Below are 57,671 nucleotides of genomic sequence, written 5' to 3' on the forward strand. Positions count from 1 at the left end.
ACCCCGCGGCCAACCCCTATCTGGCCTTCTCCGCGCTGATGATGGCCGGTCTCGACGGCATCAAGAACAAGATCCATCCGGGCGAAGCCTCGGACAAGGACCTGTACGACCTGCCGCCCGAAGAGCTGGCCGCCATCCCGACCGTTTGCGGCTCGCTGCGTGAGGCGCTGGAAGAGCTGGAGAAAGACATGGACTTCCTGCTGGCCGGTGACGTGTTCACCAAGGGTCAGATCGAGGGCTACATGGAGCTCAAGTGGGAAGAAGTCTACAAGTACGAACACACCCCGCACCCGGTCGAGTACGCGATGTACTATTCGGTCTGATCGGGACCTGAGAATTGGGAAAAGGGCGGCTTCGGGCGCCCTTTTTCATCGGGCGCGCAAATGCGGCCTTCACTCGATCGGGACTGCCGCCGCGCGCTGAACTGCGCTAACGTGGAAATTGCGCCCCGCCCTTGGGGATTGAGCAGGACCCGCCATGAGCAAGTACCACCCCCTCGACGTGCGCCACCCGGCGAACCAGCAGTATCAGAACCGCAATTTCCTGCTCGACCCGCCGTCGCAGACGACACAGGTCCATAGCCGCAGCCGCGCCCGCGCCGATGCCGCAAGGGCCACGGCGGCGGCCAGTTCGGGGCCCCATCCCGCGCCCAGCCGCCAGACCGCGACACCCGCCGCGCCCTGGGGCACCCCGGGCACAAGCTCGGGCGTGCCCGCCACGCGCAACGAACGCCGCGGATCGGGACTGGGCGGCTTCATGCGCTCGCTGTTCATTCTGGTGGTGATCCTCGTGATTCTCGGGACACAGACGCATCTGCTCGACGAGCTGGTGCTGCAGCTGCGGATCTGGGCTTATCAACTGGGAATCCCGCTCTCTTTCTGAACGGGGCGCCGGTCGCGGACCCACCCGCTCAATTTACCTGAAATCGTCCATACTTCTCCCGCGCCGCGCGAGCATGCGCTTGGTATCCTGCCCCTGCCGCGCAATCGCGCCGCCGGAAAGGGAGTGCCATGCTCACGCAAACCGGCCCCGGGGATCCGGGGAGCACGGATACGGGCGTTACCGCCAAGCGCCCCCGGGATACCGGGCGTGCGTCGGCGGGCATCGCAGGCGCCTCGCTGATCTTCGGCGCGGACAAGGCCCATCCCGACCTTGTGCTGGCCATGCAATACCTGATCGACGATCTGCGCGCCGAAGGCCGTACGATCGGTGCGATCAAGCTGACCGGCTCGACCCTGCGGCTGCGCGCCGATCCGTTCGAAGTGATCCTCACCCGCGCCGCGTCCCCCCTTCCCGCCGCCGCGATGCAGGGCCTGCTGCGCCCGCCGACAGGCGATCAGCCCGATTTCGCCCGCGTGCATCTGGCCCGCACGCTGCGGCTGCATAGCTGCGCGATGGGTTTCCTGCTGCGCCGCCGGGGCGCGCCGATCGCCGATCTCGCCGAGGCCGCGCGTCAGCTTGCCGCCGAAAGCCGGTTCCTGCTTCACCCGGTGATCGAGGCAACGGCGCCCGCGCTTTTGGTCTGGCAGCCCGGCGGGCTCGTGCTCAGCGCGCGCGAGTTCCGCGCGGTGCCGCTCGCGACGTTGCTTGCGCCGGGCGACCCGCAGGTACCGCTCATCGTGACACCGCCCGAGCGGCTGGCGCTGACCCGACCCGGCGGTTCAGCGCCGATGCATGAAGAAACGACCGAGATGCAACCCGCCACGCCAGCCCTGCGCTCTGAGCGGTATGCAGATCGCAGCCTCGGCCGGTTCTTCGGTAGCACGCCCAAGCGCCCAAAGGTGCTCCCCCGGATCGAGCGCGAGGGCGAGCGCCTCGCCGCCGCCCTGCGCGACCCCGACGGCCCCACCACGCCCAAGAAACGCTGGTTCATGCCCACTGGTAGCGCGCGCGACGGGTCGTGACCGGGGTCAATGACGCGCGGGAAAAGCCGCCTCTTCCTCGGCGCTGAGGGAGGCGCGCGGCACGACATAGGTGTGGATCGAGAATACCACCGCCCGCGTTCGTGCCAGCCGCACAAGGCATTGCCGTTCGCAGCGGATGTAATCACCCCCGGCCTGTTCGGGCCCGTCGCGATGCGGCCGCTTTTCATCCTCGCGCCGCGGCTGATGCAGGGTGGGATCGATATAATCGAGATAATTCATCCGCCAGAGCGGCTGCTCGGGCCGGATCGCTTCGAACAGGCGCTGCACCCGCGCTTCGAGCCCGCCTTCGTATGACGGCACCGGTTTGTGGATGCCCGGCAATCCGCGCCCCAGCTTCTCGGCCAGCGTCCAGCTTGCCGGAAAACACAGAACGGCAGCGGTCAGCCGCGGGATACCGTCAGCGCCGGGCTGCATCAGGCACAAATCCTCTTGCACCAGCCGTCCCAGCCGCTCAAGCCCCGTCCCGCCCTCGACGTGCCGCCCATCGGGGCACAGCCAGCCCGCGCCCTGCCGGACGAACCCCAGATCGGGCAGCTGCGATTCGACAAGCTCGACCAGTTCCGCAACCGCCGCCCCGGCTTCGGGCAAGACCTGCAGCACCGCGTCGCGCCTGGTATCCAGCAACAGCTCGCGCTCGGCCATCTGACCGACATACGCCTCGTCCACGATCAGCCACTGCGCGGGATCAAGCGGCAGGATACCCGGCAACCGCTTGAGCCGCGGATCCATCCACGGCGCTACCGGCAGGGCTTTTTGCAACACCGCCATCCTGATCCCCCTGAACCGGTCCCATCTTTAATCCGGACAATATCCTCGGGGGTGAATTTGCCGCAAGGCAAAGAGGGGGCAGACAGCCCCCTGATCCCGTCAACGCCCGCAGGAACGCCAACGCCTTCTGCCGCGAGCAGAGACGCCCCTGAAACCAACCGGGCATACGGGACGAAACCGCCCCGCCCTTGCCCGGCCCCGGGGGCCAGCCCCCGGACCCCCGGGATATTTCCAGAACAAAGATGCGCGGATCACGTGTCGCGAATAACTTCCCGGCGCCGTTGCGCGGAGGAGAGCGTCACTCGGCCGCGTGGTGGCGCGGCGGGTGGTGGGGCGTTTCGGCCTCCGGCTGCGGCTCCCCGCTGTCTTCGGGCCGGGCGGGGTCGGTGGTATAGACCGGATCCCAGATGATCTCGGCATGGCGCACCTTGTGGCTGCGGGCGCGCAGGCGGCGATCGTCGCGCGCGCGGCCCTTGCGCAGCGCCTTGACGCGCGGAGCGATGCCTTTGAAGAACGCCTCGACCCAGACCCGCGCGGCCAGAAGCGCGGGCGTCAGCACCATGGTCAGCACGGTCGACACGCCCAGCCCGAAGACCACCGCCGTTGCCAGTGGTTTCCACCACATCGAGGTCGGGCTGTTGATCGTGTAGCCGCCATTCACGAAGTCGATGCTGAGGCCCAGCATCATCGGCGCAAGACCGGCCATCGTGGTGATGGTGGTCAGCAGCACCGGGCGGATACGCTGTTCGGCGGTGCGCACGATGGCTTCGATGCGCGGCATGTAGCGGGTGAATTCCTGATAGGTGTCGATCAGCACGATGTTGTTGTTCACCACGATCCCGGCCAGCGCGACCACCCCTGTCCCGGTCATGATCATCGAGAAGGGCTGGCCCATCACCAGCATCCCGATCAGCACGCCCGCGGTGGACAGGACCACCGCCAGCAGCACCAGCACCGAGTTATAGAAGCTGTTGAACTGCGCGAGCAGGATGATGAACATCAGCCCCATCGCCGCGCCGAACGCCACGCCGAGAAAAGCGCCGGTTTCTTCCTGATCCTGCTGTTCCCCGGTCCAGGCCCAGCCGATCCCCGGCGGTAGCGGGTTCTCGGCCTCGAGCCATTCGGTCAGCGCGGCGATGCGTTCCGAGGGCGTCACCGGAACGATGTGCTGCCCGGCTTCGGCGATCGCGTCGCGGGCGGTCTGGGCGGCGCGGGCGGCGTCGGACCCGGCCGGGTGCAGGCGGGGATCGACCTCGGCCGCCGGGCGCAGGCCCGCACGGGTGCCGTCGGCATTGACCACGCTGACCATGGCGGGCGCGGCATCGGCCTTGACGTCGAAGAAGCGCTGTTCGTCATAGCGGTCGATCGTTCCCCGCAGGGCCACCGGCTCGCGGGTGACGAAATTCGACAGTGGCACCATCCCCACCGCCGTGGGAACGCGCAGCGTATCGAGCGTCGAGAGCAGCCGGTCGCCTTCGGGCAGGCGCACACGGATCTCGATTTCCTCGTCCGAGGTATCGACGCGCATTGTGTCCAGCATGATCCCGCGCGTGACCATCTGCACCATGCCGCCCACGGTGGCGACATTGGCGCCAAAGCGACCAGCAGCGGCGGTGTCGACGCGGATTTCCCAGTCGATGCCGGGCAGCGGGCGGCTGTCTTCAATCCCGACGATGCCGCCGATCTCGCGCATATGCGCCTGCACGGTTTCGACCCCCGCGCCCAGTTCCTCGAAATCCTGCCCGGTCAGGCGCAGGTGAATGGGCTTCGACGCGGCCGGGCCGCCCGACATGATCATGTATTCGGTGATGATGCCGGGGATCTGGCGGAACTGCGCCTCCATCCGGTCGAGGATCACCTGCCCGCGCAGCTCGGGATCGTCGCCGCGCTGGTCCCAATTGACCAATTCGAACTGGATCTGGCCAATCGCATCGCGCGGTGCCTGCCCTCCTGCGGTATTGGTATTGAGCCCGCCATTGCCGGCGAAGGCGAAGCTGGCCGAAACGCCGGGTTCGTTGGTGACGATCTCTTCGACCTGGGCAAGCAGCGCGTCTTCCTCGGCCAGCGACAGGTTGCCGCGCGCGCGGACATAGACGATGCCCTGTTCGGGCTCGGTCTCGACGAAGAACTCGACGCCATAATTGTTCTCGCCGTAATAGGCGAAGACCTGAAACACGGCGAAGACGATGGCGCCGGTCACCGCGAAGGGCATGACCGGGTTGGCGACGATCAGCTTGGTCAGCCAGCCGAAGGCCGAATGCTTGTAACCCGACTCGATCGGTTTTGGCTTGGCGCGGGGTTTGAGCGCGTTCAGCGTGATCGACATGCCCGCCGACCCCAGCGCCAGCATCAACGCGCCGGGCAGCGCGGCAAGCGCGCCCATCGTTGCGCGGGCCTCGGCATCGGGGATCAGCAGCGCGGGGTTCAGCATGGTGACAAGCCCGCCTGCCAGCAGCGCCAGCGCCACGACAAGGAACGGAAGCCGCAGCACCCACGGCAGACGGCGGCGCAGCCTCTGCGCGGTGTTGTCGAAGACCCTTGCGATGCGGCCCGTGACGCCACCGAGGATCGGCAGATAGATCAGCGCCACGACCAGCGACGAGATCAGCACGAAGATCAGCGTGACGGGCAGCATGCCCATGAACTCGCCCGCGACGCCGGGCCAGAACAGCATCGGCAGGAAGGCGCAGAGCGTCGTCGCGGTCGAACTGACCACCGGCCAGAACATGCGCTTGGCGGCGGTGGTATAGGCCGCCATCGGCCCCTTGCCCTGCTGGATCTGGTGATCAGCATATTCGGCGACGACGATGGCGCCATCGACCAGCATCCCCACGGCAAGGATCAGGCCGAACATGACGATGTTCGAGATCGTCACGCCCATCACGCCCAGAAGGATGAAGGCCAGAAGGAACGAGGACGGGATAGAAAAGCCGACCAGCAGCGCGGTGCGCGTGCCCAGCGAGGCCAGCACCACGATCATCACCAGCGCGATGGCGGTCAGGACCGAGCCTTCGAGCTGCGAGATCATCGACGCCACCTGATAGCTGCGGTCAAGCGCCGGGGTGACGTGGATGGATTGTTGCAGTTCGGGCGGCCAGCTGGCCATTTCGGTGTCGATGGCCGCGCGCACCGCATCGACCGTGTCGATAAGGTTGTAGCCACGCCGCTTGACCACCTGCAGCGCCAGCGTCGCCTCGCCGTTGAAGCGGGCGGTCCCGGCGCGGTCCTGAAACGTCATGTGGATCGTGGCGAGGTCGCCCAGCGTCACCACGCGGTCGCCGTTCACCTTGATGCGCAGGTCGTAGATATCCTGCACGCTTTCGAACGATCCCGGCAGCGACAGCGAGAAACGGCCCGATTCCGTTTCGATATCGCCCGCCGCAACAAGCTGGTTGTTCAGCGTCACCGCGTCGATCAGCTCGCCTGCGCTGACATTGTAGGCTTCAAGCCGGAGCGGATCGATCACCACCTCGACCATCTCGTCGCGGGTGCCTGCAACATCGGCGCTGAGCACCGGGTCGAGCCCCTCGATCGCGCGTTCGAGATTCGAAGCCGCGCGCATCAGCGTACGTTCGGGCACGTCGCCCGACACCGCGACGATGACAATCGGGAATTCGCTGAAGTTGAATTCGTTGATCGTGTAGGTATCGGCACCTTCGGGGAAATCGGCGGCGGCGCGGCTCATGCGGTCGCGCACATCGGCGATAGTGGCGTTCTTGTCCCAGTCGAATTCGAATTCCAGCACCACGCTGGCATAGCCCTGCATGGCCGAGCCGGTCATGTCGGTCAGCCCGTCGAGCCCCACCAGCTCTTGCTCCATCGGGCGCACCAGCAGCGTTTCGCTATCGGCGGCCGAGATGCCCTGAAACGGGACCGAGATGAACAGCGCGGGCACCTCGATATCGGGCTCGCCCTCTTTGGGCAGGCCGACATAGGCCATGATCCCCGCCGCCAGCGTCAGGACGACGAAGGCGAGGACCATGCGGGCGCGGGCTGCGGCCCAGTCGATCATGCCGCTCATCGGATTACTCTCCGCTACCAGTTACATCCGCGTCGTCGCCGCGCCGCGAAACCCGTACTTCGATCCCGTCGGTGACGTATTCCTGACCGACGACGATGACATCGGCGGTTTCGGGCAGGCCCGTGACCCAGAAGCCCTGCGGCGCGTCGCGCAGCACGGTGACGGGCTGGAAGAAGGTATGGTTGGTCTCGTCGACCAGACGCAGGCCCAGAACGCCCTCGTCATCGATGGTCAGCGCCGAGCCCGGCACCAGATGGCCGCGCGTCGCGTCGGCGCCCACCAGCAGCGTGGCGCTCATGCCGTCCCGCAGCTCAAGATCGGGATTAGGCACCGTGACCTCGACCCGGAAGGTCCGCGTGGCCGGATCGGCGGCCCGCGCGAGGAACGTCACCTGACCCTGCACGCGCTGGCCGTTCGACAGCTCGGCACCGGCCGGGGCCCCCATGGTCAGGCGGTTGATCTGCGTCTCGGCGGCGAAGCCCACCAGCAGGATCGGGTCCAGCCGATAGATCGTGGCGCACAGGCCCCCATTCTGCATCAGGCTGCCGGTTTCGGCGGAATCGGTTTCCAGCACGCCGCCAAAGGGCGCGGAGATGGTCAGGCGATCCAGCTCGGCCTGCGCGACCTCGACACCCGCCTGCGCCGCTTCGACGCTGGCGCGCGCGCCCTCGACCGCGGCGTCGGCGGTGGCGGTGCTGTTTTGCGCCCGGAAGCCGCCTTCGGCCAGCCGGGTGGCGGTTTCGCGGTTGATCTCGGCCTCGGCCAGCGTGGCCTGCGCCCCGGCGAGACGCGCCTGCGCCTCGGACAAAGCGGCGGCGCGGGTGCCGGGATCGAGTTCGCACAGCACCTCGCCCGCTTCGACCAGCGACCCGCGGGGACGGGGATCGGACAGAACCAGCCCGTTTGTCTGCGCGCGCACCTCGACCGAGCGCGACGCTTCGGTCCGGCCGCGCAGCACGATGGCGCTTTCCAGATCGCGTTCCTCGAACCGCTCGACCACGACGCGGAACGGCTGCGCCTCTTCCTCGGTCGCGGGGGCGATCGTGGCGGCGGCGGCAGTCCCCTCGCCCGTGGTTTCGGCAGCCTCGACGCCGACCCAGGACAGCAGCGTGTCACGCTCCATCACGAAGAGATACAGCACGACCAGCACGAGCATGGCGGTGATAATCGGGACGACACGCATTGCAGTACCTTCCAGGCCTCTGAGCGACGCTGATATCGGCGCGGCGCGTCCGACCGGGTGTCGAACCGTCTGCCGGACCCGAGGGTCGCGCGCTCGAAATTCCGCGACCTGCTGGGCATACCTTGCCGGTCGCTACACATAATTATACGCGGAGCGTTGCGGGTGGATTACTCCTGACCCAAACGTAATGCAATTGCCTGCCCCCGCGCGCCGCTGCGTCATGGTGACTTGGGGATATGTTTTTTCCGCTCTGCGGCATCAATGACGCAGACGCGCGCCATCGTGAACGCAAAAGCGGCAATCCGATGCGCGCGCCAAGGCTGCAGACTTGGCAAGCCCCGCGCATCCGGGTTAGGAGAGGCGGAGCCGTTTGCGCGCCGGTGACGAAGACCGCGCGGATCCGGAAGACAAGACGCCCGCCAAAGACGGAGGCCCAGGTGAGCAACGCCGACAGTTTCATCGACGAGGTGAACGAGGAACTCAAGCGCGACCGCCTGTTCGCCGCGATGCGCAAATATGGCTGGATCGCCGTGGTCGGTGTCGTGCTGATCGTGGGCGGTGCCGCGTATAACGAATACCGCAAGGCCCAGATGACCGCCGAGTCGCAGGCTTTCGGCGACGGGATCCTCAACGCGCTCGACACCGACGACGCCGCAGGCCGGGCCGAGGCGCTGGCCGCGATCGATGCCGAGGGCGCGCGCGCCGGTATCCTGTCGCTGCTGCTGGGCGCGGCCGAGCTGATGGCCGATGACCGCGAGGGGGCGCTGGCCGCCCTGTCCGAGGTCGAGAACAACCCCGAGCTGCCCGCCAGCTACCGCCAGATCGCCGCGCTCAAGCGGGTGATCGTGGGCGGCGCGCTGATCCCGCTGGACGAACGCCGCGCGACGCTGCAGGGCCTTTCGGCTCCCGGTGGCGCGTTCCGTCCGCTGGCGCTTGAGCAGCTTGTGCTGCTGGACATCGAAGCGGGCGACCGCGAGGCCGCGCTGGAACAAGCGCGCGCGCTCTTGCAGGAACCCGACCTGACCGACGGGCTGCGCCGCCGCGTCGTGCAGATGATCGTCGTTCTGGGCGGCGACCCGCTGGCGGATTTCGGCTGACCCGCTTGTCCCCCCTTTCCGCCCCCTTTCTGGCTGACCTGACGGAGATTCCGACGTGAGCGTGACCCGTATTCTTGCCATCAGTGCCCTGATCGGCGCGACCGCCCTGACCACCGCCTGCAACCGTGAGGAAATCCTCGAAGGCGAGCGCGTCGATCTGCGCGCGCCTTGGGGCGGCGCCGAGGCCGAGGTCGAGAACCGCACCGTCGCCATCTCGCTGCCCGCCCAGAGCGCCAATGCCGCCTGGACCCAGCGCCAGGGCACGCCGGGTGCGCGTCCTGGCCACCCGGCCCTGTCGGCCAATCCGCAACTCGTCTGGGCCACCCCGATCGGTCAGGGCGATAGCCGCCGCGCGCGGCTGACCACCGATCCGGTCGCGGCGAATGGCGCGGTCTATACGCTGGATGCGGGCTCGCGCGTGCAGGCGACCTCGTCGGCGGGCGCGGCGCTCTGGGCTACGGATCTGACGACCGCGCGCGAAGCACGGTCCTCGGCCTCGGGCGGGGCGCTGGCGGTCAGCGGCGGGCGGCTCTTCGTGGCCTCGGCCAGCGCGTTCCTTGCCGCGCTCGACACGAATACCGGCCAAGAGCTGTGGCGCGTCGATTTCGACAGCCCGCTGAACGGCTCACCGGCTGTTTCGGGCGATACCGTCTATGTCACCGCGCTGGATTCGACACTCTGGGCACTCGATGCCGCGACCGGACGCATCGAATGGACCCTCCCCGGGACGCCCGCACGCTCGACCGTGGCGCGCGGTTCGGCGCCGGCCGTGGCGGGCGATCTGGTCGTGTTCCCGACGCAATCGGGCGAACTGACTGCCGTGCGCCGGTCGAATGGCGGCCAGACATGGACGACAGCCGCCGTGGGCCGCCGCACCGGCGCGGCGTTGGGGACGATCCCGGCGCTGACCGGCGATCCGGTGGTCGATGGCAACCGGATCTATGCCGCGAACCAGTCGGGACGCCTGTTCGCGCTGGACGCCGCGACCGGGCGTGCGATCTGGTCGATCGAGGAAGGCGCGAACGCGCCGGTCTGGCCTGTTGGCGGCTCGGTCTTTCTGGTCAGCGATCAGAACCGGCTGATGCGGCTCAATGCCTCGGACGGCTCGGTCATCTGGGCCAACGAATTGCCGCTCTACACCACCTCGCGGATCCGTCGGCGGCTGGCGATCTACCCGCAGCACGGCCCGGTTCTGGCGGGCGGACGGCTCTGGGTCGCGTCGGGTGAAGGCGTCCTGCGCGGGTTCGATCCCGCCTCGGGCAATATCGTGGCCGAGATCCCGATCCCCGATGGCGCGGCCTCGGCGCCGATCGTCGCGGGTGGCGTGATGTATATCCTCAACCGCGAGGGGCAGCTGCTCGCCTATCGCTGACGGCTTTACAAACGGGGCGGTGCCGCCTATGTGGGCGGTTTCCGTCCTGAGAGTGCGTCATGTCCTTTACCCTTGCCCTCGTGGGCCGGCCCAACGTGGGCAAGTCCACGCTCTTCAACCGCCTCGTCGGCAAGAAACTGGCGCTGGTCGATGACCAGCCCGGTGTCACGCGCGACCTGCGCGAGGGCGAGGCGCGGCTGCAAAACCTGCGCTTCACCGTCATCGATACGGCGGGGCTGGAAAACGTCACCGACGACAGCCTGCAGGGCCGGATGCGGCGCCTGACCGAGCGCGCGGTCGAGATGGTCGATGTCTGCCTGTTCATGATCGACGCGCGGGTGGGCGTCACCCCTGCCGACGAGATCTTCGCCGATATCCTGCGCCGCCGCGGGCGCCACGTGATCCTTGCGGCGAACAAGTCCGAAGGCAGCGCCGCCGAGGGGGGCTATCTGGAAGCCTTCTCGCTGGGGCTGGGCGAACCGATCCGGCTGTCGGCCGAGCATGGCGCAGGTCTCGATGACCTCTATCACCAGCTTCTGCCGCTGGCCGCAAGCTTTGACGAGCGTGCGCAGGCCGAAGCGCCGGTCACCGACGTGACGGTCGAGGAAGACAGCGAAACCGACAATACCGAGGGCGGCGAGGCCGCGCCCGACTGGGCGCCGACGCTGAAACGCCCGTTGCAGGTGGCGGTGATCGGGCGACCCAATGCGGGCAAGTCGACGCTTATCAACCAGATCATCGGCGAAGACCGCCTGCTGACCGGCCCCGAGGCGGGGATTACCCGCGATTCCATCGCCCTGCCCTTCCAGTGGAACGGCACGCCGATGCGGCTGTTCGACACTGCCGGGATGCGCCGCCGCGCCCGCGTCACCGACAAGATCGAGAAACTCTCGGTCGCGGATGGTCTGCGCGCGGTCAAGTTCGCCGAGGTGGTGGTGGTGCTTCTGGATGCCGCGATCCCGTTCGAGACGCAGGATCTGCGCATCGCCGATCTGGCCGAGACCGAGGGCCGCGCGGTCGTCGTCGCGGTCAACAAATGGGATCTGGAAGACGACAAGCAGGACAAGCTGAAAGCGCTGCTGCAAGGCTTCGAGAAGCTGCTGCCGCAGCTGAGGGGCGCGCCGCTGGTCACCGTCTCGGCCAAGACCGGGCGCGGCATGGACCGCCTGCACGACGCGATCCTGCGCGCCCACGCGATCTGGAACCGGCGCGTAGGCACGTCGCGGCTCAACAACTGGCTGGGCGCCATGACCGAGGCGCACCCGCCCCCTGCCCCGGGCGGCCGCCGTATCAAGCTGAAATACATCACGCAGGCCAAGACGCGTCCGCCGGGCTTCGTGGTCAAATGCTCGCATCCCGACGAACTGCCCGAAGCATACCGTCGGTATCTGGTCAACGGACTGCGCGAGAGTTTCGACATGCCGGGCACGCCGATCCGGCTGTGGTTCCGCGGCCAGTCGGATCAGAACCCGTTCAAGGGCCGCAAGACCGCGCAGCGTTCGAAGCTGAAAAAGCACATCGCGCCGAAGCACTGACTTGGCGCTACAGCACAGCAATACGGCCCGCGCCGGGGGACAACCCCGGATCGCGGGCCGTTCTGCCTTCAGCCGAAGAGCATAGCGCTTCTTGTTTCCGGCTATTGGCTATTTGATCCGGATCAAGGTTTGCCCCCGCGCGGTCGGGTTAACATTGCAACCAGTTCATTCATTCAATCGAACCGGAGCCGCCGCCATGGGATTCTTCAAGAAACTCGACACTCATTCGGACTTGATCGCCTCGATGGCGGAAACCGTCCATGCCGACCTGACCGACGCGCTCGTCTATGGCCGCGTCACAGGGCAGGAAATCCGCAACGCAGTGATGAGCTGCATGGGCTGCGAAGGCTCGGGCGATTGCCAGAACTGGATGGACGCCCATAACCACGACGCCGATACGCCGCCCGCCTATTGCCGCAACCGCGCCATGCTGGAGCGCGCCAAGGAAGCTTGAGGCGGCGCCGCAGCCCCCCATAGCAAAGGGCCACCCTGCAGGGTGGCCCTTTGACTTTCCAGCTTAGCCTGTGTCACGCCGCGCGGCGTTCGTGGCGGCCTTCGTTGATCTCTTCGGCGATCTTCGCGACGAAGGCTTTCAGATCGCCCGGATTGCGGCTGGTGATCAGGCCCTGATCGGTGACGACCTCGGCATCCTGCCAGTCGGCGCCCGCATTGATCATGTCAGTGCGGATCGACTTGTACGACGTCAGCTTACGGCCTTTGGCGATCCCCGCCTCGGCCAGCAGCCACGGCGCGTGGCAGATCGCGGCAACCACTTTCTTGGCGTCCCAGAACGCTTTGACGAAGTCCAGCGCGCTGTCTTCGACGCGCAGCAGGTCGGGGTTGATCTGACCGCCGGGCAGGACCAGCGCATCGTATTGGCCCGCATCCGCCTTGGACAGCGTCACATCGACGGGCACCGCGCGGCCCCAGTCGCTTTTATCCCAGCCCTTGATCTCGCCCTCTTCGAGCGAAACGACGTGAACCTCTGCCCCTGCGTCGCGCAGATCGTTGAGCGGGACTTCCAGCTCGGATTGCTCGTAGCCATGGGTGGCGAGGATGGCGATTTTCTTGCCAGACAGCGATTGCATCTCGGCTCTCCTGTATTCGTTTCCGTTGTGGGAGAAACGGCTGTCGGCGCGCGCTGTTCCATATCCCGCGGTCACGAATTCCTGTCTGCGCGGATAACGTAGCGAAAAGCCCGCCCTCGGGGACCGGGGCGGGCTTGCGACTTTGGTACTGCTATGAGCGTCTTAGCGGATCTTCAGCGTCGCCAGCCCGATCAGCGCCAGAACAAGGCTGATGATCCAGAAGCGGATGACGATCTGCGGCTCGGCCCAGCCGCGTTTCTCGAAATGGTGGTGGATCGGCGCCATCAGGAAGACCCGCCGCCCGGTGCGCTTGAAATAGGCCACCTGAATGATGACGCTCAGCGCCTCGACCACGAAGAGGCCGCCGACAATGGCGAGCACGATCTCGTGCTTGATGCAGACCGCAATGGCCCCCAGCGCCCCGCCCAGAGCCAGCGAGCCGGTATCGCCCATGAACACGGCGGCCGGCGGGGCGTTGTACCACAAAAAGCCCAAGCCCCCGCCCGCGAGCGCGGCAGTGAAGATCAGCAATTCGCCCGTACCCGGCACGTAATGCACGTCGAGATAGGCGGTAAAGTCGACCCGGCCCACGGCATAGGCGATCACGCCCAGCGTCGACGCGGCGATCATCACCGGCATGATGGCCAGACCGTCCAGACCGTCCGTCAGGTTGACCGCGTTGGCCGCGCCGACGATCACGATCATCGCGAAGGGCACGTAGAACAGTCCCATATCGATGAGCGCGGCCTTGAAGACCGGCATCGCCAGCTGGCCCGTCAGCTCGGCCGGATGGGCCCATGCGGCGGCCACCGCCGCCAGCGCCGCGATCACCAGCCCGGCGCCCATGCGGATCTTACCCGAAACGCCCTTGGTGTTCGATTTCGTGACCTTGGCGTAATCGTCGGCGAAACCGATCAGCCCGAAGCCCCATGTGACCAGAAGCGTGATCCAGACATAGGGGTTATCGAGCCGCGCCCAGAGCAGCGTGGACACCGACAGCGCCGACAGAATCAGTAGGCCGCCCATGGTCGGCGTGCCCTTTTTGGTCAGCAGGTGCGATTCGGGCCCGTCCTCGCGGATCGGCTGACCCTTGCCCTGCCGTTTGCGCAGGAAGTTGATCAGCGGCGGTCCGAAGACGAAGCCGAAAATGAGGGCGGTGAAAAAGGCCGCCCCCGCTCGCACGGTGATGTAACGGAAAAGGTTGAAGCCGATAAAGGCCTCGGAAAACTCGGCAAGCCAGTAGAGCATTGGCTATTTCCCTGTCTGCTCGTCGGGAAGCGGGTGGTCGAGGTTGCGCAGGACGTCAACCACACGCGACACATAACTGCCTTTCGAGCCCTTCACCAGCACCACGTCGCCCGGCTGGACCAGCCCATAGGCCTGCGCGCCCAGATCGTCGGCCTGCGCGACATGAAGGCCACGCAACCGCTCGGGCAGCGCATCGGCCAGCGCCTGCATCCGTGGCCCCACTGTATGGACCAGATCTACGGCCTCAAGCGCGGGATGGGTGGCAAGGCCTGCGTGAAGCGCGACTTCGTCGGCGCCCAGCTCAAGCATGTCGCCCAGAATCGCCAGCCTGCGCCCTCCCGCCCCGGTCGGCGTAGCGGCGAGCACGTCGAAAGCGGCGGCCATCGAATCGGGATTGGCGTTGAACGCATCGTCGATCAGCGTGAAGCTGGCATCGACCATGCTGTCGAGGCGGATCACCTCTTGCTGGCCACGCCCGGCGGGGGGGCGCCAATCAGCGATGTCGAGCGCGGCGATATCCCATTCGGCACCGGCGGCCTCGGCAGCGGCGAGCGCGGCCACCGCATTCATCGCCATGTGACGGCCCGGCGCGGCGGTCTTGAACAGGAATTTCCGTGCCGGATGGCCCGGCTGCAGCGCGATCTCGCCGCGCACGCCCGAACTGTCGGCGGCGACCGAGATCTCGGTCACGCGGTAGGCGGCATCTGCGGCCTCGCCGAACCCCAGCGCGTGCCCTGCCTCGGCGGCGGCGCGGGCAAGGATCGGCGTGGTGGGCAGATCGGCGTTGTATAGTGCGGTCCCGTCCGGTTCGAGCCCCTCATAGATCGACGCCTTTTCATGCGCGATCCCGTCGAGCGAGCCAAACGCTTCCAGATGCGCGGATCCGACGATCGTCACCAGCGCGACATGCGGTCGGGCAAGACGCGCGAGCGGTGCGATCTCGCCGGGATGGTTCATACCGATCTCGATCACCGCGAAACGGGTCGCGGCGGGCATCCGCGCCAGCGTGAGCGGCACGCCCCAATGGTTGTTGTAGCTGGCCTCGGCCGCATGGGTGGCGCCTTGGCGCGACAGGATGTGGCGCAGCATTTCCTTGGTCGAGGTCTTGCCGACCGATCCGGTCACGGCAATCACCCGCGCCTGCGTACGCGCCCGCGCTGCCTTCGCCATGGCGCCCAGCCCTTCCAGCACGTCGGACACCACCAGACAGGGGCCGGTGACCCCCTCGGGCACGCGGCTGACGAGGGCGGCGGCGGCGCCCTTCTCGAAAGCCTGAGCCAAGAAATCGTGGCCGTCGCGCGCGGCACTCAGCGCGATGAACATCTCGCCCGGACGGATCGTGCGGGTGTCGATGGAAAGGCCGGTGACCTCGAAAGGGGCGGTTGCCGTACCGCCGGTGGCCTGTTCGGCCTCGACCTGTGTCCAGAGCGCCATGTCAGAGTGTCCCGTCAAGCGCCGCGACGGCGACGCTGGCCTGTTCGATATCATCGAACGGATACACCACGCTGCCGACCGTCTGGCCGGTTTCATGGCCCTTGCCCGCGATCAGCAGCGCGTCGCCCGGCTGCAGCGCGTCAATCGCGCGCAGGATCGCCTCGGCGCGGTCGCCGACCTCATTGGCCTCGGGCGCGCCTTTCAATATTTCTGCACGGATCACGGCCGGATCCTCGCTCCGGGGGTTGTCGTCTGTCACAAAAACAACATCCGCGTTTTCCGCCGCAGCCTTGCCCATCAGCGGACGCTTGAGCTTGTCGCGGTCGCCCCCGGCGCCCAGAACGACGATCAACCGCCCCATCACATGCGGGCGCATCGCCTTGAGCGCGGTCTCGACCGCTGCCGGGGTATGGGCGTAATCGACATAGACCGGCGCACCGTTTTCGCGGGTTGCTGCAAGCTGCATCCGGCCCCTGACGCCCTGCAGGCTTTCCAGCGCACGCACCGCTTCATCGGTATCGCCGCCCGTGGCCAGCACAAGACCCAGCGCAACCAGCGCGTTCGAAGCCTGAAAGCCGCCGACGAGATCCAGATCGACCTGATGGACATGGCCCTTGAAGTCAAAGCGCAGAGTCTGGCCGTGCGGATGGAAGCGCTGCGCGACGATGCGCAGGTCGCAATCGGCCTCGGACCCGACCTTGAGCACCGGCTGGGCGACCACGCCCGACAATCTGGCGCCCCATTCGTCGTCGATATTGATCACCGCCACCGCGTCTTCGGGCATGAGGCGGGCGAAAAGACCGGCCTTGGCGGTGAAATAGTCGTCCATCGAAGCGTGGTAGTCGAGATGGTCCTGCGAGAGATTGGTGAACGCCCCCGCCGCCAGCCGCACCCCTTCGAGCCGCCGCTGGTCCAGCCCGTGCGAGCTGGCCTCCATCGCGGCATGGGTGACACCCGCCTCGGCGGCCTGCGCCAAGAGCCGTTGCAAGGTCACGGAATCGGGCGTGGTATGCGCCAGCGGACGGCCCCACGCGCCCTCGACACCCGTGGTGCCGATATTGATCGCCTCGTATCCCAGCGCCGTCCAGATCTGCCGCGTGAAGCTGGCGACCGAGGTCTTGCCATTGGTCCCCGTCACCGCGGCCATCACCGCGGGCTGCGCGCCAAAAAACAGCGCCGCCGCCATGGCCAGCGTGCCACGCGGATCCTCGGCCACGATCAACGCGGCCTCGGGGTGGCGTTCCAGCGTCTCGGCGGCGATGCGCGCGCCTTCGCGGTCGGTCAGGATGGCGGTCGCGCCCATGCGCAGGGCGGGGTCGATGAACTCGCCGCCATGAACGCGGGTGCCGGGAAGCGCCGCGAACAGCGTGCCCGGTTTCACCTCGCGGCTGTCGAGCGTGATCGCGTCGACGCGGGCATGGGGATCGCCCCGGCGCGGGGTCAGTCCCAGCTCGCCCAGAGTGCGGTTCGTCATCATTGCCCCCTTGCGCAATCTTCACCGCGCGGTTTGCCGAGGCGCAATCGCCGTCGCGGTCTCTGGGGATGCCTAGCGCAGGCGAAGCATCGCATCAATCTCTGCTGCGCTCTGTGGGCGCAGCCCCAGCATCGGCGCGATCCGCTCGACCATTTCGCGGACGACCGGAACCACGGTCCAGCCCGCCGTGCGACGGTTCTGGCCCGCCGCGAAAACCGATGGCTCGTCCATCGTCACCACGAACACGTAGCGCGGATCGTTCATCGGGAAAGCGCCGGCAAAGGTGGCGACGACGCGGTCTTCGTAATAGCCGCCCTGCGGGTCGGGCTTGTCGGCGGTGCCGGTCTTGCCGCCGATGGCATAGCCCTCGGCCTCGCCGAACATCGAGGCGGTGCCATCCGTCACCACCCGGCGCATCATCGCCCGCATCTGCCGCGAGGTCTGCTCGGAGATCACACGCTCGCCCACGGCTGGGTTGGTGCGGCGCAAAAGCGTGGGCTGCACGCGGGTGCCGCCGTTCACGATCGTCGCGTAGCCCGCCGCCAGTTGCAGCGGCGTCATGCTCAGACCGTGGCCGTAGCTGACGGTCATCGAAGTGATCTCGGACCAGCGGGGGTCGTATTGCGGGCTCACATTGCGCGATTCGGGCAGTTCGATCGGCATCGGGTCAAGGAAGCCAAAGCTCTGCAGGAAGGCGCGCTGCCGCTCGGCACCAATCATCTGCGCCAAGCGCGCGGTCCCCACATTCGAGGATTCGACCAGCACATCGGTGACGGTCATCTGCGCGGGCATCCGGTGCATGTCGCTGATCCGGTGCCGCCCGAAGCGCAGCGGGCCACGCGTGTCGATCATCGTGTCGGGCGTGACAAGACCCGCTTCCAGCGCCTGCGCCACGGCGAAGACCTTCATCACCGAACCCAGCTCGTAAAGGCCCTGCACCGTACGATTGAACAGCGGCGAATCGGCGGGATCGCCCGACAAAGCGGGCGCGGGCCGGTCATTGGGGTCAAAGGTCGGCGCCGAGGCCATCGAGACGATCTCGCCGGTATAGGCGTCCATCAGAATGGCCGAGCCGCCATTGGCGTTGTAGACCTGAATGCCGCCCGCCAGCACCTCTTCGACCACCGCCTGAATAGACAGATCCAGCGACAGCGACAGCGACACATCGGCAAGATCCGGATCGCTCAAACGGTTATCGGCGGCCAGTTCGATCCCGGCGATGCCTTCGATCTCGGCGGCGGTCACGCCCTGCTCGCCGTAATTCGTCCCGCCCAGCACATGCGCCGCCAGCGTACCGTTGGGGTAAAGCCGCATGTCGCGCGGGCCCAGCAGCAGACCGGGATCGCCGATATCATGCGCAGCCTGCGCCTGTTCGGGCGACACGCGCGCGCGAATCCATGCGAAGCGGCGGTCGGGGTCGGTCAGGCGCGCGGCCAGCCGGTCGACATCGAGCTCGGGGAAAATGCGCCCCAACTCATGCGCGGCGCGCACCCCGTCAACCAGATAGCGGGTCTCGGCATACAGCGAATGGGTGACGAGGTTGGTCGCCAGCAGGCGCCCGTTTCGATCGAGCACATCGGCACGCTCGCCCGAAATCGTCTCGCCGGTATAGGCTTCGGGTTCAGCCACCGGCGAGGCGGCCAGCATGCCCATCTTGGCGCCGACCGCCGCATAGCCCGCAAAAAAGGCCACGGCGAGGAACAGGATGCGCCATTCCGCCCGGCGGCGCCCGGCATCGCGCGCCTGTTCACGGCGCAGGCGCAGGTTTTCGCGTTCGATGCCCGACGGGTTCACGCCCTGCGAACGGGCATCGAGAACACGGGCAAGCGGTCTGAGCGGCGTGCGGGTCACAGCGTATCCTCCGGCGTCGGGGCAAGGATCTGCGGATAGGGAACGTCTTCGATCTGGCCGAACTGACGGCCCTCCATCGGACCAAGGCCCAAGCGTTCGAAATTCAGCACCGCCAGCGAGCGCAGGCGCTGCGGGCGGTTGAGATAGGCCCATTCGGCCTGCTGGACATCGAGCGCCTCGTTCAGCGACCGGATTTCCGCGCGCAGGCTGCGCACGTCGCGCAGCGCGGTCTGGGTCTTCTGGTTCTGGTCATAGGCCCAGATCGCCAGTCCGATGACGCCAAAGGCGGCAAGCATATAGAAGACGGCACGCATCAGCGATCTCCTTGCAAGACAAGACGGGGCAGCCCCAGCGCGCTGCGCTCGACCGGACCGGCAGGCGCGTCGGTGCGCCGCCCGATGCGCAAGAGCGCCGAGCGCGAACGGGGATTGGCAGCGCATTCGGCCTCGTCCGCGGCGATGGCCTTGCGCGTGACGGTCTCGAAGCGCGGCGCTTCCTGCTCGGTCATCGGGGCGTGGCGGCTGCCCTGCCCCGCCCGGCCCGAGCGCTGCTGAAAGAAGCGTTTGACGATCCGGTCTTCGAGCGAATGGAAACTGACGACAGCCAGCATCCCGCCGGGGTTGAGCGCGCGCTCTGCCGCTTCCAGCCCGTCGACAAGCTGGTGGAACTCGGCATTCACGGCGATGCGCAGGGCCTGAAAACTGCGGGTCGCCGGATGGCTCTGGCCGGGTTTGGGACGGGGAAGCTGGCTGCTGACGATCTCGGCCAGTTGCAGCGTGGTTTCAATCGGTTGCACCGTACGCGCCTTGACGATGGCGCGGGCGATCCGGCGCGAGGCACGCTCTTCGCCATAGTGAAACAGGATATCGGCCAGCGCCGCTTCGTCCTCGGTATTCACCAGATCTGCGGCCGAAGGGCCATCCTGGCTCATCCGCATGTCGAGCGGGCCGTCGCGGGTAAAGGAAAAGCCGCGCTCGGGCAGGTCGAGCTGCATCGATGACACGCCGAGATCCAGAGCCACCCCGTCGAGCGGCTCGCCCGCCAGCGTGTCGAGTTCCGAGAACGTGCCCTGCACGACGCGGATACGCTCGCCGTAAGGCGCGGCCCAGTCCTGCGCCATGCTCAGCGCCAGCGGGTCGCGGTCGATGCCGATTACCCGGTCGGCGCCCGCCGCGACCAGCCCGCGCGTATAGCCGCCCGCGCCCATCGTGCCGTCAAGCCAGACACCCCGCACCGGAGCGACACCGGCAAGCAGGGGGCCGAGAAGAACGGGGATGTGCGGGGCGTCCTGTGGGTCGCTCGACATGGGCCCGTCCGTCATTCAGGGGTTTCGGTCTTGGCGGGAAGCTCGGGCAGCCAGGATTCGTAATCGAAATCGTCGTCCTCGTCGGCGAAGATGTCTTCGAACCCGCCCTCTTCCTCTTCGTAGGTTTCCGGCTTGTAGATCATGAACTGATCCGAAGCGGCAACGAACAGGGCCTGTTTCGTCAGGTCCAGCTTGGTGCGCAGCTTGACGGGCAACAGGATGCGTCCGTCCTCCATCACTTCGATATCATCGGCCAGCGCGTGATAGATTTTTTCCAGCGCGCGGCGCCGCTTCGAGCCGTTGGGCAACAGCTTGATGCGTTCCTCGATTCTCTCGATCTCTTTGATGGTGTAGCATTTGAGGTAATTCTGCGTCGGAGGACCGAACACGATCACCATATTGGCACGCTTGCCCGTTTCCCAATCCGGGTCGCCCGCTTCGATCACACGCCGAAAGCGGGGCGGTATGGATACCCGCCCTTTCGCGTCGATCGTTTGTGTTTCGCTTCCGCGAAAGCCACGCGCCACGGTTTTGCGCCTCATGCCACGGCCCGCGAGGGGCCAGAAAAAAGTAACGCCGGCCCGGGTGCTGCCATACCCGGGCCGGCGCCCTCGTCCCATTTTCTGGGGTCGTCCAGATGCGTAACCGTCTTACTGGGGGGGGGGGTCGAAGACGCTGCTCGCTACGCTCTAGATTCTTGGTCGTTGGTGGTTGCCTGTAGTCTGCCTTAAGGAAGCGTTTGTTGTTCTGTGCTTCCGTGAACCCACTATACGCATGAGACTTCCCGGCAGTCCATGGCACTTCTTGGCACTTCTGGCATTTTTTCGGGGCGACGTGCCCAACCGCACCACCAGAAGCGGGTTCTGGACGCCATCGTTAACCATATATTGCCCTGAGAGCGCGCAGCCACACCACATCCTGCGGGCCATTTTGTGTGGCGAAAAGTGAGAGAATCGGATCGCGACGGGCGACAATGTTGCCCCATGGACACAGGCAACCGATAACACGCCCGTGATGACGATTTTACACCAGAAATCTCGACCACCCAAATCCCCTGTCTGCGATTCGGCCAATATCCGCCGAGGGCCATTGACGCGGGAATCTACGCAGTTTTCGTGAGAATCCGATCGCGACTCGGATCACGCGCCTGTGAGTCGCATCAAGAGCACGGAGTCGAGTCGGTTTGGATGAGGGGACGTCATTTTTTTCGGCGCCAGCAGCCACCTTCAAGGGTGCCATATTTTCCCAAGCCATCCGGTCTCCGGCGGCCCTGGTGCCGGGATTTCCCATCGCCCGACCCTGCCGGAGCGACGAATTCCCGCAAATTCCCACCAACGCCCCGGCAATGTGCCAAACGCAGCGCGGGCGGGCCGGGATTTCCCATCCCGTCCCAATCGGCGACCGCTGGCGGCGCAGCCGGTGCCATAAGGTGCCAGCGCCCACCTCTCCGCGCATGGAAAACGCGCGGCCCATCGGATGGACCGCGCGCGATAACACTTTCAGGACCGCTTCTGTCAGGCGAGCTGCGCAATCAATTGCCGCGCCATCGCGCGATAGCTTTCCGCCGCCGGGCTGTCGGTGGCCGCAACCGGCAGACCGCCATCGCCCGAAAGCCGCACTTCGATCGAGAGCGGCAACTGCGCCAGCACCGGCAGGCCCATCTTCTCGGCCTCCCGCGTGACGCCGCCCTCACCGAAGATATGCTCTTCATGGCCGCAATTGGGGCAGATAAAGGTCGACATATTCTCGACCAGACCCAGCACCGGCGTTTTCAGCACCTCGAACGCGTTCAGAGCACGGCGGGCATCAAGCAGCGCCACGTCCTGCGGGGTCGAGACGACGATCGCGCCCGTCACAGGGAATTTCTGGCACAGGGTCATCTGCACGTCGCCGGTGCCCGGCGGCATGTCGATCACCAGCACATCCAGATCGCCCCACGCCACTTGCGTCATGAGTTGCTGAAGCGCGCCCATCAGCATCGGGCCGCGCCAGATCAGCGCCTGATCCTCGGGCAGCATCATCCCGATCGAGATGACGCGGATCCCGTGCGCGACCGGCGGGATGATGGTCTTGCCATCGGGCGAGGCGGGCTTTTTCGTCACGCCCATCATGCGCGGCTGGCTGGGGCCATAGATATCGGCATCCACCAGCCCGACCTTCCATCCCTCGCGCGCGAGGGCGATGGCGAGATTGGCGGAAACCGTGGATTTGCCGACCCCGCCCTTGCCCGACCCCACGGCGATGATGCGCTTGACGCCCGGCACCTCCGACGGGCCGGCGGTGGGATGGCGACCGATCTTCAGCGAAGGCGGCTCGCCCTGAGGGTCGCCCTGCGGCGCCTGACGGGCGGGGGCTTTGGCGGCGGGGCCGTGGGCGGTCATGGCGATGGCCACGCGCTCGACCCCCGGCAGGGCCTTGAGCGCGGCCTCGGCCTGGGCCTGCACCGGTTCGAGCGCCTTGGCTTCGTCGGGCGTCTCGGCTTCGATCACGAAGCGGACGGCGCCCGCATCGATCACCAGCGCGCGCACCAGATCGCGGCTCACGAGATCCCCGCCCTGGGGAAGCGTGACGCGGGCGAGAACTGCCAGCACCTCGTCGCGTGTCGGGCTCGTCATCGGGAACTCCTGTTCAGCTGAAAGATTCGTTGGGCGTAACCTGCGCAGGAATCGCGCCAAGGCAAGGGCAAGCGCGCTTTCGCCGCGACTCGGAGCCTCATGTACACATTCGCCCCGATTCCCGGCGCCCCGGTACAGATTGTCGCAGCTGCGGGCAGCGGTTCGCCCTCAAAACTCGACCCTGATGCGAGCAGAAACGGAGAAACACACGCCTGAGGCACCTTTACCCTACGTCGCCATGCTCTTGCCGCATAGCAGCAATGCCGATGAAAGGGATTGTGCATATGCAGCATTTGGACCATCTTTGCTTCAACGGCGGAAGAAATTCAGCGGCAGGAACGCTCGAAGCTCGGAACGCCAAAGACGAAAGAGTGACCGACATGGCATACGCTACAGCAAATACGACCCGCAGCACCGGCTTTCTGGCTCCGATCTCGGACGCTTTCGGCGCGCTGCGCACCGCATGGGCACGTTCGCGCGTGTATGTGCGGACCTACAACGAACTGAACGCGCTTTCCACCCGCGAGCTCGCCGACCTCGGCATCAGCCGGTCGATGATCACGCGCCTGGCCTACGAAGCGGCCTACGGCAAAGACGCCTGAATTTCCGGGCCCGCGAGGGCCTGTGACCAGGACGACGGCCCCTCCTCCTCCCTGGGCCGATCGTGCAAGGAACCCGCCGCTTCCTCCTCCCTGCGGCGAGGTTCCGACCAGTAGCTTAGGCCCCTCCTCCTCCCTGGGCCGACAGCACTCCGGCGCGGTTCCCCTCCTCCTCCCTGGGAACCGCGCCCCGAATTCCGGGGCCTTTCCAAAGGTCTGGCCCCACAAAGACGCGGACGCCTTCCTCCTCCCTGGCGTTCGTTCTGGCGCGACGCTCCTCTCTCCTCCCTCGGAGCGTCGCGCCCAAAGACTACGGTGGCCGGACCTCCTCCCTCGGTCGATCGTAAACCGCGCGGTTGCTCCTCCTCCTCCCTGAGCAACCGCGCCACCATTCCGGGGCCCTTCCGAAGGTCTGGCCCCACCCGGATACGGACGCCTTCCTCCTCCCTGGCGTTCGTCAGAGGCGCGGCGCTCCTCTCTCCTCCCTCGGAGTGCCGCACCCTCCTCAAACGGTGAACGGATCCTCCCCCGAACACCGGAACAGAGCGCGGTTGCCCCTCCTCCTCCCTGGGCAACCGCGCTTTTTCTTTTCTCGAATCAGGATATTGCAGCCCCGCGACGGGCCCCGGCGCCCAACGGCGCCCGATTGATGCCGAATGCTGCGCGTGCAAAAGGGGCAAATGAAATAATCATTTACCCCTGAGCGCTATTAAGTTTTCAGCACGAAGAAAAAGAGCCGGAAGCTGACCAAAGGGTCAGAACGGTACGTCGTCCATTCCGTCCGCAGGTAGCACGAAACGCGCGACTATGTGCTTCTCGCCGGCGCGGTCGAACGCGACGGCCAGCTTGTCGCCATCCACCGCCATGACCGTGCCCGTGCCGAATTTCTGGTGAAAGACCCGCTCACCCGGCGCGAAATGCACCTCGGCGGTCGAGCCCCGCACGGCCTTGGGCGCGGCGGGGGCGGATTTGGCGCGCGACTGCAGGCGCTTCCAGCCGGGCGCATTGTACACATCCGCCCGGGTCGCGCGGCCTTCCAGCGAGTCGGGATCGGGCGTCGCGGTGCCCGAATGCCGACCGGCCGCGCCGAATGCCCCGCCATGCAGGCCCGGCGGCACCAGCACTTCGACATGATCGCGCGGCAATTCGTCGATGAATCGGCTGGGCAACTGGCTTTGCCACTGGCCGAACACCCGCCGGTTGGCCGCGAACGAGATCAGGCACAGCCGCTCGGCACGGGTGATGCCGACATAGGCCAGCCTGCGCTCTTCCTCGAGCCCCTTGAGGCCGTTCTCATCCATCGAGCGCTGCGAGGGGAACAGCCCGTCTTCCCAGCCGGGCAGGAAAACCACGGGGAATTCCAGCCCCTTGGCCGCATGAAGGGTCATGATCGTGACCTTCTCCTGCGTTTCCTCGCTCTCATTGTCCATGATCAGCGCGACATGCTCCAGGAACCCTTGCAGGCTCTCGAATTCCTCGAGCGCCTTGATCAGTTCCTTGAGGTTCTCAAGCCGCCCTTCCGCCTCGGGCGTCTTTTCGTTCTGCCACATCGCGGTATAGCCCGATTCGTCGAGCATCATCTCGGCCAGCCGCACATGGCTGACGCCGCCTGACGGCGCATCGTCGTCGATCACCAGCGCGTCGTCCTGACCGGGCACGACAGGGCTGCGCACCATATCGTGCCAGCGCGCCATATTCTCGATGAACGCGCGCAGATTGCCCGCTGCCTTGCCCCCCAGCAGCCCGTCGCGCAGAACCAAGGCCGCGCCCATCAGAAGCGGCACCTCGGCCTCGCGCGAGACGCGCTGGATCGTCTGGCGCGCCTTGTCGCCGATGCCGCGCTTGGGGGTGTTCACCACGCGCTCGAAGGCCAGATCGTCGGTCGGGCTGACGGCAAGCCGGAAATAGGCCATCGCGTCGCGGATCTCGAGCCGCTCGTAGAAGCGCGGCCCGCCGACGACGCGGTAAGGCAGTCCGATGGTCAGGAAGCGGTCTTCGAAGGCGCGCATCTGGTGGCTGGCGCGCACAAGGATCGCCATCCCGTTGGGGCTGACCGGGTCCATGCCCCGCGTGCCCCGCTCCAGCGCCTCGATCTCTTCACCGACCCAGCGCGCCTCGTCCTCGCCGTCCCAATGGCCGATGAGCCTGAGCTTCTCGCCCTCGGTCTCTTCGGTCCACAGCGTCTTGCCGAGACGGTTCTCGTTGCCCTGAATCACGCCTGAGGCCGCAGCCAGAATATGCGGCGTCGAGCGATAATTTTGCTCAAGCCGGATAACCTTGGCGCCCGGAAAATCGCGCTCGAACCGCAGGATGTTGCCGACTTCGGCACCGCGCCAGCCATAGATCGACTGGTCGTCATCACCCACGCAGCAGATGTTCTTGTGGCTTTGCGCCAAGAGCCGCAGCAGCAGATATTGCGCGACGTTGGTGTCCTGATACTCGTCCACCATGATGTATTTGAGCCAGCGCTGATACTGCGCCAGCACATCGGGATGGGTCTGCAGGATCGTCACGACATGCAGCAGCAGGTCGCCGAAATCGCAGGCATTGAGCGTGCGCAGGCGGTCCTGATAGGCGGCGTAGAGCTCGGTGCCGCGGTTGTTGAACGCGCCCGCTTCCGAGCCGGGCACCTGTTCGGGCCGCCACGCGCGGTTCTTCCAATTGTCGATGAGCGACGCCAACTGCCGAGCGGGCCAGCGCTTTTCATCCATGTTCCACGCCTGGATGAGCTGCTTCATCAGCCGAAGCTGATCATCGGTATCGAGGATCGTGAAATTGGGCTTCAGCCCAACAAGCTCGGCGTGACGGCGCAAGAACCGCACGCCGATGGCATGGAAAGTGCCCAGCCACGGCATTCCTTCGACCGCATCGCCCAGAAGCGCGCCGATACGGTATTTCATCTCGCGCGCGGCCTTGTTGGTAAAGGTAACCGCAAGGATTTCATTGGGGCGCGCGGTGCCCGTGGCGATCAGCTGCGCGATGCGCGCGGTCAGCGCCTTGGTCTTGCCGGTGCCCGCGCCCGCCAGCATCAGAACCGGACCGTCGAGCGTCTCGACCGCCTCGCGCTGCGGCGCGTTCAGACCGTCGAGATAGGCCGCCGACCGATTGGCCGCGACGCCCCCCATGGCCATCTCTGACAGGCTGCGTTCACTCATGCGTCGTTCCCCACTTGTTCCTGTCTTGCCCGTCTTGGCCCCGGGGTTCAACCCCCGTCATCGGCGCCGCGCCAGATAGGCGCGCGAAAACGCCAGATAGCCCGGCGCGGTCACCTGCAAGTGATCGCGCATCAGCCGGTGCAGGGCGGGCAACCGGTCGAAGGGGACATTGGGCATCACGTGATGCTCGACATGATAGGGCATGTTCCACGCAAGGAAACGCACCATGGCTGTGGTAAAAGTGGTGCGGGTATTGGCAAACATATCAGACACGCGCGGACAATCGCCATGCTCGGCCAGCAGGTAGAGCCGCAAGAAAGGCTGCCCCAGCAGAACGGGGATCAGCCAGAGCCACAGAACCGCGTCGCTCCAGATCAGGCTGAGCACCGCCAGCGCATAGACGGCCAGCAGAACCCGAGCCTCGCGCCCGGCGCGGGCGCGCACCCGTTCGGGCAGATAAGCAGGATGTTCGCGGCCGGTTGCCAGCCGCCAGATCAGCCGCGCAGACCCCCACCAAAGCGGCAGGCCCGAGACATGCCAGAGCCATTCGGCGCGGGTCTCGGGCTTGCGACTGTCGAGCTCGGGATCGCCCGGCTGGTTGGTATGGCGGTGATGGGCGAAGTGGAAATACCGAAACCATGTGAACGGGTTAAGGATCAGCGCCCCGATGGTCGCGCCCACCCAATCGCAGAGCCGGTCGCTGGCAAAAGGCGTCCGGTGCGTGCATTCATGCTGAAGGGTGAAGAGGAAGACGATCAGCACCCCCTGCACGGGCAACAACAGCGGCCAGCCGGGTATCGCCGCGGCAATGGCCCCGCCGGTCCCAAGAATCGCCCCCATGTGCCCGGCCAGATGCCACAGCCCCTGCCCCGGATACCGCGCGGTCAGAGCCGCCCGGCGCCCGGATGGCAGGGACTTGAGAAAATCACTATGGGTCACGCCGCGCGCGCGCCGGGCTCGGGCGCGAAGGGGCGGATCTCGACGCTGTCGCCGTGGAACCGGCAGAACGAGCCAGGCGGGATCGCCTCCCAGTCGCCCTCGTCGGTTTCCAAGGGCTCAGAGACCACGGCCCGCCCGCCACGCGAGGCCGACCAGCGGTGAAACAGGCTCGGCGCGTGATCGTCCGAGGCGTAGCGCGCGGCATACAGCGTCTCGCCATCGCTGAACGCGCAGGTCATGCGCAGATGCGGCAGAGCGCCCTGCGCGGCACTCAGGGCCATCAGCCGCCCCGCCGCCCGCGCCAGTGCGCCCTGCGGATCCGCCTCCAGCCCCTCGGCCAGCGCCACGAGGAACAGCACCTCGCTGTCGGTCGCGCCCTTGCGATGGGTGTAAAGCGCGGCGGGGATCATCATATCCGCGTCGCGCCGGAACGCGTCATAGCCGCCGATCTGGCCGTTATGCATGAACGACCAGCGACCGACGACGAAGGGATGGCAATTGTTGCGGCTGGTCGCGGTCCCGGTCGAGGCCCGGACATGCGCCAGAAACAACCGCGAACGCACCTGCGCGGTGATCGAGCGCAGGTTGGGATCGGACCAGGCGGGATGGATGTCGCGAAACAAGCCGGGCTCGTCCCGTTCACCGTACCACGCGACGCCGAACCCGTCGGCATTGATCGCGCTTGTGCACAGCGTGGCGCACTGGCTCTGGTGAATGAGCGAATGGCCGGGGCGGCTGACCACGTCTTCAAGAAAAATCGGTGCGCCCGTATAGGCGGCCCAGCGGCACATGCGACGGCTCCGGTCTTGACTGCGCCAGCCATATCACGGCGCGCGCCACAGGCAAACAATGCTGGAAGAAATGCAGAAGGGGGGCGCTGCCCCCCCTCGCGCTGACGCGCTCACCCCCCGGGATATTTGTGGATTAAAGATGGGCGTTAAGGCGCCGTTAATCGTCCATCTTTATTCCTAAAATATCCTCGGGGGTGTCCAGAGGGGGCAGACAGCCCCCTTTGGGTCTTTCCACCGGGCGCGAGGCGGGGGTCAGAGCGTAGCGTCGTCCATGAGTTCGACAACCACAAGGTCGCGCACCGAGGCGCCGCGGGCATGATCCAGCGCCGCCTGGTACGCCGCTGAACGGTAGCAGGTTTCCGCCGCTTCCAGCGAGGGGAAGACCGCCACGACATGACGGGCGCGGTCGGCGCCTTCGAGCGTCACGTAGCGCGCGGCGCGGGCGATGAATTTGCCGCCATGCTCGGCGATGGCCGGGCCCGCGCCCTCGGCATAGCGGGCATAGGCGTCGGCATCGGTTACCTCGACATGGGCGATCCACAGGGCCTTGGGCATGATCATTGTCCTCCGATCACAGTTTCGGCGGCGGCGATGGCTTTCTCGGCGCCCGCGATATCGGCGCCGCCGCCCTGGGCCATGGCCGGACGGCCGCCGCCGCCCTTTCCGCCCAGTTCCACGACCGCCGCCTTGAGGATATCGACCGCCGACAGCGTGCCGGTCAGGTCATCCGTCACCCCCGCCGCGACCGCCGGTTTCGCGCCGGTATCGGCGATCAACAGAACGGCGCCCGATCCCAGCTTATCCTTCAGCGCGTCGACCATGGCGGGCAATTCCTTGCCCGACACGCCCGAGACCACCTGCGCGATGAATTTCACACCGGCGATCTCTTTGGCTTCGGCCCCGCCACCGCTGCCGCCGCCCATCGCGAGATCGCGTTTGAGCTGCGCGACTTCGTTGGCCAGCGCGCGGCGTTCCTCGGCCAGCGCCTTTACGCGGTCGACCACATCAGCCATCGGCGTTTTGAGAAGCTGCGCGACTTCACCCAGACGCGCGTCCTGCGCGCGCAGATGGGCCAGTGCCGGGGCGCCGGTCAGCGCCTCTATCCGGCGCACGCCGGCGGATGAGGCCGAATCGCCCAGCAGGACGAAAGCGCCGATATCGCCGGTGCGTTTCACATGCGTCCCACCGCAGAGTTCGAGCGAATAGGTATGGCCGTCGGTCCCCTTGCCGCTGTCGAGCAGCTGGCCCATCGACACGACCCGGACCTCGTCGCCGTATTTCTCGCCAAACAGCGCCTGCGCGCCAAGGCCACGGGCGTCGTCGGGGGTCATAATGCGGGTTTCCACCGCGCCGTTCTGGCGGATGAAGGCGTTCACCTCGGCCTCGACGCTGGCGATTTCCGTCGGTTCCAGCGCCTTGGTATGGCTGAAATCGAAGCGCAGCCGGTCGGGCGCATTAAGCGAGCCGCGTTGCGCGACATGGTCGCCCAGCGCGCGGCGCAGCGCTTCGTGCAGCAGGTGGGTGGCCGAGTGGTTGGCGCGGATCGCGGTTCGGCGGGTGTGGTCAACTTCCAGCTTGACCGCCATTCCGCGCGTCAGCGTGCCGTCGATCACCTTGGCCTGATGGATGAAGACGCCTTCGACCTTCTTGGTGTCACGCACCTCGGCCTCGCCGCCATCCCAGCGGATCCAGCCGCTATCGCCGACCTGACCGCCGGATTCGGCGTAGAAGGGTGTCTGGTTCACCACGATCGCGACTTCGCCCGAGGCGCTGTCGACCATGGTTTCGCCTTCGACCAACGCCATGACCTGCGCCTCGGCGCTTTCGGTGTCATAGCCGAGGAATTCGGTACCGCCGTGCTTTTCGGCCACGTCGAACCACACCGCCTGGCTGGCCGCGTCGCCCGAACCCGACCACGCCGCGCGCGCCTTGGCCTTTTGTTCGGCCATCGCCGCCTCGAAGCCCGCGATATCGACATTGCGGGTCTTTTCGCGCAGCGCGTCCTGTGTCAGGTCGAGCGGGAAGCCGTAGGTGTCATAAAGCTTGAACGCCGCTTCGCCCGGAAGATCGGCGTCTTCGGGCAGCTTTTCCAGCTCGGCATCGAGCAGTTTCAGCCCGCGATCCAGCGTCGTGCGGAAGCGGGTTTCTTCCAGCTTCAGCGTCTCGGTGATCAGCGCCTCGGCGGTGCGCAGCTCGGTATAGTGACCACCCATCGCCCGCACCAGCGCCGGAACCAGCTTGTACATGACGGGGTCCTGCGCGCCCAGCATATGGGCATGGCGCATGGCGCGGCGCATGATCCGGCGCAGCACGTAACCGCGCCCTTCATTCGAGGGCATGACGCCATCGGCCATCAGGAACGAGGTCGAGCGCAGGTGGTCCGCGATGACGCGGTGATGGGTCTTGCCCGGCCCGTCGGGGGCGCCGTCGGTCAGGTTGGCCGAGGCCTCGATCAGCCCGCGCATCAGGTCGGTGTCGTAATTGTCGTGTTTGCCCTGCAAGAGCGCGCCGATCCGCTCAAGTCCCATGCCGGTGTCGATCGACTGCATGTCGAGCGGGCGCATCGAGCCGTCCTCGAACTGCTCGTTTTGCATGAACACGACGTTCCAGATCTCGATGAAACGGTCGCCGTCCTCATCCGCCGATCCCGGCGGGCCGCCCCAGATATGGTCGCCGTGATCGTAGAAGATCTCGGTGCAGGGGCCACAGGGACCGGTCGGGCCCATGCGCCAGAAATTGTCATCGGTGCCGATGCGGATGATCCGGTCTTCGGGCACGCCGACCTTTTTCCATATTTCGAAGGCTTCCTCGTCGGTATGGTAGACCGTGGTCAGCAGGCGCTCTTTCGAGATGCCGAAATCCTTGGTCAGCAATTCCCACGCAAACGGGATCGCTTCGGTCTTGAAGTAATCGCCGAAGCTGAAATTCCCGAGCATCTCGAAGAAGGTATGGTGCCGTGCGGTGTAGCCGACATTGTCGAGATCGTTGTGCTTGCCGCCGGCGCGGACGCATTTCTGGCTAGTCGTGGCGCGGTTGTAGTCGCGGTGTTCAAGGCCGGTGAAGACGTTCTTGAACTGCACCATGCCCGAATTCACGAACATCAGCGTCGGGTCGTTGCGCGGCACGAGGGGCGAGCTGTCCACCACGGCATGGCCCTGGCGGCGGAAATAATCGAGGAAGGTCGAGCGGATATCGTTGAGGCTTGCCATTGGCGGAACGGGCCTTTTTCGGGTCAGCGGGGTTGCGGGCCATTTAGAGGAAATCGGCGGTCCGTTCCAAGGGGAATCGCATGGAAAGGCGCAGCCGGGCGCGAAAGCGGGCCGTGCAAGCGGCCGGGGGCGCCCAAAGCAAAGCGCCGGCCCAGGGGGCCGGCGTGGATCACAGGGGCATGGGCCGGGCGAACGACGATGCGTGCACGCCCGTCCTGACGGGGCTCAGAGCCGCGTCCAGGGGTTGATGCCGCGCTTTTTCAGCCCGGTATAGGTCAGCCACATATAGTACACATCGGCGATGAAGATCGCGACGATGAAGGTGATGACGAACTTGCCGTCCTCGGGGCGCGAGAGGATGTAAATGATCCCCCCGGTCATCGACGTGCCGATCCATTTCGCCCAGGCGATGGTGAAGCTCTGCCCCTCGGGGCCACCGCGCAGGTAGTACATGGCGATGAACGAGATCGACATGATGGCGTTCTGGATGAAGGCGATCATCTTCGCGCCTTCGATCTGGTCGTTGTTGAAGTAGGTCTCGAACTGCCAGAAGAAGAGGCCGCCATAGTACATGATGAAGAACGAGAAAATCAGCATGAAGACGGTGAAGCCGATCCACTGCCCGCGGGTGATGCTGTAGGCGCGCTCGAAGTACTTATAGCCGTATTTGAAGTAGGTATACAGGATCACAAGGTCCAGCGTCGCCCAGATCAGGAAGATGATCTGCGCTTTGAGCCCGCCATAAGGGATGAGTTCGCTGTCGGCGCTGCCATAGGGCGGGATGAAGATCGCGAAGACGATTTCCCAGGCAAGGTTCAGCGCAAGCGGCACGATCGGCATCCCGTAGGACTGATCTTTGAAGCCGCGATAGATGATCCCGATATAGGTGAGTGCCCAAGTATAGGTACACAGGTGATAGGCGATGATCGTGTGGGTTTCCATGGGTCGACGGGCTCGGCTCTGGTCAGTACGAAATGTGGGGCAATCAGCCTGCGGGCGAAACACATCGCGCGGGCTGCGCAGAAGTCGCATCATTTTTCCGTGGTGTCCATATTACCCGGACACAAGCGCAGGGCGTGCGGCAAGCGGTCGCCCGCACGCGGCCTTCCGGGCCCCCTCGCCCCCCGCAAAGCCGCTCCAGACCACAGGACGCGACGGCGCGGCGACAGGTTCCGGTCGCTTGAAGCGCCCCTCCCCCTTTCGCGCGCCGCGACCATGGGTTATTTGCAGCGCCATAACCCCCGATGGCAGTGAGCGAGCGCGATGGATTACGAAAAGCCGGGCCCCGTCGAAGAAAACTGGCGTGACGCGATCTCGTCGATCGAGGAGATCATCGACGACGCGCGCAATGGACGGATGTTCATCCTCGTCGATCACGAGGATCGCGAGAACGAGGGCGATCTGGTGATCCCCGCGCAGATGGCCACGCCCGAAGCGATCAATTTCATGGCCACGCATGGCCGCGGCCTGATCTGCGTGTCGATGCCGGGCGACCGGATCGACGCGCTGGGTCTGCCGCTGATGTCGACCAACAACGCCTCGCGCCACGAGACCGCCTTTACCGTATCGATCGAAGCGCGCGAAGGCGTGACCACCGGGATTTCGGCCTATGACCGCGCGCGCACTGTCGCGGTGGCGATCGACCCTTCGAAAACCGGCGCCGATATCGCCACGCCCGGCCACATCTTCCCGCTGCGCGCGCGTGACGGCGGCGTGCTGGTGCGCGCGGGCCATACCGAAGCGGCGGTGGATATCTCGCGCCTTGCGGGGCTGAATGCCTCGGGCGTGATCTGCGAGATCATGAAGGACGACGGCGACATGGCGCGCCTGCCCGATCTCATCGCCTTCGCGCAGAAGCACAATCTGAAGATCGGCACGATCAGCGACCTGATCGCCTATCGCCGCCGTCACGACAACCTCGTGCGCGAGACCGCGCAGCGCTCGGTTACCTCGGCGCATGGCGGCGAATGGATGATGCGCGTCTTCACCGACCAGACGCAGGGCGCCGAGCATATCGTGCTGTCGATGGGCGACCTGACCGACCCGGCGCCGGTTTTGACGCGGATGCACGCGATGAACCCGATCGAGGACGTTCTGGGCATCGGCGAAGGCCATGCGGGCGACCTGCAGGGCGCGATGAAGCTCATCGCATCCGAGGGGCGCGGCGTCGTGGTGCTGTTGCGCGACACGGCGATGAAGCTCGACCTCGACGAAGGGGGCTCGCCGCAGATCCTGCGCCAATACGGTCTGGGGGCACAGATCCTCGCGGCCCTCGGCCTGCACCAGCTGACGCTTGTGACCAATTCGCCCACGCCGCGCGTCGTGGGCCTTGATGCCTACGGGCTAGAAATCGCGGGCACCCGCCCCATCCCCAAGGAGTGAGCCATGGCAGGCGCCAGCCACTATACCCTTCCGCTGCCCGAATTCGACCAGCCGGTGAAAATGCTGATCGTCGTGGCCCCCTATTACCGCGACATCGCCGATGACCTCATCGCTGGCGCCAAGGCCACGATCGAAGCGGTCGGCGGCAGCTACGAGGTGATCGAGGTTCCCGGCGCGCTGGAAGTCCCCGCGGCCGTGAGCACGGCATGGCGGATGTCGAATTTCGACGGGTTCGTCGCGCTCGGCTGCGTCATTCGCGGCGAGACCACGCATTACGACACGGTCTGCAACGACAGCTCGCGCGGACTGACGCTGCTCAGCCTTCAGGGCTGCTGCCTGGGCAATGGCATCCTGACCGTGGAAAACCACGAACAGGCCGCCGTGCGTGCTGATCCGAAGGACCAGAACAAGGGCGGTGGCGCTGCTGCTGCCGCGCTGCATCTGATCGCGCTGCAACGCCGCTGGGGCGCGCCCAAGGGCAAGATCGGTTTCCGCCCGCTGGGCGAGACGATCCAGCTTGCCGAAGGGGGCGACCGGGCATGAGCAAGGTTGACGCGAAGCGCGCGCTGCGCTCGGCCGCGCGGTTCTATGCCGTGCAGGCGCTGTTCCAGATGGAGACCTCGGGCCAGACGGTCGAGAAGGTCCGCGCCGAGTTCGAGAATTTCCGCATCGGCGCCGAGGGCGAGGACGAGACGTGGGTCGAGGCCGATATCGCCCTGTTCCGGCGGCTGCTCGAAATGGCTGTCGACCAGCAGGCCAAGATCGACCAGCTGACCGACCGGGGCCTTGTGGCGAAATGGCCGATCGCGCGGATCGACCCGACCTTGCGCGCGCTGTTCCGCGCAGCGGGCGCCGAGATGGTCGAAACCGACACCCCGCCGCGGGTGGTCATCACCGAATACGTCCAGCTCGCGCAGGCGTTCTTCCCCGAGGGGAAAGAGTCGAAATTCGTGAATGCCGTGCTCGACCACATGGCCCGCGAAGCGCGCCCCGAGGCGTTCTCGTAAACGACCTTCCGCACAGCGCGACGAAGGGGCCCTTTGGGCCCCTTTTTCGTTGCCGCACGGGATCTAAGTTCCGCGCGCAACGGCTGCCCTGCGACGACCTTGCTGCCAGGATCGGAATACAATAATGAGGGGACGACGAAAGCGCCGTGCCCTCCCATCATGCCAGCTTGTCGACCAGTATCGCGCTGAGCGTCGATCCGGATCGGCGCAACACCGCAAGCTTTTGGAAAGCGTCCGAGTTCCAGAAGCGTCTGGCGTGATCGCGGTCGGGGAATTCAAGAATGAACGCGGCATCCGGAAGCTGCGCGCTTCCTTCCAGGCTTTCGGGGTTGCCTCCGCGTACCAGAAACTGCCCGCTATGCTCTTTGACGACATCGGGGATCTTCGAGAAGTATTCGTCCATCCAGTCCCGGTTGTGTATCTGCATCTGGCCGATGATGAATGCCGTCATGTTGCTTCTCCCCGGAGGCCTCGGCGTGCCGAGCTTACCGGAAGCATAGAGCGACAAGGCCCATTCTCAAAGCGCCTGCCCCTCCATAGCCATGAAGACTGGGAGGAACTGGGTCCGTCGTCAGCCCTATCAGCTGTGGGCAAAACGTCCGATCTGCTGCGCCACGGATCGCGCGAGCGGATGATCGATCGACGCCACACGGCGCTGCGCGGCCTCGAAAAAGGCGGTCTCCGTCGCGCTCACGCCGGGGGTCACCATCGTCTGACGCCGCTGGACCATCGCCGCGCGAAACGCCGTCTCGGCCAGAAAACCCTCGTCTTCCGAGGCGTTGAAAGCCCTCATCATCCGCTGCATGCGCGTCCCAAGCGCGTCGCGGTGCCGTTCCCATGCCTGCATCCGGTCCCCGACCGCCCAGTCCATGGTCCGCGCATTCGAGGCTGTCACCCGTTCGTGCAGGGGAAAGAACCGTTTGCGATACAGCGCCCTGGGCAGATGGATCACCGGCCCCGCCTCAAGAAGACCGAGGGCATATTCCGCTTCCACCGCAAATCCACTCCAGCGATCCGTCGGGAACCCTTGGGTGACCGCGATGGCGCTGCGGCGCGTGACGCCGCGCCATGGCATGGCCCTTGCCCCTTGCATCATGAAACGGATCAGGTGCGACATCCGGTCTTCGCGCCGCGGCAAGATGACCGACCTGACCCCGGTCGCCTTTTCCGCCCCGAAGGTCGTCATATCGCCGTATGCGACGGATGCCTCGGGGTGCTCTGACACCAGCGGGAACAGCGTCGCCAGATAATCGGGATCCCAGATGTCATCATGCGGCAAAGGGGCGTAGAAAGGCGTCTCCACCCGCTCCAGCAGCACGTTGAAATTGCCAGCCCACCCCAGACGCCGGGGATTGGTCGACACCCTGACGCGCGGATCGTCGCGAAACGGCTCCAGCGCGGCTTCGGTATCGTCAGGGCCGCGATCGGGCGGGTCAATGGCAATCTCGACGCGGAAATCGTCGAAGCTCTGCGCCAGCACCGACGCGAGCGTTTCCCCGATGAAAGGCCCGGCCTGATAGGCGGGGATACAGACGGTTATCACGCGCAGGCTCCCAATTCGGCCAGCACCCTAAGCGCCGCCATTTCCCCGTATTCCGGGGCCATGACGTATTTTCCGGTATTAACCGAATGATATCGCGGCAGACTGGTCACACCGATCTCTGCACGGCTATGCAATCCGCTTTCGGGGTCGGTTATGCCGGAAGTTCCCCATGCGGAAATGTACCCGCCTTTGACCTGAAAATCGCGCGCGTGCTTTGCAAGCGCTGCGCCGTATCCGGGCATGTATCGCGCAAGCGCCGCGATGCTGTCATCCGTGATGCGCCGGGCCGTCGCGGGCGAAAGGGTGACGGGGCGCGGATCGGGCGCCAGCGCGACTTCGCTTTTCACCAAACCGGCCGGATACCAGCTCACATAGACCCGCTCGCCGCAGGCGACGGTGTCCCCGTATTCGCCGATGACGAAGGTGACGTTGGGCGTGCGATCTGCAAGCTCCTTGTTTTGCAGGTGCAAGCCGCATTTGAACCGGTGAACGGCGCGGCGCGGCGGCTTCAGCCCAAGGCCCTCATCCAGCCGCAATCGTTGCTCCCAGCTGGCGTTGACGACCGCGCCGAAGGTCTCGCGCAGGTGCTCTGGCCCCCATGTCACCACGAAGCCGTCACCGTCGCGGGCGATCCCTGTGACTTCGGCTTCGGTGCGCGTCTCGACCAGCGGCTGAGCGCCGAGCGCTGCGATCAGAAACGGTCGCTTCGTGGCCGGATGGCTTGCGATTTCGTTCGTTTCCCATGCCGCCGAGATTTCCCTCGTATCGAACAGGTCATCCATTTCGCTGTCCCCAAGGCGGCGCAATCGACTGTCGGGCTTGCTCATCAGCGCATCGCCCCAGCTGTCCGCGTGCTCTTGGACCTGCCCAAGATGCAGAGCGATCCTGTCTTCGGAGATCATGCTGTCGCGCGGACAGGCATAGAGGAACGGCTGCTCAGACAGGCCGAGCCCCGTCTCGGGGATCCATCGCGTCAGGATCCTGCGAAAGCTCGCCGCCCCCGACAGCAGCCGCTTTGTCGTCGCGTGGCTGGGATCGAGCGCATAGGTGTAACCAAGGTGGATCTTGCCCTCGCACACAGCGCTTGCTCCGGAAAACAGCGCGGCATTGCGTTCGAACAATACAACCGGAACCCCGGCATCCGCAAGGCGCAGGGCGGCCGTCACGCCCGCCAGCCCGCTGCCGATCACGGCAACCGGACCGCGATCAAGCCGCGGTTTGCGCTGCGCCATCTCTTTCCACTTTCATTTGATGATGTCTGTCGGACCGCTTCTTTAACCATCTCGGTCCCGCGAGGTGAAGCTCTGTTCCCTCAGCGGCAGAAACGGAGGACCGTTCCTGCATTGCGCGCGGAACGCCTGCATCAGCAAAGGTCACGAAGGTGTGAAAGTTTCGGGCGCTTTGTCCTGATGCCGTGACCATGAGACGCTTCTTAGTGGCTCAGCAACCGCTGGCAGGGGAAGAAGGCCACATTGTTGAGCGTACCGGCGTGCCCCCCCGATCCGGGGAGTACCACCTGCCCGCATGTCGAGACGATCCTTTCTTGGCTTCTCACGCATTTTGCGACACGCTACGCGCATGGCAACCGAGATGGCTACATCATGCCCTCGCCCCGTCGCCATAGGCGGGCTCGGCGGAAGCGGAACGCGGGTTTTTGCCAGCCTTCTGCAAACGGCGGGACTTCATATCGGCGATTGTCTGAATGTCCCTCTCGATAACCTGTGGTTCACGGTTCTTTTCAAACGGGCGATGTGGGCGCATCCGGCCAATCCACGGATACCGGAACCGACGGATGTTGCCACCTCGATCCGGTTGTTCGTCCGCGCGATGACCGAGGGGATCTCGGATGATCTGGACGAGGCTGATCGCGCCCGGATCACCCGGCTGCGCGCCGATCTGCCGCCGGATGGACATTGGCGATGCGGCGCAAAAGCGGTCCATGCCGACAGCCTGATGCAGAGTCCGAAGGTTCAGGACGGGCCCACGCGACGTTGGGGATGGAAAGAGCCCAACACGCATATTTTCCTGCCCCATCTTGACCGCGCGGCCCTTGGCCTGCGCTACATCCATATCGTGCGTGACGGCTATGACATGGCTTTTAGCGGAAACACCTGGCAGATGCGGCATTGGGGGCATCTGTATGGCTGCCCGGCCGATGCAAACAGCCCATGGCCCCAACAACAGCTACGCTATTGGGTCGCCGCCAATCATGCCGCACTGACCTATGGCCGTTCCCTATGGCCGTTCGCATATGGCGGACCGGTTCCTCGCGGTGCACTACGATGATTTCTGCGCCCGGCCTGCGCTCCACTGGGCCCGGATCCAGCGCTTCCTTGGCCTGTCCGAGACGATCCCTCTGCCGCAAGAGCTGGTCAAAAGCTCGACAATCGGACGCAGCAACGCGCATGACCTGTCGATATTCCCCGACGCGGATCGCGCGGCGGTCCGCGATCTGACGGCACTCGTGGAAAAGCGGGGTCAGCCCGGCTGATGCCGGGTGACGGGACATCACACCACCGGGTAGACGTAGCGCTTCAGGCGGGGCGCTGGTTTCGGGGTGTCGGGCACGACGAATGCCCCATCGCGCAAGCCACGGTCCAGCGCCGACAGCAACGACGCCATCTGCGGCTCGTCCATCGCCGCGGCATCGCGGCCAAGCTGTTCCAAGAGACGGCCATTGGCCCCATAGACTTGCGCAAAGCTGCGCAGCGGGGCGTTCAGTTCCGGCATCGGATCGGCGATCAGGCTCTCGGATTTCGGGGCTGTCTGGAACGGGACCCCCGCTTCCGGGTCCAAAGGCGCGGCCTCCAGCAGGGTTTCGACGCGATCCATCAGCTCGGTGATATCAGTCAGCGGCAAATTTCTTCCTCCCGATTTGCTCTTTCACCCAATCCGGCTGCACTTTTTTCCACACGAGGAACGGGCCGATGGCGAGCAGGTCCAGATGGGTATTCAGGAAGCAATCAATGGCGTCCTTGGGGTCGCAGACGATAGGTTCACCCCGCACGTTGAACGAGGTGTTGAGCAACATCGGGCACCCGGTCAGCGCATCAAAGGCGCGCAGGATCGCCCCCGCGCGCGATCCGGTTCGCGCATCGTCTGCCGGGTCGATCGTTTGCAACCGCGCGCTGAAATCCACATGCGACACAGCCGCAACATCGCTGGTCACGGCGCGCTGCAATTTTATCGGCGCATGCATCCCACGGGCACGCGCCTTGCCAAGGGTGACGGGCCCCCGAAAGGCCGGTTTGAGCTTTGAGACAAAAAGCATGTACGGGCTGTTGTCAGGCGCCTCGAAATAGTCGGGCGCGCGGTCGGCAAGGACGATAGGCGCAAAGGGCCGCCAGTCCTCGCGAAACTTGATGCGGCGGTTCACCTTGTTCAGCGTGTCGGTGCCGCGCGGGTCGGCCAGAATCGAGCGGTTCCCCAACGCGCGCGGCCCAAACTCCATCCGACCGAAAAAATGTCCGACGACCTGGCTGTCGGCCAGCGCGGCGGCGACGCTCTGCGCCAAGGTATCCGGATCGGAGATTTCCTCGTATGTCAGGTCTGCCTGATCCAAGGCTGCGCGAATCTGCGCGTCGCTGTATTCCGGCCCCAACAGGCTTGCCGACATTGCGTCCCGCGAGCGCTGGCGCGGGCGGCTTGCGGGGGCTTGTTGTGCAACCTCGAGCGCGGCGCCAAGGGCCCCGCCCGCGTCACCGGCGGCGGGCTGTATCCAGAGCCCGTCAAGCCCGGGGACTTCAAGCCGTATGCGGCTGTTCGCGACGCAGTTCAGGGCAACGCCCCCGGCAAGGCACAGATTGCGCTGGCCGGTTCGGTGCAACGTGGTTCTGGCCAAGCCCAGCACGACATCTTCAAGGACCGCCTGGGCAGACGCGGCGATGTTCATGTGAAAGGGCGTGATCGGGGCGTCGGGGCGGCGCGCGGGCTGGCCAAACAGCATCTCGAACAGCGGTGACGTGGTGCTAAGCCCCTTGTCGAAATCGAAATAGGCCATGTTCAGCGCGAACGAGCAATCGTCACGCAGTTCGATCAGGTTATTGAGGATTGTCTTGCGAAACTGCGGGGTGCCGAAGGGGGCCAATCCCATCAACTTGTATTCGCCCGAATTCACTTTGAAGCCGCAATACTGGGTGAACGCGCTGTAAAACAATCCGAGGGAATGGGGAAAGCGGATCTCGCCCAGAGCGGTCAATCCGCCTGCATTGCCTGACCACATCGTGGTCGTTGACCATTCACCAACCCCGTCAAGAACCAGCACGGCAGCGTCTTCGAAGGGGGACGGATAAAACGCCGCCGCCGCATGCGAGCGGTGATGCGGCACAAAGACCAACCTGTCGCCATTACCCTTCGCCACGTCCAGAAGCTGACGGGGCAATTCGGTCGACAGGGTCTCCAGTGTCGCCAGCATCTGCGGCCAGAGCCGCGCCCCGCGCGGCGCCATGGCCCGGGCGGTATCGAGGATCCGACGGGTTTTGAGGCCCGGATCCTCGTAATACGCAATCGCCGCAGGTTCGACGCCGTCAGGCAGCTGCGACAGACAATATCGGATCGCGTGATCGGGAAAGCGCCAATCGGCCTTTTGGCGGGTGAACCGTTCCTCCTGCGCCGCGGCGACAATCCGGTCCCCCTGCACGAGCGCCGCCGCCGCGTCGTGGAAATGCGAGGAAATTCCCAAGGTGTAATCTTGCATCGTTACCGGGGCCCTTCAGTCTGCGTCGCATCGACAAGCTCGGACACGAAGGGCACCAGCCGGTCGGCAAACAACCGGTTCGCCGCGACATTGGGATGAAGATCCTTGGGCAGAAAGGTGTGTTCCTGATCATAGGGCGTCGATACGTCGATTGTCTGGGGGAAACGGTCCATAACCGCGCGGCTGAACTCCGGATCCAAGGCATCCAGCAAAACAAACCGCAACGGCACATCTGCGGCCTGCGCGGTTTCCTGCACCAGCGCAAGCACGGCAAGCGTCGCCGCGTTGATCATGTACTCGTCCGGCAGGAAAATATCGAACTCGGCATCCCTGATCACCGGCTGCCAGATCGGATGATAAACGAACCGCACCCGCCCATCCGCGTTCAGCCGCGCCACGGGGACATGCTCCACACCGAGACTGTGCCATTCGCGGACGAGGTATTGGCGCATTCGTTGGGGATGGGCGATGTTGCGAAACCTGTGATCGCTGATAATCGCAAACACGGCAGCGTCCACCCTGCCCTTTCGGATGTCGCGACGAAACTGCAGAAGGTTCTGCACCGTTCCATGACCGCCGATCCCCCGATTCAGAACGCGCACTGTCGGCAAGTCGCGCTGCAACACTGCGCAAAAGGTTTCCGCGTCGGCCAGTCCCGTTCCAAAGGTGAACGAACACCCATAAACCCCCAGTCTTGATCCGGCTTTCGGGCGGTCGGGGACGTGACGCCATCCATCGGCATCGATTGTTTGGATAACGTCCGGGCGAAACCCTACTTTGATGCTGTATTCCGGTGTCAGCGACCAACCGATGACAGGGTCGGGACGATAGAGCAACCGGGGCTTTGCGACGGTGTTTTCGGGCTTGGCCGGCATTCTAGAATTTCTTTCACAAAGGCATGAAGGCGCGGTCTGAACTGTGGTGTCATCATCTTGATTTGTCTGGAAAACGTAATGTCCAATGCGTGCACCAAGGGCAGCAGGTGTCCCGCATCGTCGTTGGCGAGACACCGGAAAGCTTTGAGCAAGGCTAACCGGCTCTGCGGTCTGGAACAACCGCCTCTGCCGTTCGCACCGACAAGCGCGATCCGGCGCGCGGCCTAACTGCGCGTTGCACACAAATCCCCGGCGCATTGGGCTCAGATCCGTCTTGTGCCCGTGTCACAACAGGAAGCCGGGCTTGGCAGGGGGCGGGACCGCACCACGACTTTGGGCGGGGATGGCGCGCCGTCCAAGACCGCCGGCCCCCGTGAGCGTTAGGTTTGCGGAACTTTTTCAACGTTGTTGTCTTCGGGAAGACCCGGTGTGGCTATTGCTGCTTTCTTCGGCCAAGGGCAGATCAGAGGCCAAACAAGACGTCCAAGCCAATGCTCCTTTTTTCCGGCGTGAAAAACGAAGGCTCGCGTAGCAGTTACTGCTTGCAGCCTTGAAAACGAGCACGATTTTTTTAGGATCGCGCCAGCCCGACTTTCGCTGGAAAATATTCAAGAATTCTAAATTTCGTTATTGGAGCATTTCGTGAAATCACTTTCAATCTCGACCGCCTTGGCCTTTGTCGCCTCAGCATTCTGCCCGTTCGCCACTCCCGCCGCCGCGCAGGCGCAGGCAGAGCCCGTGACCATCACGGACGGCCGGGGTGTCGAAATCACCTTCCCGCTGGGAATCGCGTCCTTCGCGGACCGGGTGACGAACTATTCCCCCGGCGGCACCATCCCCGACACCGTCGCGACCAACCCGGAAGGGGCGCTCGCCCTGCCCGATTATTCCCGCAGCGATTCAGGCACCTTTGTAACGCTAGGCTGCGGCGGTCAGGCGACGTGGGAATTCACCGACAATGTGCTGATCGACGTGCCGGGCCCCGACCTGTGGATCTTCGAAATCGGGCCGGACGTCGAGGGCACCGCCGTCGAGGTCAGCGCTGACGGAGCGTCTTGGCTTTCGGTGGGCGCGATCGAAGGGGCGACCGCCGGGCTCGATCTGGCGGGCAACGCGGCGCCGGGCGAAGCGTTCCGCTTCGTGCGGCTGACCGATGATGGCATCCAGTGCTCGGGCCGGACGCCCGGCGCGGATATCGACGCCATCGGCGCCATCGGCGCCCAAGAGCGTATCGACAACGGCCTGTCCGCCGAAGGGTTCGGCAATGCGTCGGAATATGACGACACGCGAGGCGGCCTTGTCCAGTTTCCGGCAGGGGACATTTCGTTTGCCGATGCGGTCGTTGCCTATGCTCCGGGCGGCGGGATCGAGCCGGGCTGGGATGATCCGACGCTTGGCCTGAACGCGCCCGACTACGAAGACACGTCCACGGCACGAGCCACAACGCTTGGCTGTGGCGGGTCGGTTATCTACCAGTTCACCGACAACACGCTGATCGACGTGCCGGGTCCGGATCTGTTCATCTTCGAAGTCGGTCCGGACGTGGAAGGAACCTCGCTCGCCATCTCCGGCGATGGGACAAACTGGGTCGAGATCGGGGCCATCCAAGGCGCAACCGCGACCATCGACATCGCCCCCTTTATCACCCCCGGCGACACATTCCAGTTCGTGCGCCTTGTGGATGACGCGCTGCAATGTTCCGGTCGTTTTCCCGGCGCGGATATCGATGCGGTAGGGGCCATCGGGTCGGCCACGCGTCTGGTACTGGATGCCAATCTGCTGTTCGATTTCGACAGCGCCGACTTGCGGCCGGCAGCCGTGAGGGCCATCGCCGAATTGGCGCAGGCGATCAAGTCGGGTGCCATCGCGCAGGTTGTCGTGGATGGCCACACCGATGCGCAGGGTTCGGATGACTATAACCTCGGCCTGAGCCGGGCGCGCGCGACCTCGGTTGCGCAGTCGCTGATCCAGGCCGGTGTTCCGCAAGGCATTCTCACCTCGCGCTCGTTCGGCGAAGCGCGTCCGGTTGCCGACAACGCGACCGATACGGGACGTCAGGCCAATCGCCGAGTCGAGGTTCTTCTGATCCGCGGGTAAGCGCCGATCACGCAAGACGGGGCCTCGGGGACCCGTCTTGCACCCTTCCCTCGCCTCGCTCTTGCGGTGGCTCACGACGGTCTTCGGATGCGCCCCCACCGCTCACCCTTCAACATCGAACCGGGGCGCAACGGCGGGCGCGGCCGCCTTATCGATGGTCTTCCGGCACCCAGGCTTCGGGCGGATTGTTCCAGAACCGGTTGGGATTGTCCTCATCGAGCCCGCGGATATGGAGCATCCGCATGCAGGGCGTCACGAAAATGACAGGCTCTTCATACGGGTGCACGGTATAGAGGGTCTCGATAACCCGCGCGGCGCCGGCCTCATCACCGCTCAGAAAAAACGACAACTCCACGCAGGGCACGGTGACCGCCGTCTCGGCTGGCGTGTTTCGTCCCCCGCCAAGCGATCTGAATTGCTGGATACCGGGCGCGCTGCGCCAGCTGACGCTATCGTAGTCTCCGTATTTCAGACGATCCTCGGACACCACAGCGTCCACGATCTTCTGGACGTAGCTTTCCGGCACCTGAACGGTGATCCGCAGTCCGGTCTCGGTCGTGAAGCGTTTGCTGTCGATTTTGGGCAGGGTCATGGATGTCTCCGGCAGGTTTCCCGCCTGGATAGCCTGTCTTGCCGGAAATGGGAGGCAAGACAGTTCGCTAGCCGCCGAACTGTCACACCGTCGAAACGCCTTTGATCGCGTCCCGGCTCAGGCCAAAGACGCTGTCGAAAGCGTCGTATCCGCCGTCGGTGATGGACAGGGCACGGCTTCCCGTCCGACGTTCAAGCCATTGCGCCGCCAAAGCCTTTTGCAGGATGGCTGTGCCCAGGGGGCCGGAAAGATGCGGCTTCCGCTCCGTCCAGTCGAGACATAGCTTAACGGGCGGCTTTCCGGACCTGGCAGGCGGAGCTTCCACTCCGATATCGGTGAGGAAAGCCTGATACCTTGCGCCGGTCGTTATCGCCTCACCGCGAAGAGACAGGACGTCAAGCGCAACAAGACGCTCGGTCATCAGGACGCCGAGCGTGCCTGCGATATGATTGTAGCAGCTGCGCGCACGCTGCGTGTCTGTGGCGGCCTTTCCGGGGCGCTTGAGGTGATCGGTCGGCGACAAGCTGGCCAGCCCTTCCAGCACCTCCGCCACGTCAGCACCCGCGATCCGATGATAGACATGGCGCCCGCTTCGCACCGACGCGGTCAGGCCCGCGCTTTCGAGTTGTTTCAAATGCGCACTTGCTGTCTGCGGGCTGACCTTCGCGGCAGATGCCAGCTCCTTGTTCGTGAACGCCCGCCCGTCCATCATCTCGCACAGGATGCGGGATCGGCTGGGATCGCCGAGCGCTGCACCGATAATGTCCAGTCTGGGTTCGACGGTCATGCCAGACAGCCTAACGACCGCGCGCCGACGCAGCCAGAAAGAACGGTTCGGCGCCTGACGCATTAATGGGGGCGAGGCCATACAGGGGTCTGAACCCGGTGGACCTCATCGGGGCGCGTGTCTTGATCGCCAGCAACTGGCCGCGCCGCGCCCCACGCGCTCGACTTTGCGATTTCACAACGCCGGGCCTTCAAAGGCCATGTGAAAGGGCGGCGGCATTGATCGAAGCCTGCCCGTGCTTATCGACACCGCGCGCGACCTGAACCTGGTCGCGAACCTGATCGGCGCGCTCAAAGCCAAGCACAGCCGCAATAGCGTCGATACCGCCCAGGATGCACTGAAGCCCAGCTTGTATCGAGCGCCATCCCTCCCCTGGCTGCATAGTCGAGACGACTGACAGACACGGTTGGCGATCCCCGACCCTATGCTCGGGCAGGCTGCTGCACGCTCTGCGCAAACCGAAGGATCCACTCAGGCGCTTCGCAGAAGCGGCTCTTCCCGTCCGCCCAAGGCCTCGGCAAGGTGGTTTCGGGCATTGCCAAGGTCGGTATCATCGACCTTGAACGCGGCCATCTGTTGAGCGAGTTTCCGGGCATCCTGCGACAAGGACTTTGTCATGTTCGTGGATTGCTCGACCATCGCGGCGTTCTTTTGTGTCACCACGTCGAGATGCGCGACAGCCGAGTTGATCTCGGTCAGCGTAGACGCCTGCTCGGCCGTGCCCAGCGCGATCTCGTGCACCCGTTCATAGATGTTCGACACGCTGTCGGTGATCCTTTGAAGCTCGTTGCCGGTCGCATTCACAAGGTCCACACCGGTTGACACATGCAGCCTGCTGTCGGAAATCAATGCCTTGATATCGTTGGCTGATTCGGACGACCGCTGCGCGAGAAGACGCACTTCGGAGGCCACGACCGCGAAACCCTTGCCCGCGTCACCGGCGCGCGCAGCCTCGACCCCGGCATTCAACGCCAGCAAGTTGGTCTGGAACGCGATATCCTCGATCACGGCGATGATCCGGGAGATCTGCCGCGAGGATTCCTCGATCTTTGCCATCGCATCGATGGCATTGCCGACCACGCTTCCCCCATGCTCGGCGGTTGCCTTCGCATTGGTCGCCGACTTTTCCACCTCGCGCGCGCTCGTCGCGGCGGCGCTGACCGTGTCGGTCAGTTCGTGCACGGCGGCCGCGGTCTGTTCAAGGGTGGCAGCCTGCGCTTCGGTCCGTTGGGACAGGTCCGACGATGCCCGGCCCAGATTGGCAGCGGTGGCGTCCAGTTCGGTCGAAAAGGCCTTCACCGACGAGATCGCGGATGAAAGCTGTTCAGAGGCCTCGTTGAACGCCGTGACGAGGATCTCGATGTCTGGCAGGGTACTATGCGGCAGGCGCACGTTCAGATTGCCGCGGCTCAACTCGGCAATGCCTTTGGAGAGGCCTTCGATGCTGTTTTGCCGTTCGGTGATATCGGTGGCGATCTTGATCACCCGATCAACTTCGCCTTGGTCGTTGATATCCGCAGAATACGTTGCCTGCAGCCAGACAACCGAGCCGTCCTTGTGCAGTCTCGGATATTGGTTGGTAAAGAACTCGCCCGAGGCCAGCGCCTTCCAGAACTCGCGATACTCTTCGGATCTCACATGCTCATCGTCGACAAAAATCGAGTGATGCCGGCCGACGATCTCTTCCAGTGAATACCCGACGGCATCCAGAAAATTCTGGTTCGCGGTCAGGATGGTTCCATCCGGTTTGAACTGGATGGTCGCCTGCGTCCGGTCGATGACCGCATGAAAAGCAGCGGCAAGCGCTGTCTGGCCATCTGACTGCGTCCTTTTCTGGCTCCACCCCAACACGTTTGCGTCCTCCGTGATTCGCATTATGCAATGTATGTTCGTCTGCGAATGTGAAGAATCCATTGAGAAGCGAGGGCATTGTCTGAAGGTTCAGACCGGGCCGGTCGAGACATCCCGGACGCCACTGACGTTCTCGTCTTCCCGGGCACTGAGCTTTGCCAGATAGTCGCGCAGCAAACCCGCGCGCCGGGGCGAAACAGGCGCCATTTGCTGCAAAGACCAAGGTGCCGGGGCGCGGGCTGCAAGCCGGCGGAAACAGGAAGGCGTTCAGCGCTGCGAGGGTCGTCCGCATGCCGGGCTCTCATGTGAAGTCGCGGCGATGCTGGCCCGACCTGTGCAAGGATGCAGCCCGGCTCATGTGGATTGCGCCGCGGGCCGTTGTCAGGCGGGGCCGCTGCCTTCGATGGCGTCGGTCGTGACGACCTTGCCGTAGCTTGCCGCCAAGGGGGCCATGATCGCGGCATGCACGTGTTCAGAAGGCACCGTAAGCCCGCCGTGACGAACCGACGCCGCGGCGCAGGCATCGCCGACAACGGTCAGGGAAAACCCCAGATCGACCGCCGCGCGGGCGGTGGCATCCACGCACATCTGGCTCATCGCGCCGCAGAGGATCAGCTGTTCGATATCGGCCGCGCGCAGGGCGTGCTCCAATCCGGTCCCGATAAACGAATTGGGGCGGTTCTTTTCGAAGATCGTCTCGCCGGGGCCGGGGCGCACACTCTCGTGGATTTCGCTGCCCACGGTACCCGGACGGAAGAAAGGCGCCTTGGCCGAGCTGGCGATGTGACGGATGTGGAAGACGGGGTCTTTGCGGGCTCGCGCGCCGGCGAGCATGCGCGCGGCATTCGCTGAGGCCGCGTTCATCCCCTCAAGGGGCATCAAGCCGTCATCGAAATAGTCGTTCTGGATGTCGATCAGGATCAGGGCTGTCTTGGTCATTGCGGGTTCTCCTTTTCATCAATTTACGCCCGCGTCCGGTCGCTCTACGATTGGCGCCCATGACAATAATTGTGCCAAATACGCCAAAAGACGTGACGATCGCTCTGGTCGCCTATGAAGGCGTGCAGATGTCTGCGGTGCTGGGCCTCGGCGACATCCTGACCGTCGCGAACCGCTACGCAGCCGGGCTTGGTTTGCCCCGGATCGCGTCGGTGGTTCTTAATCCCGGTGCCCTCGATGCGGACCGGCCGTTCGACGCCGTTGTCCTGCCACCCAATCTAACCGGCGCCCGGGGCGATCACGACACAGCCACGCATGACTGGATCGCCAATCAGCACCGGCGCGGCGCGACACTCTGCTCGGCCTGCGCGGGCGCTTTCTGGCTCGGTCATGCCGGTGCACTGGAGGGGCGTCCCGTGACCACGCATTGGGCGCTGGAAACCGAGTTTCGCACCGCGTTTCCCCGCGCGGACCTGTATCCCGAACACCTGCTGATCGACGACCACGACATCGTGACAGCGGGCGGGATGATGGCCTGGGTCGATCTGGGGCTGTTTCTTGTGCGGCGATGGCTGGGACCGGATGTGGTGACGCGCACCTGTCGCCAGATGCTGATCGACCCGCAGGGACGTGAGCAGCGCAATTACCGCAGTTTCCGACCCCGGCTGGACCATGCAGACGGCGCGATCCGGGCCCTTCAGCGCTGGATGGAGGAGAACGCCGCGTCCGACCTCTCTTTACCGGCGCTGGCAGGCGGGGCCGGAATGACCGAGCGCACCCTCCAGCGGCGCTTCGCACAAGCGACCGGCCTGTCAGTGACCCGCTATGTCCAGGAGCTGAGGATCGAGAAGGCACGGGGATTATTGGAACGAACCAAGATGCCGGTAAGCGATATCTGCTGGGCCGTCGGCTATACGGATGTTTCGGCCTTCAGCCGGTTGTTCCGGTCAACCTGCGGCGTGAGCGCCGGCGAGTACCGACGCCGGTTCGCCGTTTGAGAAGGCGCCGTCCGAGAACGGAAATCACGCCCGGTCGCGCTGCCCAAGCTGAACGCGTTCCGGTCAATGTACGGACCCGGACTATCCAAGCACGCAGCCCCCTGCCCCGTAGCCAGCCCTACGGCCAGCGCTATCAGTGACAACATCAGGCGTTGCCATCGAGGCCATGGCCGGGAATGCGCCGGCGGTCTCCGGAACGCGCAATAGCCTTCGGGAACCAAGCGAAACGCCAAACAACGCTTGAAACACGCGCACCTGACGACGCATAAATCCTACCGCACCAATCGACACAGAAACGGAGAACCGACGGCAGATGCGGATTGGATGAGCGGCATAGCTCTGCAGTAATCGGGATCTTTTCAGCACCAAATCACTTGCCTGGGAATTTTATGGAACGCCACGTTGCAGCCACCTTGCTGCCGAATGCCGAAGACCTTCGGGAAACGATAAGCCGGTTAATCTCTCGATTGGAAACCTCATTGCGCCACCTGCTGCTTGAGGTTTGGGACGATAAAGAAAACAAAGTTCGGGCCGAGGAAAAGCTGGAGCATATCTTTGCCAGTAGCGGGCTCCCTGACAGCTTTGTTTTCGCCGCGCATGACGCCATCCTGAACGCCGCTTTGTCACAGGATGAACCGGGGTTTGAACGGGCTTGCTTGCTGTTCCTTCAACTCCCGGATCAGGCGCCGAAAGCCGGTCTGCGGGTACTCGGCCTGTCGGATGACGCCCTGTCACCTGCGGCCTGCGAAGTCCTCCGCCGCGCCTATCGCGATGACGCCGGACTTACGGACGATCTGGTGGCACCCGGTTCCGGGCAGACAGACCAAGCGAACAGCATGATCAACCGGGCGAGAGAGATCATGCAGGACTTCGCCCCCGACTGGGCCAGAGAATTCGATCTCCTCGTGTCGCGGATCTATCTGGCCGCGAACCGGGACCCCAAAAAGAGCGGCTTCGGGGGGGCCACGGTCTTTGCCGCTTTCGGATCCATTCTATTGAACGCCGACAAGATCGACGGGCTGCCCTCAACTTTGATGACGCTGGTTCACGAAAGCTCGCATGCGAAGCTGTTCCTCTATCACCTCGATGACCCCGTCATCTTGAATGAGGATAACGAGTTGTACGCCTCTCCCCTGCGGTCGACGCCGCGCCCGATGGAGGGGATTTTCCATGCGGCGTGGGTCTCGGCGCGCATGGTGCAAGCCGCGCGGTGTCTTCTCGACAGCGGCTATAGCGGCCCCGGGGCCGACGAACTGCGCCGCCGGAGCCGTCAAGCCGCGATCGTCTATCGCGATTGCGCCACGGAAATTCAGCGCCATGCGCGTTTGACGCCGCTGGGACAACAGCTGTTCGATGATGCGCAAACGGTGATGTCCGATGTACCCAGCTAACACCATCGGCGCGGCCTTTCTGAAAAAGGCCGCAGCGGCCCCCGACGCCATCCTTTTTGAAACCGGGGCCGAGACCGTCACCTATTCGGACTTCAGCGCGCGTCTGGGCACGCTGCGGGCCGCCTTCGCAGACCTCGGCGTTGCCGCAGATCAGGTCGTGGGTCTGGCGAATACCAACCAAATCGACACGTTCGCCGCGATCTTCGCGCTCTGGGCCTTGGGGGCATCGCCCCTGGTGCTCGATTTCAGAAGCCCCCTTTCGGAGATTCATGAACGGGCCACGCGCGCGGGCGCCAGCTCTGTCTTTTCGGACTTCAGGACGCTGGCGCAACACGACGGGGTACAGAGCTTCCCGCGCGACGCCACTGCGCCTGAGATGCCGCGAATGCGACCCGTAGCGCCCGCGTCGCACGGCCCCGCTGATTTCATCATGAGCTCGGGCACCACCGGGGTTCCAAAGCTGTACCCGTCATCGCATGAAGACCTGCTCACCGCGATTGAGCGGATGGCCCGGCGCGGGGAACGCGGCGACTGGGGAAACGCGGTTTCGTGCCTCAATCTCAGTTTTCCGGGAACGCGCTTTATCTGGTATCGCAACGCGATCAGCGGGCGGAAGATCATCACCGTCCCGGTGTTTTTCAGCTATGCCGAGCTTGATGCCGCGCTTTTGCATGAAGATGCGGAAGAAGTTACCCTTCCGCCGGTCCTGATCCGCGGACTGACCCAGCACATCACGTCGCAGGGACTGGCCGGCACTGGTCCTCGCTATCATCGGCTGGTGAAAATGCAGTGCATCGGCGGTCCCTTGCTTGGCCCGGCGCTGACCGAAGCCAAGGCGATTTTGTCGGCCAAGCTCTGCGTTACCTATTCCTCGACCCAAACGGGCATCATTTCCCGCCTTGAGGGGGACGCGATTGACAGCCATCCGCACTCGGTCGGGAAACCGCTTCCCCATCATCAGGTCAGCATTGTCGATGACGACGGCCTTCCGCTGCCGATCAATGCGGTCGGCCATATCGTCACGCAGGTTGGTGACAACACCGCGCAACCCGGCGACCGCGGCTATCTCGATGACGAGGGCTATCTGTGTGTTGTTGGAAGAGTTCAGGAATACCTGTGCCGGAATGGCGTGTCCTTCAACGCGCCCGACTTGGAGGACCGGATCCAGAAGATCACAGGCGCCGCGCTTTGTTGCGTGATCGCAGCCCCAAGCACAGTCGATGACGAAGACGAGATCATTGCCGTCATCGAAGCCGACCCAAGCCGCCTTTCGGACTTCAAAACCCGGTTAAGAGCACAATTGTCACCGCTGACAAGGCCGGACAAGATCGCCCTCCTGCAGGCCATCCCGAAAACGTCGGGTCTCAAGGTCGCAAGGGCGCAACTGGGTCGATTGGTCGAAACCACTCAGGAGTTGTGCCATGCCCTCTGAGCTGAGCCTATGCGTCGAAAGCGCCTTCAAAACCTGCTTTCCCGATGCCGAGCTGTCGCAGGACAGTGATTTCTTCGACCTCGGTGGGGATTCCCTGAAAGCCGTTGAGCTTTGCAGCCTGATCGGGCGGCTTATCCACGCCGAAGTTCATCCGTCCCTTCTGTTTTCCCATGCGACCCCGGCAGAGATCACTGAAGCTCTTCGGCGCGAATACGGGTTCCAATAACGCTCTCGATGTTGGCGATCAGGTAGGGGATATTCTCCGGCTTGAAGTACTTTCCGTGACCACAGGGCAAACTGGCTTTCCGATAAGCGGGAAACAGCTTCGCGACCCGTTCATGGGTCACGGAGAAATCGCTCAGGAACGGATTGCGCTCCGGTGCCTCTGCGCCGAAATTGAGCAAAGCAGGCACGGGTATTGCACAATCGGGGATGGTATCAATAGCGGCCACGGATTTTATCGTGTGGCCAAGCTCCAACAGGCGTTTTGCGCAGTGGAATGCATACGGTGCCCCTTGGCAATTCCCACCGACAAGCGCGATCTCCTCAGGAAGAAGGTCCGTCAGCGCCTCCGCCATCTGCCGCGCCATTTCGGCCCCGACGTCATCGCGCTCGGGTGTCGGCTTCATGATGAGGTTGAGAGAGCGGAGCGCGACAAACGGCTGCTCCGGGCTAAGGGCGGCATGAAAATTCAGAGGTTCCTGCTCTGCGTTGAAGAACCACAGGATCGGCGGTAGCGGTCCGGCCGAATTCAGCAGTCTTGCAGCCCCATGCGGCCCGATGGCCCTGCCCGGCCAGTTCTTGGTCAAACGCGCGACCGAACGCAGCACATGACCAATTTCCGTGCCTTGGGTCGTCATAGGGTTACGAGCTCTTGCGTAATTCAGGGACTATGTGCCCAACAGGCCAACGGCCCGCCAAGTTGCGGGCCGCTTTTCTTTTCACAATCGGAATTATCGTTCCGGCAACGCTCAGAAACCGCTTCCCGGAGAAGACGGCTCACCGACTTTCGGAGCCGCAGCGGCTTTGCCGCCCTTCAATGTCAGGATTTTCTTGAGATCCAAGTTCATCACATCTCCCCTTCTGGATAAGTTTGATCACAAGATTACATTTCGCCCCTCGGTGCAAGGGGCGCGGGAAATTCGTTTCACCTCGTCTTTTCAACGAGGTATGGGGGTGCTTGGGCAGCGCGGTCGTGTATCGGCGCCGGGACGGGTGTCATTCGGTCGCCCGGCCAACAGCCGCCATCTGCGCTTTGCGGACCTCAGTGGAGCGCGCGCAGCGCTGCTGACGGAAGGCCGCCCAAACACCTGCCGCACAAGGAATCAACTGGCGCAAAGACCCAAGCCAGCGGCGATGACGTCAACAGGCTGGCCATGACCTGCTGCTCGACCTGCACCGTCAAGCGGATGGCCCAGAGCAGGTCAATCATCCTCGAACGTGACCTCAATCGGTCATACGCATAAAGCACGTTACGCGGATGCTAGCTGTCGCCGAGCCAGAGTCCATGCGTCCCAACCGGAGTTCCTGCGTTGCGTTCGCGCCCGGTGGTCTATCCGGTCACCTTCTTCACGAACTGAGATTTAAGGCTCATCTGGCCAACTCCCGGAATTTTGCAATCTATGTCGTGATCGCCATCGACGAGCCGAATGCCGCGAACTTTGGTTCCAACTTTAACCACCAACGAAGACCCTTTGACCTTCAGGTCTTTGATCACGGTTACCGTATCGCCGTCCTCAAGGACGTTCCCGACGCTGTCACGCACCGATGACGCTGTGTCGGCCTGCGCGTCGGGCACCCATTCGTGTCCGCATTCTGGACAGTTCAACAGAGAATCGACCTGATAGACATAGGTCGAGGAGCATTCGGGACATGGGGGGAGTGTATCGGTCATGGGCATGTCGATAGCCTGATGCGCGCCCGGTGAACAGCCGATATTACTCCGTCGCAAGAGTTCACGACCCCAACCGCAGACTTCTTCGGTCGGAATGACCACCGCCGTCCCGCGATCCACGACGCCCGACGCGGCCGTCAGCCCGGCGCCGATCGTCCAGATCCCGGCCGGGTCCCGGTACCCGAGCGTTTGATGTAGCTTCGGCGACCAAGGGACGCGGTCGTCGCGAACGCAAACGTAGAACATCCCCGACGAAACCGCTTCCATCATTGCCCAGTAGTGCTCCGGTGCGATCGTTTGTGCAGCAAGGGTCTCGGGTATGCTCATCCTAACTCCTCCCCCGGATCGAATGGCTTCGCATCTTCAGCGTGCGTTTTTTGAGCAAGTTATGGAAAAAATGTTGGCTCTGGTGGATTGAAGTCAATATTTTTCAAACGAATGGGGGAGCAGCGCATTGCAGCAATGCGCAGGGATTTGGTCGAGCTTCGTCGCCAGTTAGGTCAGTCACGCAACGAAATAGTGTCTCGCGCCAGAATTCCTGGACTCTTGAGCGAGAGGTTCGATCGGCACCGGTGGGCGAGCCGTTAAGTGACCTTGAGAACACGGCTTGGTCGACGGTGATAATACCGCTTTGTCCGCTTGCCAGGCGCCCCTAGTCCTGTCCGGCCAGCAGCCCCGCCCCCCTAATAAACCGTAATGCCTCTTGGGACGCGACCTCTGAACGCCAGAATGAAGGCGACCGCATCTGCATTCTCGGCGAGCCTTTTCCATATCGCTGGTTGTTGCGATCGCCGCCGCCATGGTCGGTGAGTGGATGATTAACGGCACGCCGGCCAGAGCCCGACAGCTTGCGCCGAGCTCTAATCTTTACGCTGCATGGCTGCCGAGGCTCCACTAAGGCCGCGCTTATGCGTCGTCGTCGGTCCGCCCCTCGGGCAGGTCCAGACGCCAGGCGGGCAGTCGGATGACGGCAATCGTCCGGTCCGGTTCGGACCGGACCTCGAAGTCGCCCCCATGCATCTCGACCAGCTTGCGCGTCAGCGGCAGCCCGAGGCCCAATCCGCCGCGCGTATCCCGGTTGTCGATGCTGTCGCCGACCACGAAGGGCTCATAGAGCCTTCCCAGCTCAAGATGTTCGGCCAGATTGCCGCTGTCGGCGACCCAAAGCTCGATATTCCCCTGTGCATCCGTGCCGCTGCCAATCGTGATCTCGCGTCCCCCATGGTTGATCGCGTTGAGCGCCAGCGCATCCAGTGCAAGCTTGATCTGGTCAGGATCGGCGAACAGGGGAACCGACAAGGAGCCATCCGCAATGGCAATGCTCTTGAGCGTGCCATCGGCGCCCGGAAGGACAAGATCCCTGACGACCTCGAACAAGGCGTCCGTTTCGCAAACCTGCTCGTTCAGCCGCAACTCGCCGGTCGAGGCATCGCTGAACGCGATCACGGATTCGATAAGCTGCATCAGGTGTTCTACGGATTTCCTCGCCGCGTGGGTCAGCCGCGCCCTGCTGGGGCTTTGCGGCATGGCCTCGAGCATCTGCAGACTGCCGAACAGGATGGTAAGCGGCGTCCGAAGCTCGTGGCCGATAAGGGTGATGAAGGTAGACTTCGCCTCGTCATCCTCGGTCTGTTTCGCGGGTTTCGGCGGCACGCCTTCCAGCGCCGCCACCACCGCCCGGCCCAGATCGGCCAGAATCGCCATGGTCTGCGCGCTCGGCGCGTCATGCGCGACGAAATCGAGCCCGCAAAGGCTGCCCAGACGCTGTCCCGACGACAAGACCAGCGGCACGCCTGCGTAAAAGCGCGCGCCCGGCCCGCCTTCGGCCACCATCGGATGAGCCTTGAAGCGTGGATCCTTGCTCAGGTCGGGCACCACGAGCGGTTCGTTCGACATGATCGTATGCGTGCAGAAGCTGTTGTTCTTGGGCATGCGATCCAGCTCGATCCCCACCACGGATTTGTACCATTGCGTGTCATCCTCGACGACGCTGACATGCGCGACGGGACAGTTCAGCAGTTTCCTTGCGGCCTCGCAAATGGCGTCGAGCAACGCTTTGTTTTCTGCGACAAGGCCGGGAACCGCGAACACAGAGCGTAGGCGGGCTTCTTCGTTAAAGGGAATGGGGTAGGTTCTCGAGATCACTTTGCGTCCTGTTCATGCACCGTTCCAGAGATTTGGGCGGCTAGAATGCAGACCTAGCGCTCGAAGCCCCCTCTGCTACTCGAAAGCCGCCGGGAACGATCTCATTTGCGTGTGGCGGGGGTATTCCCGATCGGCGCTCGGACGCTTGGTCAGTGCATTTTTTCCTCATTCCCAAGCATCAAGGGCCGCCCGGATGCTCCGGCAGTCCATTGACCAACGGGCCGGGGTTTCCCCCGGCCCGCCTGCCCGCAACCATGGCTGAAGGCCGGAAGGGGCAACCCCCTTCCGGCCGAAATCGTGATGTCTTGTCCGTGTCTTACACGGTGTCGACCGGACGGGCCTCGTCGGCGCGGCGACGGGCGCGGTCGTCCATGAATTGGTCGAACTCGGCCTTGTCCTTGGCCTCACGCAGACGCTTGAGGAAGTCCGAGAACGCTTCCTGCTCGTCTTCCAGGCGCTTCAGGGTATCGGCCTTGTAGGCGTCGAAGGCCGCATTGCCCGAGGGCTTGTGCATCGCCCAGGCATGACGCTGCGAGTGACGGTTGGCGCGGTTGCAGGATTTCGAAAACATGTTTTTCCCCCAGATCATGTAAGCAAGCAAAGCGAGGCCGATGGGCCAGAAAACGATGAAGCCGACGATCATCGCGGCGATCCACGCCCCCTTGCCACGCTCATCGAGCCAGCTTTCGGCGTTTCGGGGCCACGAGGTTACGGTCGCGGTGGTCATGTGAGGTCTCCTTGGTTGCGAGTGTAAATGTTATTTACATTCACATAGGTGGGCACGTCCAGCGCCCATTCAAGATCCGGGTGCGTTTTTTTCTGTGTGCGTTGACAGGAAGTCTTGCAGAGAAGCGGGATTAGGTGGGAAAGCGCGGGAAGATGCGGGAAAAGTCAGGGTTTTCAGAGGATTGCTGGCAAGGCGCGGGGCCTGAGACGCGCTGAGCGAAACTTGCAGAAACCGGCTTCTCGATGGCTTTCGCGGCCCTGAAAGCATGCGTTTACGGGGCGTTTGAACGGGCCTTAAACACTGATTTCAAAGCGATTTTGTCCCACGGCACTGTCGCTCAAATCATTCGGAACCTTCAACTGGCCGGAAAGTTCGCCGTCCGAGTTGAAGGTTAGCACTAAGTCTCTGAAATTACGTTGGTATCGTGCAGGAGGGATGCCCAAGTGGGTTGCGCGAACCTTCAACTGATTTTGGCGCTTTCCTACGTTCTTGCTACACCTCAAGCCTCAGTGGCCGGTGCTGCACCTCATTCGCCCAGCAGACCTTGCCGCCACTTCCAGACCCGCTCGACCGGTCGCCGAATCGTGAGCCGACCGTACTCCTCTGCAGACGGCACCCTCACCCGAGTTCTCACATACTCGATCGAGCTGCACCGGCTGCAGGGGAACGGAGGCTCTCCCAACGGATGCTCGGTCCCCACGACAT

General features: G+C 64.4%; 53 protein-coding genes (2 of these 53 running past the window's edge). 20 read left to right on the forward strand and 33 right to left on the reverse strand.

Features of this window, described 5'->3' with window-relative positions; genetic code table 11:
- From glnA to JI664_RS00865, 3 genes are all read left to right on the forward strand, one after another.
- Positions 1-323 carry the 3' end of a type I glutamate--ammonia ligase gene (gene glnA / locus JI664_RS00855; RefSeq protein ID WP_207011815.1) on the forward strand. 1,084 nt of this gene lie to the left of the window's left edge, so 323 of the gene's 1,407 nt are visible here — the last part of the coding sequence; its start codon lies beyond the left edge, outside the window; it ends in the stop codon at positions 321-323.
- Between the two features lie 154 nt (positions 324-477).
- A complete protein-coding gene (locus JI664_RS00860) occupies positions 478-882 on the forward strand; it encodes a hypothetical protein (RefSeq protein WP_207011816.1) in 405 nt (134 codons plus the stop codon).
- 128 nt (positions 883-1,010) lie between these two features.
- Complete coding sequence (locus tag JI664_RS00865; protein WP_207011817.1) at positions 1,011-1,904, forward strand: hypothetical protein; 894 nt, start codon at positions 1,011-1,013, stop codon at positions 1,902-1,904.
- Positions 1,905-1,910: 6 nt separating this feature from the next.
- On the opposite strand, the gene JI664_RS00870 is transcribed toward JI664_RS00865, so the two are convergent.
- The 3 genes from JI664_RS00870 to JI664_RS00880 all read right to left on the reverse strand — a co-directional run bounded on the left by JI664_RS00870 (position 1,911) and on the right by JI664_RS00880 (position 7,897).
- Positions 1,911-2,693: a heme-dependent oxidative N-demethylase family protein gene (locus JI664_RS00870; protein WP_207011818.1), complete on the reverse strand. Its 783-nt coding sequence runs from the start codon at positions 2,691-2,693 to the stop codon at positions 1,911-1,913.
- A 298-nt stretch (positions 2,694-2,991) separates the two neighbouring features.
- Positions 2,992-6,714, reverse strand: a complete 3,723-nt coding sequence (locus tag JI664_RS00875) for an efflux RND transporter permease subunit (RefSeq protein WP_207011819.1) — start codon at positions 6,712-6,714, stop codon at positions 2,992-2,994.
- Between the two features lie 4 nt (positions 6,715-6,718).
- Positions 6,719-7,897, reverse strand: a complete 1,179-nt coding sequence (locus tag JI664_RS00880; RefSeq protein WP_207011820.1) for an efflux RND transporter periplasmic adaptor subunit — start codon at positions 7,895-7,897, stop codon at positions 6,719-6,721.
- A 437-nt stretch (positions 7,898-8,334) separates the two neighbouring features.
- Here JI664_RS00880 and JI664_RS00885 point away from each other — a divergent pair, with 437 nt between their 5' ends.
- The 4 genes from JI664_RS00885 to JI664_RS00900 all read left to right on the forward strand — a co-directional run bounded on the left by JI664_RS00885 (position 8,335) and on the right by JI664_RS00900 (position 12,355).
- A complete protein-coding gene (locus JI664_RS00885; RefSeq protein WP_207011821.1) occupies positions 8,335-8,994 on the forward strand; it encodes a tetratricopeptide repeat protein in 660 nt (219 codons plus the stop codon).
- Between the two features lie 55 nt (positions 8,995-9,049).
- Positions 9,050-10,366 (forward strand): PQQ-binding-like beta-propeller repeat protein, encoded by a 1,317-nt coding sequence (locus JI664_RS00890; RefSeq protein WP_207011822.1) that lies wholly within the window; start codon positions 9,050-9,052, stop codon positions 10,364-10,366.
- Positions 10,367-10,425: 59 nt separating this feature from the next.
- A complete protein-coding gene (gene der, locus JI664_RS00895) occupies positions 10,426-11,901 on the forward strand; it encodes a ribosome biogenesis GTPase Der (protein ID WP_207011823.1) in 1,476 nt (491 codons plus the stop codon).
- Between the two features lie 196 nt (positions 11,902-12,097).
- Positions 12,098-12,355: a DUF6455 family protein gene (locus JI664_RS00900; protein ID WP_207011824.1), complete on the forward strand. Its 258-nt coding sequence runs from the start codon at positions 12,098-12,100 to the stop codon at positions 12,353-12,355.
- A gap of 73 nt (positions 12,356-12,428) precedes the next feature.
- On the opposite strand, the gene JI664_RS00905 is transcribed toward JI664_RS00900, so the two are convergent.
- The 9 genes from JI664_RS00905 to JI664_RS00945 all read right to left on the reverse strand — a co-directional run bounded on the left by JI664_RS00905 (position 12,429) and on the right by JI664_RS00945 (position 22,917).
- Positions 12,429-12,989, reverse strand: coding sequence for a type 1 glutamine amidotransferase domain-containing protein (locus JI664_RS00905; RefSeq protein ID WP_207011825.1), 561 nt, complete (start codon positions 12,987-12,989; stop codon positions 12,429-12,431).
- A gap of 162 nt (positions 12,990-13,151) precedes the next feature.
- Entirely contained in the window at positions 13,152-14,237 is a 1,086-nt protein-coding gene (gene mraY, locus JI664_RS00910; RefSeq protein WP_207011826.1) for a phospho-N-acetylmuramoyl-pentapeptide-transferase, read from the reverse strand.
- A 3-nt stretch (positions 14,238-14,240) separates the two neighbouring features.
- Positions 14,241-15,671, reverse strand: coding sequence for a UDP-N-acetylmuramoyl-tripeptide--D-alanyl-D-alanine ligase (locus JI664_RS00915; RefSeq protein WP_207011827.1), 1,431 nt, complete (start codon positions 15,669-15,671; stop codon positions 14,241-14,243).
- A 1-nt stretch (position 15,672) separates the two neighbouring features.
- Entirely contained in the window at positions 15,673-17,148 is a 1,476-nt protein-coding gene (locus tag JI664_RS00920; protein ID WP_414707700.1) for a UDP-N-acetylmuramoyl-L-alanyl-D-glutamate--2,6-diaminopimelate ligase, read from the reverse strand.
- A 69-nt stretch (positions 17,149-17,217) separates the two neighbouring features.
- The gene (locus JI664_RS00925; RefSeq protein WP_207011829.1) at positions 17,218-18,996 is read right to left on the reverse strand and encodes a peptidoglycan D,D-transpeptidase FtsI family protein; all 1,779 of its coding nucleotides are present in this window, start codon (positions 18,994-18,996) and stop codon (positions 17,218-17,220) included.
- Positions 18,993-19,310: a cell division protein FtsL gene (ftsL, locus tag JI664_RS23830; RefSeq protein WP_207011830.1), complete on the reverse strand. Its 318-nt coding sequence runs from the start codon at positions 19,308-19,310 to the stop codon at positions 18,993-18,995. The genes JI664_RS00925 and ftsL overlap by 4 nt, the downstream gene beginning before the upstream one ends.
- Positions 19,310-20,302, reverse strand: coding sequence for a 16S rRNA (cytosine(1402)-N(4))-methyltransferase RsmH (rsmH, locus tag JI664_RS00935; RefSeq protein WP_207011831.1), 993 nt, complete (start codon positions 20,300-20,302; stop codon positions 19,310-19,312). Before rsmH ends, ftsL begins: the two co-directional genes overlap by 1 nt.
- Before the next feature lie 11 nt (positions 20,303-20,313).
- Entirely contained in the window at positions 20,314-20,844 is a 531-nt protein-coding gene (gene mraZ, locus JI664_RS00940; protein ID WP_207011832.1) for a division/cell wall cluster transcriptional repressor MraZ, read from the reverse strand.
- 972 nt (positions 20,845-21,816) lie between these two features.
- Entirely contained in the window at positions 21,817-22,917 is a 1,101-nt protein-coding gene (locus JI664_RS00945; RefSeq protein ID WP_207011833.1) for an Mrp/NBP35 family ATP-binding protein, read from the reverse strand.
- 266 nt (positions 22,918-23,183) lie between these two features.
- Here JI664_RS00945 and JI664_RS00950 point away from each other — a divergent pair, with 266 nt between their 5' ends.
- Positions 23,184-23,519, forward strand: coding sequence for a DUF1127 domain-containing protein (locus JI664_RS00950; protein WP_414707701.1), 336 nt, complete (start codon positions 23,184-23,186; stop codon positions 23,517-23,519).
- Between the two features lie 752 nt (positions 23,520-24,271).
- Here JI664_RS00950 and JI664_RS00955 read toward each other — a convergent pair.
- The 6 genes from JI664_RS00955 to JI664_RS00980 form a co-directional block, all read right to left on the reverse strand.
- Complete coding sequence (locus JI664_RS00955) at positions 24,272-26,671, reverse strand: ATP-dependent helicase (RefSeq protein WP_207011834.1); 2,400 nt, start codon at positions 26,669-26,671, stop codon at positions 24,272-24,274.
- 57 nt (positions 26,672-26,728) lie between these two features.
- Positions 26,729-27,610: a fatty acid desaturase gene (locus JI664_RS00960; RefSeq protein ID WP_207011835.1), complete on the reverse strand. Its 882-nt coding sequence runs from the start codon at positions 27,608-27,610 to the stop codon at positions 26,729-26,731.
- Positions 27,607-28,401, reverse strand: coding sequence for a class II glutamine amidotransferase (locus JI664_RS00965; RefSeq protein WP_207011836.1), 795 nt, complete (start codon positions 28,399-28,401; stop codon positions 27,607-27,609). Before JI664_RS00965 ends, JI664_RS00960 begins: the two co-directional genes overlap by 4 nt.
- A 252-nt stretch (positions 28,402-28,653) precedes the next feature.
- Entirely contained in the window at positions 28,654-28,956 is a 303-nt protein-coding gene (locus tag JI664_RS00970) for a DUF1330 domain-containing protein (RefSeq protein ID WP_207011837.1), read from the reverse strand.
- 2 nt (positions 28,957-28,958) lie between these two features.
- Positions 28,959-31,610 (reverse strand): alanine--tRNA ligase, encoded by a 2,652-nt coding sequence (gene alaS, locus JI664_RS00975; protein ID WP_207011838.1) that lies wholly within the window; start codon positions 31,608-31,610, stop codon positions 28,959-28,961.
- 225 nt (positions 31,611-31,835) lie between these two features.
- On the reverse strand, positions 31,836-32,552 hold the full coding sequence (locus JI664_RS00980) for a hypothetical protein (protein WP_207011839.1): 717 nt from the start codon (positions 32,550-32,552) through the stop codon (positions 31,836-31,838).
- A 321-nt stretch (positions 32,553-32,873) separates the two neighbouring features.
- Between JI664_RS00980 and ribB the strand changes: the two genes are divergently transcribed.
- From ribB to nusB, 3 genes are read left to right on the forward strand one after another with little or no spacing between them, the layout of a single operon-like run.
- Positions 32,874-33,992: a 3,4-dihydroxy-2-butanone-4-phosphate synthase gene (gene ribB, locus JI664_RS00985; protein ID WP_207011840.1), complete on the forward strand. Its 1,119-nt coding sequence runs from the start codon at positions 32,874-32,876 to the stop codon at positions 33,990-33,992.
- A 3-nt stretch (positions 33,993-33,995) separates the two neighbouring features.
- On the forward strand, positions 33,996-34,535 hold the full coding sequence (locus JI664_RS00990; protein WP_207011841.1) for a 6,7-dimethyl-8-ribityllumazine synthase: 540 nt from the start codon (positions 33,996-33,998) through the stop codon (positions 34,533-34,535).
- Entirely contained in the window at positions 34,532-34,999 is a 468-nt protein-coding gene (nusB, locus tag JI664_RS00995; RefSeq protein ID WP_207011842.1) for a transcription antitermination factor NusB, read from the forward strand. Before JI664_RS00990 ends, nusB begins: the two co-directional genes overlap by 4 nt.
- A gap of 157 nt (positions 35,000-35,156) precedes the next feature.
- On the opposite strand, the gene JI664_RS01000 is transcribed toward nusB, so the two are convergent.
- The 3 genes from JI664_RS01000 to JI664_RS01010 form a co-directional block, all read right to left on the reverse strand.
- Positions 35,157-35,450, reverse strand: coding sequence for a DUF1330 domain-containing protein (locus JI664_RS01000; RefSeq protein WP_207011843.1), 294 nt, complete (start codon positions 35,448-35,450; stop codon positions 35,157-35,159).
- Between the two features lie 129 nt (positions 35,451-35,579).
- Complete coding sequence (locus tag JI664_RS01005) at positions 35,580-36,542, reverse strand: glycosyltransferase family 2 protein (protein WP_207011844.1); 963 nt, start codon at positions 36,540-36,542, stop codon at positions 35,580-35,582.
- Positions 36,539-37,774 carry an FAD-dependent oxidoreductase gene (locus JI664_RS01010; RefSeq protein ID WP_207011845.1) on the reverse strand — a complete coding sequence of 412 codons (1,236 nt, stop codon included), beginning with the start codon at positions 37,772-37,774 and terminating at the stop codon, positions 36,539-36,541. Before JI664_RS01010 ends, JI664_RS01005 begins: the two co-directional genes overlap by 4 nt.
- A gap of 346 nt (positions 37,775-38,120) precedes the next feature.
- Between JI664_RS01010 and JI664_RS01015 the strand changes: the two genes are divergently transcribed.
- Both JI664_RS01015 and JI664_RS01020 read left to right on the forward strand, forming a co-directional pair.
- Positions 38,121-38,828: a sulfotransferase gene (locus JI664_RS01015; protein WP_207011846.1), complete on the forward strand. Its 708-nt coding sequence runs from the start codon at positions 38,121-38,123 to the stop codon at positions 38,826-38,828.
- Positions 38,815-39,033, forward strand: a complete 219-nt coding sequence (locus JI664_RS01020) for a hypothetical protein (protein WP_207011847.1) — start codon at positions 38,815-38,817, stop codon at positions 39,031-39,033. The genes JI664_RS01015 and JI664_RS01020 overlap by 14 nt, the downstream gene beginning before the upstream one ends.
- A 17-nt stretch (positions 39,034-39,050) precedes the next feature.
- Here the strand turns inward: JI664_RS01020 and JI664_RS01025 are convergent, their stop codons facing one another.
- From JI664_RS01025 to JI664_RS01035, 3 genes are read right to left on the reverse strand one after another with little or no spacing between them, the layout of a single operon-like run.
- Positions 39,051-39,401, reverse strand: a complete 351-nt coding sequence (locus JI664_RS01025) for a hypothetical protein (protein ID WP_207011848.1) — start codon at positions 39,399-39,401, stop codon at positions 39,051-39,053.
- Positions 39,388-41,238: a carbamoyltransferase family protein gene (locus JI664_RS01030; protein ID WP_207011849.1), complete on the reverse strand. Its 1,851-nt coding sequence runs from the start codon at positions 41,236-41,238 to the stop codon at positions 39,388-39,390. The genes JI664_RS01025 and JI664_RS01030 overlap by 14 nt, the downstream gene beginning before the upstream one ends.
- Positions 41,239-41,240: 2 nt before the next feature.
- Positions 41,241-42,113 (reverse strand): SGNH/GDSL hydrolase family protein, encoded by an 873-nt coding sequence (locus JI664_RS01035; protein ID WP_207011850.1) that lies wholly within the window; start codon positions 42,111-42,113, stop codon positions 41,241-41,243.
- Between the two features lie 642 nt (positions 42,114-42,755).
- Between JI664_RS01035 and JI664_RS01040 the strand changes: the two genes are divergently transcribed.
- Positions 42,756-44,210, forward strand: a complete 1,455-nt coding sequence (locus JI664_RS01040; protein ID WP_207011851.1) for an OmpA family protein — start codon at positions 42,756-42,758, stop codon at positions 44,208-44,210.
- A 148-nt stretch (positions 44,211-44,358) separates the two neighbouring features.
- Here the strand turns inward: JI664_RS01040 and JI664_RS01045 are convergent, their stop codons facing one another.
- Both JI664_RS01045 and JI664_RS01050 read right to left on the reverse strand, forming a co-directional pair.
- Positions 44,359-44,802 (reverse strand): hypothetical protein, encoded by a 444-nt coding sequence (locus JI664_RS01045; protein ID WP_211201592.1) that lies wholly within the window; start codon positions 44,800-44,802, stop codon positions 44,359-44,361.
- An 82-nt stretch (positions 44,803-44,884) separates the two neighbouring features.
- Positions 44,885-45,589 carry an ArsR/SmtB family transcription factor gene (locus JI664_RS01050; RefSeq protein WP_207011852.1) on the reverse strand — a complete coding sequence of 235 codons (705 nt, stop codon included), beginning with the start codon at positions 45,587-45,589 and terminating at the stop codon, positions 44,885-44,887.
- 235 nt (positions 45,590-45,824) lie between these two features.
- Here JI664_RS01050 and JI664_RS01055 point away from each other — a divergent pair, with 235 nt between their 5' ends.
- Positions 45,825-45,986, forward strand: a complete 162-nt coding sequence (locus JI664_RS01055; protein ID WP_207011853.1) for a hypothetical protein — start codon at positions 45,825-45,827, stop codon at positions 45,984-45,986.
- A 74-nt stretch (positions 45,987-46,060) separates the two neighbouring features.
- Here the strand turns inward: JI664_RS01055 and JI664_RS01060 are convergent, their stop codons facing one another.
- Complete coding sequence (locus JI664_RS01060) at positions 46,061-47,440, reverse strand: methyl-accepting chemotaxis protein (RefSeq protein ID WP_207011854.1); 1,380 nt, start codon at positions 47,438-47,440, stop codon at positions 46,061-46,063.
- Positions 47,441-47,821: 381 nt separating this feature from the next.
- A complete protein-coding gene (locus tag JI664_RS01065; protein WP_207011855.1) occupies positions 47,822-48,379 on the reverse strand; it encodes a cysteine hydrolase family protein in 558 nt (185 codons plus the stop codon).
- 71 nt (positions 48,380-48,450) lie between these two features.
- Here JI664_RS01065 and JI664_RS01070 point away from each other — a divergent pair, with 71 nt between their 5' ends.
- The 3 genes from JI664_RS01070 to JI664_RS01080 all read left to right on the forward strand — a co-directional run bounded on the left by JI664_RS01070 (position 48,451) and on the right by JI664_RS01080 (position 52,200).
- Complete coding sequence (locus JI664_RS01070; RefSeq protein ID WP_349768664.1) at positions 48,451-49,377, forward strand: GlxA family transcriptional regulator; 927 nt, start codon at positions 48,451-48,453, stop codon at positions 49,375-49,377.
- Between the two features lie 389 nt (positions 49,378-49,766).
- Positions 49,767-50,768 (forward strand): aKG-HExxH-type peptide beta-hydroxylase, encoded by a 1,002-nt coding sequence (locus JI664_RS01075; RefSeq protein ID WP_207011857.1) that lies wholly within the window; start codon positions 49,767-49,769, stop codon positions 50,766-50,768.
- Positions 50,755-52,200, forward strand: a complete 1,446-nt coding sequence (locus JI664_RS01080; protein WP_207011858.1) for a class I adenylate-forming enzyme family protein — start codon at positions 50,755-50,757, stop codon at positions 52,198-52,200. The genes JI664_RS01075 and JI664_RS01080 overlap by 14 nt, the downstream gene beginning before the upstream one ends.
- A gap of 7 nt (positions 52,201-52,207) precedes the next feature.
- Here the strand turns inward: JI664_RS01080 and JI664_RS23835 are convergent, their stop codons facing one another.
- Positions 52,208-52,351, reverse strand: a complete 144-nt coding sequence (locus JI664_RS23835; protein ID WP_286173732.1) for a hypothetical protein — start codon at positions 52,349-52,351, stop codon at positions 52,208-52,210.
- Between JI664_RS23835 and JI664_RS24200 the strand changes: the two genes are divergently transcribed.
- The gene (locus JI664_RS24200; RefSeq protein ID WP_414707703.1) at positions 52,295-52,426 is read left to right on the forward strand and encodes a hypothetical protein; all 132 of its coding nucleotides are present in this window, start codon (positions 52,295-52,297) and stop codon (positions 52,424-52,426) included. The genes JI664_RS23835 and JI664_RS24200 overlap by 57 nt on opposite strands.
- Here JI664_RS24200 and JI664_RS01090 read toward each other — a convergent pair.
- From JI664_RS01090 to JI664_RS01105, 4 genes are all read right to left on the reverse strand, one after another.
- Positions 52,389-53,060, reverse strand: coding sequence for a hypothetical protein (locus tag JI664_RS01090; RefSeq protein ID WP_207011860.1), 672 nt, complete (start codon positions 53,058-53,060; stop codon positions 52,389-52,391). The genes JI664_RS24200 and JI664_RS01090 overlap by 38 nt on opposite strands.
- Before the next feature lie 692 nt (positions 53,061-53,752).
- The gene (locus tag JI664_RS01095; protein ID WP_207012087.1) at positions 53,753-54,094 is read right to left on the reverse strand and encodes a zinc ribbon domain-containing protein YjdM; all 342 of its coding nucleotides are present in this window, start codon (positions 54,092-54,094) and stop codon (positions 53,753-53,755) included.
- A gap of 906 nt (positions 54,095-55,000) precedes the next feature.
- Complete coding sequence (locus JI664_RS01100; protein WP_211201593.1) at positions 55,001-56,146, reverse strand: GAF domain-containing sensor histidine kinase; 1,146 nt, start codon at positions 56,144-56,146, stop codon at positions 55,001-55,003.
- 409 nt (positions 56,147-56,555) lie between these two features.
- Positions 56,556-56,966 (reverse strand): DUF2852 domain-containing protein, encoded by a 411-nt coding sequence (locus tag JI664_RS01105; RefSeq protein WP_207011861.1) that lies wholly within the window; start codon positions 56,964-56,966, stop codon positions 56,556-56,558.
- A gap of 685 nt (positions 56,967-57,651) precedes the next feature.
- Between JI664_RS01105 and JI664_RS23840 the strand changes: the two genes are divergently transcribed.
- On the forward strand, positions 57,652-57,671 hold the 5' end (the start) of the coding sequence (locus JI664_RS23840; RefSeq protein ID WP_286173734.1) for a hypothetical protein. 109 nt of this gene lie beyond the right edge of the window; 20 of the gene's 129 nt are visible here — the first part of the coding sequence; the start codon lies at positions 57,652-57,654; its stop codon lies beyond the right edge, outside the window.

The sequence above is a fragment of the Rhodobacter sp. NTK016B genome (assembly GCF_017303295.1).
GTDB lineage: Bacteria > Pseudomonadota > Alphaproteobacteria > Rhodobacterales > Rhodobacteraceae > Pararhodobacter.

Coding starts and splice junctions, on each gene's coding strand:
- JI664_RS00860 (WP_207011816.1), top strand. CDS start 478: ATGAGCAAGTACCACCCCCTCGACGTGCGCCACCCGGCGAACCAGCAG.
- JI664_RS00865 (WP_207011817.1), top strand. CDS start 1,011: ATGCTCACGCAAACCGGCCCCGGGGATCCGGGGAGCACGGATACGGGC.
- JI664_RS00870 (WP_207011818.1), bottom strand. CDS start 2,693: ATGGCGGTGTTGCAAAAAGCCCTGCCGGTAGCGCCGTGGATGGATCCG.
- JI664_RS00875 (WP_207011819.1), bottom strand. CDS start 6,714: ATGAGCGGCATGATCGACTGGGCCGCAGCCCGCGCCCGCATGGTCCTC.
- JI664_RS00880 (WP_207011820.1), bottom strand. CDS start 7,897: ATGCGTGTCGTCCCGATTATCACCGCCATGCTCGTGCTGGTCGTGCTG.
- der (WP_207011823.1), top strand. CDS start 10,426: ATGTCCTTTACCCTTGCCCTCGTGGGCCGGCCCAACGTGGGCAAGTCC.
- JI664_RS00900 (WP_207011824.1), top strand. CDS start 12,098: ATGGGATTCTTCAAGAAACTCGACACTCATTCGGACTTGATCGCCTCG.
- JI664_RS00905 (WP_207011825.1), bottom strand. CDS start 12,989: ATGCAATCGCTGTCTGGCAAGAAAATCGCCATCCTCGCCACCCATGGC.
- mraY (WP_207011826.1), bottom strand. CDS start 14,237: ATGCTCTACTGGCTTGCCGAGTTTTCCGAGGCCTTTATCGGCTTCAAC.
- JI664_RS00915 (WP_207011827.1), bottom strand. CDS start 15,671: ATGGCGCTCTGGACACAGGTCGAGGCCGAACAGGCCACCGGCGGTACG.
- JI664_RS00920 (WP_414707700.1), bottom strand. CDS start 17,148: ATGATGACGAACCGCACTCTGGGCGAGCTGGGACTGACCCCGCGCCGG.
- ftsL (WP_207011830.1), bottom strand. CDS start 19,310: ATGCGTGCCGTCTTCTATATGCTTGCCGCCTTTGGCGTCATCGGACTG.
- rsmH (WP_207011831.1), bottom strand. CDS start 20,302: ATGTCGAGCGACCCACAGGACGCCCCGCACATCCCCGTTCTTCTCGGC.
- mraZ (WP_207011832.1), bottom strand. CDS start 20,844: ATGAGGCGCAAAACCGTGGCGCGTGGCTTTCGCGGAAGCGAAACACAA.
- JI664_RS00945 (WP_207011833.1), bottom strand. CDS start 22,917: ATGACGAGCCCGACACGCGACGAGGTGCTGGCAGTTCTCGCCCGCGTC.
- JI664_RS00950 (WP_414707701.1), top strand. CDS start 23,184: ATGAAAGGGATTGTGCATATGCAGCATTTGGACCATCTTTGCTTCAAC.
- JI664_RS00955 (WP_207011834.1), bottom strand. CDS start 26,671: ATGAGTGAACGCAGCCTGTCAGAGATGGCCATGGGGGGCGTCGCGGCC.
- JI664_RS00965 (WP_207011836.1), bottom strand. CDS start 28,401: ATGTGCCGCTGGGCCGCCTATACGGGCGCACCGATTTTTCTTGAAGAC.
- JI664_RS00970 (WP_207011837.1), bottom strand. CDS start 28,956: ATGCCCAAGGCCCTGTGGATCGCCCATGTCGAGGTAACCGATGCCGAC.
- alaS (WP_207011838.1), bottom strand. CDS start 31,610: ATGGCAAGCCTCAACGATATCCGCTCGACCTTCCTCGATTATTTCCGC.
- JI664_RS00980 (WP_207011839.1), bottom strand. CDS start 32,552: ATGGAAACCCACACGATCATCGCCTATCACCTGTGTACCTATACTTGG.
- ribB (WP_207011840.1), top strand. CDS start 32,874: ATGGATTACGAAAAGCCGGGCCCCGTCGAAGAAAACTGGCGTGACGCG.
- JI664_RS00990 (WP_207011841.1), top strand. CDS start 33,996: ATGGCAGGCGCCAGCCACTATACCCTTCCGCTGCCCGAATTCGACCAG.
- nusB (WP_207011842.1), top strand. CDS start 34,532: ATGAGCAAGGTTGACGCGAAGCGCGCGCTGCGCTCGGCCGCGCGGTTC.
- JI664_RS01000 (WP_207011843.1), bottom strand. CDS start 35,450: ATGACGGCATTCATCATCGGCCAGATGCAGATACACAACCGGGACTGG.
- JI664_RS01010 (WP_207011845.1), bottom strand. CDS start 37,774: ATGGCGCAGCGCAAACCGCGGCTTGATCGCGGTCCGGTTGCCGTGATC.
- JI664_RS01015 (WP_207011846.1), top strand. CDS start 38,121: ATGGCAACCGAGATGGCTACATCATGCCCTCGCCCCGTCGCCATAGGC.
- JI664_RS01030 (WP_207011849.1), bottom strand. CDS start 41,238: ATGCAAGATTACACCTTGGGAATTTCCTCGCATTTCCACGACGCGGCG.
- JI664_RS01035 (WP_207011850.1), bottom strand. CDS start 42,113: ATGCCGGCCAAGCCCGAAAACACCGTCGCAAAGCCCCGGTTGCTCTAT.
- JI664_RS01045 (WP_211201592.1), bottom strand. CDS start 44,802: ATGACCCTGCCCAAAATCGACAGCAAACGCTTCACGACCGAGACCGGA.
- JI664_RS01050 (WP_207011852.1), bottom strand. CDS start 45,589: ATGACCGTCGAACCCAGACTGGACATTATCGGTGCAGCGCTCGGCGAT.
- JI664_RS01065 (WP_207011855.1), bottom strand. CDS start 48,379: ATGACCAAGACAGCCCTGATCCTGATCGACATCCAGAACGACTATTTC.
- JI664_RS01075 (WP_207011857.1), top strand. CDS start 49,767: ATGGAACGCCACGTTGCAGCCACCTTGCTGCCGAATGCCGAAGACCTT.
- JI664_RS01080 (WP_207011858.1), top strand. CDS start 50,755: ATGTACCCAGCTAACACCATCGGCGCGGCCTTTCTGAAAAAGGCCGCA.
- JI664_RS23835 (WP_286173732.1), bottom strand. CDS start 52,351: ATGAACTTCGGCGTGGATAAGCCGCCCGATCAGGCTGCAAAGCTCAAC.
- JI664_RS01090 (WP_207011860.1), bottom strand. CDS start 53,060: ATGACGACCCAAGGCACGGAAATTGGTCATGTGCTGCGTTCGGTCGCG.
- JI664_RS01095 (WP_207012087.1), bottom strand. CDS start 54,094: ATGACCGATACACTCCCCCCATGTCCCGAATGCTCCTCGACCTATGTC.
- JI664_RS01105 (WP_207011861.1), bottom strand. CDS start 56,966: ATGACCACCGCGACCGTAACCTCGTGGCCCCGAAACGCCGAAAGCTGG.